The following is a 57,671-nucleotide window of genomic DNA, read 5'->3' as shown; positions in this document are numbered from 1 at the left end:
CCTGCTCGCCTGCCGCGCCGACGGAGATCGACTGGTCGGTGCGGCAGGCTGGACGCTGCCACGGCCCCGCTGGACCACGGCCGAGGACGGTCGTCAGCTGCTACTGGGCCTGCGCGCGGAGGACCTGTCCGTCGAGCAGCGTGGGAACGCGTCGTTGTCCGGGGAGCTCTACGGCCTTGAGCCGCTCGGTGACCGAACGGTGGTCGACGTCCGAGTGGGGACGGAGATCCTCAAGGTCAAGGCACGACCCACAGTCACCGGTACGCCGGGCGAACGCCTGCAGGTCACTGTCGACCTGGACCGTGCGCACCTGTTCGATGCGGGCACCGGGCTGTCGCTGTCCGAGGCTGGGCGGTAACCGCGCCGGGCGGTGACGGCGACATGCGTCCGCACGTGGCGATCGAGCCCCGCCTCGCCCGCGACGAGGGCGTGTGACCCGTCCGTCTACGCGCACAGCGCGATCGCTGAAGCACGCCGGACATCACGAAGAAGATCACAGGAGGCGACGCGATGAGTGACCCGATGAACGTGCTGGCCCCCGAGCATCGGCGGCTGCGGATCGGCGACGCCTGGCGCGACGCCGCAAGCGGAGCCACCTTTGCCGTCGAGGACCCGGCCACCGGCAAGACCATCGCCGAGGTGGCGGACGCCGACGTCGTTGACGGGCTCGCCGCCCTGGACGCGGCGAGCAGGGCAATGGCGGGGTGGGCGGCGACCCCGCCGCGGAAACGGTCAGAGTTGTTGACCGCGACGTACCGGGCACTGACCGAGCGATCCGAGGAGATCGCCCGGCTGATCACGCTCGAGATGGGCAAGCCGCTCGCCGAGGCTCGGGGAGAGGTGGCCTACGGTGCCGAGTTCTTCCGTTGGTTCGCCGAGGAGGCGGTGCGCGTCGAGGGGCGCTACAACACCGCTCCCGCAGGTGGATATCGCATCCTCACCGTGCCGAAGCCGGTCGGACCGTGCGTCTTCGTGACGCCCTGGAACTTTCCGTTGGCCATGGGTGCCCGCAAGATCGCTCCTGCGCTGGCTGCGGGCTGTACGACGATCACCAAGCCAGCAGGTCAGACGCCACTCACCATGCTGTTCCTGGCCCGCATCATGGAGGAGGTCGGCGTTCCCCCGGGCGTCGTCAACGTGGTGACCACCAGGCGTTCCGGCGAGGTGGTCTCCGCACTGCTGGCCGACAGCCGGACCCGCAAGCTTTCGTTCACCGGGTCGACCGAGGTCGGACGCGTACTGCTACGACAGGCCGCGGACAACGTGCTGCGCACCTCCATGGAACTGGGCGGCAACGCGGCCTTGATCGTCTGTGCCGACGCTGACCTGGACGTCGCGGTCGACGGTGCCATGGTGGCCAAGATGCGTAACATCGGGGAGTCCTGCATCGCGGCCAACCGGATCTACGTCGAGGAGCCCGTACGCGAGGAGTTCACTGCGCGCTTCGCCGAGCGGATGGGCGCGCTTTCGGTGGGCCATGGTCTCGACGACGGCGTGAACGTGGGGGCGTTGATCGACGAGGCGTCGGTCACCACGATCGACGAGCTCGTCGCCGACGCGGTCGATCGCGGCGCCCGGGTCCTGGTGGGCGGCGAGCGTCCCGACGGGCCGGGCCACTTCTACCCGCCCACGGTCCTCGTCGACGTGCCCGACGATGCGCGGATGCTGCAGGCGGAGATCTTCGGCCCGGTGGCGCCGATCATCTCGTTCACGTCCGACGACGAGGTGATGGCGAAGGCCAACGACACCGAGCACGGCCTGGCCGGATACGTCTTCACCCGTGACCTCCAGCGGGCGCTCCGGTTCGCCGAAGGGCTGGATACGGGGATGCTCGGCATCAACCGTGGCCTGATATCGGACCCGTCTGCTCCGTTCGGCGGCGTGAAGCAGTCAGGGATCGGCAAGGAAGGGTCGCACGAGGGCATCCTCGAGTACCTCGACCTCACCTACGTGGCGATCGACCTACCGTGACCGGCCTGCTGCGCCGGGCGCCCGGCCCGCGCGTCTGCGCCACCCGGGCGGCCAACCTCGCCGACGCCGTCCCGGTCCCGCAGCTGACCTGGACGTCCGCCCAGCACATCGCCGCCGACGTTCCGGAGAGGCACTGACATGCTTGAGACCGTCCGCGGACCACGCCAGCTGATTGTGGGCGAAGGGGTCGCGCAGAACATCCCCCGAGTGGTGGCCGAGAGCGGCTCGCGAGTCCTCATCGTGACCGACCAGGTTCTTCTGGGGCAGCCGGGCGTGGCCGAAATCGTGGCCGCCGTGCGGGAAAAGGTCGAGGCCGTCGAGGTGTTCTCCGACGCGACTCCCGACGTGCCACTCTCCGATGTCGCCCTGGCCGTGTCGGTCGCCGCCAAGGTGGACGCGGACGTGATCCTCGCCATCGGGGGTGGCACGGTGATCGACCTCGCCAAAATCGTCGGCGTCATCCGGCGCCACGGTGGAACGCCGCGCGACTTCTACGGCGAGTCGAAGGTGCCGGGGCCGACTATTCCTCTCGTCGCGGTCCCGACGACGTCAGGCACCGGCTCCGAGCTCACACCCGTCTCGGTGTTGACCGACCCGGACCGCGCCCTGAAGGTGGGGGTTTCCAGCGTCCACATCGTCCCCGACTTCGCCATCGTCGACCCCGAACTCACCTACACCTGCCCTGCGACCGTCACCGCCCACTCCGGCATCGACGCGTTCTGTCACGCCGTGGAGAGCTACACAGCGCGGCCCCGGGCCCACGGACCGCGCGACCCGGTGGAGCAGGTGTTCCTCGGCCGCAACCCGATCACCGACCACTACGCGCTCCGCGCCGCGGAACGGATCGCCCGGAGCTTGCGCCGTGCGGTCAGGGACGGAAGCGACACGGACGCGCGCGCGGACATGTCCTACGGATCCATGCTCGCCGGGATCGCCTTCTCCCACGCGGGCAACGCCGCCCCGCACGCTCTCCAGTACCCCATCGGCGCAGCCACGCACACGCCACACGGCCTGGGCGTCGGACTGCTACTGCCCTACGCGCTGGACGCGGCCAGGGACGCCATCAGCGACCGGTTGGCCATCCTCGCCCGGGTGTGCGGGCTCGACGTTACCGACGCCTCCGATGCCGAGGCCGCAGATACGTTCCTCACCTGGCTCGACGGGCTCCTTGCCGACATCGGCATCCCTCCCACCTTGGCGGACATCGGCGTGGCACGCGCCGACCTCCCGCGCTTCGCGGAGATGGCCAGTGGTGTCACCCGCCTGATCCAGAACCACCCAGGCCCCAGCGACACCGCCAGCCTGACCGCGATCCTCGAAGCGGCCTGGACCGGGGACCGGACCCGACACGCCCTGACATGAAGCGCCTGCGCCGCCGGTACGCGGCGCAGCGGTAACTGGCCAGGCAGGGCGTGCTCCGAGCAGAGACAGTGACCGGCCTTTCACATGGCGAGTTCCCTGCCCCACCCTGGGCGGCGAGCTGCCGCTCTTTGGCCTTCGACCTGGGAGCGCGGTCCGCTGTCGTCCGGGCTTGTCCACTGGCGTCCGCACCGATCGTCATTCAGCTAGTCACCCGCCCGGCATGTCGCTCAATCGCTAACCGTCGGATCGAGTCACCGAACGCCAGGCGTCGAAGGCCCATGTGAGGTCGGCCGTGTCCGCGCTGATGAAGGTCGTGTCCAGGTATGTTCCATCGATGAAGTTGAAGCCGTAGAGGGTGAACTTGACGTCGCCGTCTTGGCGGTAGAGCCAGGCGGCACGATGACCGACCCCGTCTCGGCCACCCTCACCCACCTTGCCTGTTGGGTTCGGCGGTAGCTCGACATCGAGCGAGGCGATGATGTCGGCCCCGTTGGCGCACCGCCACGAACCTCCTGGCCCGACCCACATCGTACGGCCGGGTGCACGCCACGTCGTGACGCCGTCGTTGGCGGAACCCCGTGTCCAGGTATCAGAAAGCTCGATCGACCAACCATCGCCCAGAGACCTCTGCACGTTCCAAGTGTGCCCCCACGGCCTGGCGCGGTTCCTCGATCGGCCACGGGGTACACGAGAAGAGAAGTGACTCTTCGTCCCCCCGCCCATGGGTCCTGGTGGCAGAGGTGCGGCGCCTCAAGCCTGAGGTCGGTAACCTCGCGCCGTGACGTCTGCTGATCAAGAAGGCTGGTCGTTCGCCACAGCACGGGTCCCGGCCGAGTTCGGCGCTGCGATCCAGCCGCTCACACCCGCCGTGCAGCACGCTTGGGGCGACGAGGAGACCCTGTGCGGCCTCGTCGAGGACCAGATTGAGTTGTACCGGCATCTCTTCGACCGTGAGGATGCCTCGGCGTGCCCGACCTGTCGGCAGCAGGCCGCCGCCGCGCCGACCTGGCCCTGCGCACAGGAACGCTTACACGACCGGCTTCTGGCGGCTGCGGAGGGACCGATGCGCGAGGACCTGCTCGACGCTCTGCGCCAAGGTGCCGAAATCAAGCTGTGGCTGAACGGCCCCGCCGCCAGTTTGGCCAAGCACTACGCCCAGCTGGACCGAATCGTCGAAGGCAGCCCCGCCCTGATCGCGGCGCTCAGCGTCAACGGATCCGTCGGGCTTGCCAGGGTCGAGCACGGACCCTGGCAGTTCATCGTCGTCCTGCCCGGCCACGGATTTCCCCTGATCGCTCGCGCAAGGGCCGACCGGTAGCACCGGCCGCCACCGCCGGACAGCAGGCGGCGCAGCAGACGCCGTCGAACTCACCTGCCCGAGAGGTAGACCCCGAGACCAGCCAGCAACAGGCTGATCAGGCTGGCGCCGGCGCGTAACGAGTTCCACCACGTCCAGGCGGACGAGTAGGAGGCCCACACCCGGACCGCCTCCGCAGGATCGGTCGGCACGCCTGCGGCGTCGAGCGTCTCGTTCATCGGCACGTTGACGACCACCGTCGGGATGAACGCGCCCACCAGGTACACCCCCGCGGCCACCAGGAACAGCACACCCGCCGACCGCTTCCCGAGGATCAGCAGGAACACACCGGTCACCGTGGCGGCGACGAGCGGGCCGGAGAACGTGACGAAGAACAGCGGATTCTGGATCCTCTGGTTGATGCTCGTCATGGCCCGGATCGCGGTGCCAGCGTCGGCGGCGTTCAGACCGGGCATCACCGCCACCGAAAAGGCGTAGTAGACACCGGCGATCGCACCCGTCACCACCAGGGTCACCGCCGCCGACCAGGCAGCCAGGGTGGCGTTCATGCCCAGTCTCCACCGGGTGACGTGTCCCATGCACCAGCGGCGGCGGCGTCCCGGGCATAGTCGGTGAACTCGCGCGGCCTGCGGCCCAGCGCCCGTTGCACACCATCGGCGAGCTGCGCATTGCGGCCGTCCAACACCTTGCCGAACAGTTCGGTCAGCACCGCCGTGAGCTCCGCCGGCACGGCGTACCCGGCCATCACGGCGGCGTACTCCTCGGGCGAGACCGATCGGTAGCGGATCTCCCGCCCGAGCGCGTTGCCGATCTCCGAGGTCGCCTCGGCGAAGGTGAGAAGTCGCGGGCCGGTCACCTCGTAGAGCTGCCCCGCGTGCCCGTCGTCGGTCAGCGCAGCGACCACGATGTCGGCGATGTCGAGGGCGTCGACGAACGGCTCCGGCACGTTCCCGGCCGGGAGGACGACCTCGCCGCCGCGTATCGAGTCGGTCAGGAAGTCCTCGCTGAAGTTCTGGCTGAACCAGCTCGCCCGCACGATCGTCCAAACCACTCCGGAGTCCTGGACCACCCGCTCGCTGAGTTTGGCCTCCTCCTCGCCCCGGCCGGAAAGCAGAACCAACCGTTCGATCCCGCCGGACACCGCCTGTTCGGTGAACGAGCGGATCGTCGCGAGGGCGTCCGGCGCGACCAGGTCCGGGTAGTACACCAGGTAGACCGACGAAACCCCGTCCAGTACGGGTGCCCAGGTGCGCTGATCGGTCCAGTCGAACGGCGGCTCGCCGGAGCGGGAGCCGACCCGTACCGGCCGGTCGAGTTTGGCGAGCCGGTCCACCACCCGGCGGCCGGTCTTGCCGGTGCCGCCCAGTACGAGGATTGGCTGCTCATCAACGGTCTTCGTCATGGCAACCAGTCAAGTCGAGGGCGGGCGCACCGGGAATGGGCGAGACTCTCGATCGCATGTCCCGACGTCTCGACCGCCCACCTCACAGGGCTAACCTGAGCGCATGGATGCGCTCGCGGGGCTGCTGGACGGGCCGAGGGCGCGCGGTGCGTTCCTGATGCGGTCGGTGTTCGACCCGCCCTGGTCGGTACGGATCCAGGATCGTGCGCCCCTCACCCTGGTCACCATGCTGCGCGGCACGGCGTGGGTGGTGCCGGATCAGGGTGCTCCGGTGCCGCTACGCCCGGGCGATGTCGCGATCATCCGTGGCCCGGAGCCGTACACGATCGCCGACGACCCGGCCACGGCGCCGCGGGCAGTGATCCATCCCGGTGAGCACAGCACCACGCCCACCGGGGACGAGTTGTGCGACGTGATGGACCTGGGTATCCGGACTTGGGGCGAACGCGCTGACGGGACGGCGGTGCTGCTCAGTGGCACGTACCAGTTGCAGGGCGAGGTCAGCCAACGGCTGCTGAGGGTCCTGCCCCATCTCCTGGTGCTGCCGGCCGGAGCACTGGACAGCCCGCTCATCCCCTTGCTCGGCGACGAGATGACCAAGGACGAGCCGGGGCAGGATGTGGTCCTGGACCGGCTGCTCGACCTACTGCTCATCGCCGTACTTCGGGCCTGGTTCTCCCGGCCCGAGGCGGCGGCGCCCGCCTGGTACCGAGCGCACGGCGATCCGGTGGTCGGCAGGGCGTTGCGACTACTGCATGACCACCCGGCAAAGCCTTGGACGGTGGCCACCCTCGCGGCCGGCACCGGTATCTCGCGGGCGGTGCTGGCCCGCCGGTTCACCGAACTGGTCGGCGAGCCTCCGATGGCGTACCTCACCAACTGGCGGCTCGCGCTGGCCGCCGACCTGCTGCGCGAACCGGACGCCACCGTCGGCGCGGTGGCCCGCCAGGTCGGCTACGGCAGCTCATTCGCACTCAGCGCGGCCTTCAAACGGGTACGCGGTCTCAGCCCGGCCGAACACCGGCAGGCCATCGGGTCGCCTGACGTCACTCCAGTGGGATGAACGTGCCGAGGCTGCCCTCCTCTGCCGTCTAGGCCGCAACCACACCGCGTCACCAACCGTCGCCAGCGCCAGGTCGGGTGTCCGACAGGCATTGCGGCGACCTATCTCCGCAGCGGCCCCTGCGTCTACGCTCTGCAACAAGGCGAGCGCTGGACACCGCTATGCGAGTGGAGGCGGAGCGATTGGCGAAGCTGAGCGAAGCCGAACGCAACGTGCGGTTCTGGCCGGTCGAGTTGGACGAGCCGGGGCTGGTTCTCGGCCTGCCGCCGGCCACACCGAACCCGTCGCAGGGATCCGGGCTGCCGTTCGGTGCCGCCGCAGAGACCCGGGCCTACGCACTGGTCGGCCCACAAGCGACGATGACCGGGCTGGCCGAGCGGTTCCTCGAGACCGTGATCGTTCCGCTGACCGCCAAGCTGCCCGCCGACAGCCCGTTCAAGGCCGTGCCGGACCGCTCCAGCCTGGCGAGGGCGCTGGCGCAGGTGTGCGCGACCACCGTCAGCGCGCAGGAGAGGTACGTGCTGGAATGGCGGACCGGCACACTCTTCCCGCTCCCGATGCAACGGTCGGCCACCGGCTGGCTGGTGTTCCTCGACAAGATCCAGCAGGTGCCGGCCGGCAACCTGCTGGTGCCCGACCCGACCACGGTGCCGGCCGGCGACCTCGTCGGCCCGACCGCGATCACGCCGGTGCGGGACCCGGAGCGGGAGGCGCAGCCGGAGCCGCCCTCGGCGCTGACCGCCCAGGTGACCGCGCTGATCGGCGGCAAGACCCCGGAGCAGGTCGCCACCGCGCTGGCCCACGATCTGCTGGACAACCCGTACGCGACCTGCCTGCGGGTGGTCGAGGCGCTGATCCAACTGGAGGCCCACGCGGCCGCCGACGGCAAGAAGTTCGCCGCCGCGATGGTCGCCGCGATGCTACCGCCGCAGCTGTCGGCGCTGGCCGCCACGACCGGGGGCAACGCGGTCCTGCGCCGGTGCTGGGCGCGGCTCACCTCGGCCGACCCGATGTTCGAGCCGGCGTCGCAGGCGCTGGACCTGGTGGTCCGGACGCCGGCGCAGGGCACCACCCGGCGGGAGTACTTCACACCCCAGCAGCGCCGGCCCGCCGTCGTGCCGATCGAGCCGCCGCTGACCAAGGATCAGACCACCGTCAATGGCCACGTGGTCGGCGGCATCGCCCTCGGCCGGCGGCAGACGTACGGCTGGACCGATGCCTTCTGGCCCGGGCCCTTCGCCCCCGGCGTGGTCGCCGTGCGGGTGTTCGACACGGCGCACGGGGCCGGCGTGCCGTGGCCGACCGGCGCCCGCCCCGACCTGATCGCCGCGCGGCGCCACGTGGTTGCGACGATCGGGCCGATCGAGGGGCAGATCGACGCCGTCCGGCTGGCCGACACCGCGCTGCTGTCGATCGGCACCCAGCAGTGGTCGTTCCACGTGGACAACGAGGGGACTGTCCTGCTCGAGCACTTCCGCCGGCGGGCCCCCGACCACTACGACGTGTTCTTCGGCATGTACGGCCTCGGTCTGGCGGTGTGCGACGCGACCGGCCGGATCAGCGCGGACGAGCCCGTCGTGTCGTCCCAACCGGATCGGGAGGTGCCGGCCGACGCGGTGCGGGCCGCGAACCCGCACGCGTTCACCGCCGGCGCCGCGAACGCCGCCCGGGACTACTACCCGACGTTCGTCACGATGGTCCAGGCCCGGCCGGGCGGTGACCCGCTGGTGCTGGATGCGCCGACCGGCAAGGACCGCCGGGACACACCCCGGTTCGACTTCTTCGGCTGGGCGCGGTCGGGATCCAAGGGCATCGGGTCACCGGTGTGGGCCGCTCGCTGCACGATCGCCCTGCAGTCGTCGCAAGCGTTGCAGGAGAGTGAGCTGGCGGTCGCCGCCTTCCGGTTCACCAGGGTCCTCGACGACGAGCGGGTCTGGGCGGCAGACTGGACCACCGGGACGCCGACCGTCAAGGACCGCAAGCCGTTCAAGCCCCCGGTGTCCGGGCTCGGCGGAGCGCGCCGGGCGGCAGAGAACGGCCTTCGGGTCGCCGGGGGCTGCCCGGAGGCCGGCCACACGGTGAGCCAACTGTTCCCGTCCCAGTACGGCGCCGCGCTGCTCCTGGACGCGCACATCAACGCGCCGAACCACCAGAAGGCCGCGATCATGCGTGCCTGGCAGCGGACCGTGGACGCCTTCCTGGCCGAGGCCACGGCGCAGCTGACCGCCGAGACCGGCCAGGCGCCCACCGCCGACCAGACGCTGTCGCGGGCCGGCACGCTGATCCACGTCGGGGCCACCGAGCAGCTCAGCGAGCCGTTCTTGCGGCGGTTCGCGGTCAGCTACGCGAGCCTGCGCGGGTACACCGAGTCGGGCAGCCGGACCGTGGTCTTTCCCGACCGTAGCTTCGCGCTCGGGTTCGAGCACGACCTGCACCTGTCGCCGCTGACCGGCACGTTCACCGGCTGGGTCTGACCCATGACGAATCTGACCGTGACGGGTGAGCTGGGCCCGGTGGCCGAAGCGCTCGGCACCGCGATCGGTGTGCTGCGGCCGGCCGCCTCGGGGCTGGAACTCGACGCTGGCTTCTTCGCCGCTCCCGGCGAACGGATCGGCCGGATGCTGGCCGATCCCGAGCAGCGGGCCGCCACCGTACGCGCGATGGCGTTGCTGGTGCCGCCGGACGACATCGACGGCGTGGCCCATCATCGGCTCGTCGACACCGGCGGCGTCACGGTGTCCATCACCACTGTGGACGCCGGCGGGTCGGTGGTGGTCGGCCTGGCCCTCGTCCTGCCGGCCGAAAGCGGGACGCTCGAGCTGGCGGTCCCGCTGGTGTCCGGGTCCGGATCGCGGGTCACCGCCGTGGCCGGCACCGACGAGCACCCTGTCACCGTGACGCTCAGCAGCCACGCCGCCGACGGGACCGGGCTGGCGGTCCGCGCCGGATTGGCCGGTCCGGACCTGGCGGCGGACAGCACCGTCACCGTGGTCGTCAGCCCGGCCGGTGCCGATCCCGTGACGCTCGACCCGGCGGCCGGCACCGCGCCCGGCGACGCCATCCGGGCGCTGATCTCGCCGCTGGCCGGTCCGCCACTGGCCGGCGTACTGGGTCTGTCCGGCGGGGTGCCGCCGTTGCCGCTGGCGCCCTCGACCGATGCCTCATCGGCCTGGCGAGGCTGGCTGTCGGACTTGCTCACCGGGCCCGAGCCGCCGGTGCTGCAGTGGTCGGCCGACCTGCTGGCGCTGCTCGACGGACGACCGCTGCCGGCTGGTTCCCCCGCACCGGCTCCGGGTGAACCGCTCGACCTGACGTTGCGTCGACCGGGCGGCAGCGCCCCCGGGTTCGGGCTGCGGATCGGGGTGGAGGACGGTCCGCGGGCCACCGCCGCAGTGCGTACCTGGTTCGACGGCCCGGCCGGCACGCTCACCGCCGAAGCGGCCCTGGCCGGCATTCCGCTGGCCGGGACGGCGCCGGCCACCGTCGGCGGATCCTGCTCGGTCACTGTGACGACGCCGGGCCGGCTGTGGCCGCCGGCCGACGGACACGACACGGAGCTGCGGGTGGGCACGCTGGTGGCCGGGCTGGCACACGGGCCGGCCGGTGTGGTTCCGGTGCTGGCTCTCGGCGACGTGCACCTGGCGCTGCCCGGGTCCGGCGCCGTCGACGTGGACCACCTCGATCTGACCAGTGCCGACCTGGTCGAGTCGGTGGCCGGGGCCCTCGCCGACGTGGTCGCGGGCGGGCTGGGCCGCTCGGTGCCGGCGACCGCCCTGCTCCGGCTGCTCGGGCTGGCGCCACCGCCGGGGGTGCCGCCCGTCGACGCCGGTCTGCTGGCCACCCAGCCGGGGCGGGCGCTGACCGACTGGTACGCGGCGCTGCGGGAATCCCCGACCGGCTGGGCGCCGGTCGCGGCGTGCGGTTGGGCGCTGCTCGGCGGCGCGCCGCCCGGCGACGACCTGGATGCGGTCGTGGTGAGCGGGGCAGGCACCTCGGCCGACCCGTGGCGGGTGCCGCTCGACCACCTTCCGGCCGGCTCCTTCGCCGAGCCGATGGCGTTGTGTGTGTGGGACGGCGGCGTGGCCGGAGGGCCACCCCGGCTGTGCGCCGGTCTCCGCGTCGCCGCCACCGTCACCGTCGCGCCCGGTGCGCCGGCGGTCGAAGCCGATCTGCTGGTCGAGCTGCTCGGTGTGGACGTCGCACCGGCCGGCGCGGCGGCGCCGCGGCTGCTGTCGTCGGTGCACGCCACAGTGCGGACCGCGCCCGGGGCGCTTTCGCCGGTCGGTGACACCGTTCTGACGCTGGGGCCGCTGGAGGTCGCCGTCAGCTGGACGGCCGGGTCACCGCTGACCGTCCGGAGCACGGTGGGCGGCGTCACCGCCGGCGATGCCAGGCTCGACGCGATCGAGTTCCCCGGGCCCGTGCCGTCCTCCGGCGAGCCGGATCTGGGCCTGGCCGACGGGAACGCGGCGGTGCTGTGGACGGTCGCCCGGACGTTGGTCGGGGCCGCCGCATCGGCGATCGGTGGCGCCGGCCGGCTGGCCACCGTGCTTGCCGGCGCACGGGACGGGCCGCCGCCGGTGGACCTGCCGGACCCGGACGACGTGCGGTCCGGCGTGGGCGATCCAGCCGGGCTCGTCGGCGGCTGGCTGACCGGGATAGCCGTGGACGAGAGCGGCGTGAGCGCGGCGGGTCGCCCCCACCTGCTCGGCCTGCTGGCATGGTTGCGGGCGCTGCTCACCCGGCGACTGACCGGCGCTCCCGGCCGTTCGGTCGACCCGGCGGCGGACGACACCGGCGGCTCGGGGACGGCGGACACCCCGTGGTGCACACCGCTGCACGAGGCGGACCAGCCGGCCGTCGAGCTGCTGACGTGGATCTCCGGTGACGGGCCGCCGACGACGTGGGGCCCTCTGGCGTCGGCCGTGCTGTTCCCGGTGGAGTCGAGGACCTACGAGGCGGCGGGCGCGGTCGAGACCGGCGACGAGCCGGTCGAGGCCGAGGAACTATGGGCGTACGGGTCGGGCGACACGGTTCCGGACGGCCCGGACATCGTCACGGCGGTGCAGGCCCTGTCTGCCGCCGGAGGCATCGATCCGCGCCGCCTGGCCGGGTTGAGCGGCGGGTCGATCGACCGGCTCGCGAGCGTGCTGTCCGACGCCGACGGCGTCCTGCACGCCGGTGCTGCCGCGCCGCCGCCGGGCTGGGCCACCGCCACGCCCGTGCCGGCCTCGCACTGGGACCTGGTCGCGCACCCGGACGCCGCCGCCGTCGCTGCCGCGCACCTGCGGTCTGCTGTGGAAGGCGCCGATCCCGCCGGCTGGACGCTGATCGCGGTCGACGCGGGACTGACCGACCCGGGCGACTGGAACCCGCTGGCGGAGGCGCTGGGGCTGGGCCCGCCGCTGCCGGTCACCCTGCGGGTGCCCGGTGTGGAGCCGGCGCTGGTCGATCTCGGTGGGTTGACGCCGTCCCCGGCGTACGTGATCGACCTCGGCGACGCGGCCACCGCCACCTCGTCCGAGCTGGCCGGCCGCCTGGCGCACGCGGTGGACGGTATCCGAGCCGCCCGCGGCGTCGACAGGGTGATCCTTGCCGCGCACTCCTGGGCCGGCCTGGTGGCGTGCGACTGGGTGCGGGCGGCACCGGCCGGGGTGCTCGGCCTGGTCACCCTCGGCACCCCGTTCAGCGACCCCACCGTCGACGACGACGCCGGAGGCGCCCCCGGGCCGGCCGGCGTGCTGGTCGACCCGGACCTGGCCGGCACCGTGCACGCCGTCCGGGCGCTGTTCGCCGACCCGTCCGTCCTCGGCCCGCACGGGTACGTACTGCGCCGGCTGGCCGGCACCGTCACCGGCTGGCGGACCGGCGCCCCGGGGGAGCCGCCGGTGCCCCGGGAACCACTGACGCCGATGCTGGCCCGGGCGGGTGAGGACCGGGCCACGCCGCCCGAGGTGCCGGCGCTGGCCGTCCGCGGCGCCCTCCCCGGTGACCTCCGCCGCGACCTGGGCCGCGCGCTGTGGCGGCTCGGGCCCGCCGGCAGCGCTCCAGGGCCGATCCGGCAAGGGGTACGTGTCGGGCTCGACCTCGGGCCGGCCGCCGCCGACGAGGCCTCCGTCGCGCTCACCGTGCGGCTGGACACCACAAGCGACGGCGCGGCCGTCGAGGTCGGGGCGGAGCTCGGCAGTCCGGCGGGGTGGCTGGTCGGCGGGCCGCTCGGCGGGCCGGAGCGGGTCCGGTGGGCGGAGTTCGTGGCCCGGCGCGACGGCACCGGCACCCGCCTCGATCTGCTGATGTACGACACCGCCCAGGCGGGGGTGACCGCCCCCGTCGTGGGCCTGGCCGACCCGACCGGTCCCGCGCTGGCCGCCGCCGTGCTGACCGAGCTGGGAGTGCAGGCCGAGCGGGGTGGGCGGGCCGGTGTGCTGGTCGAGCTGCTGACCGCGCTGGATCTGGTCGCCGGCGCGGGTGCGGATCTGGCCCTGCTGCCGGACGGCATCGCGATGCTCCAGGACGACCGCGCCTTCGGTGGCGTGCTGGCGGCAGTGCTGGATCGTCCCGGCGGCGCGGCCGGGCTGCGGCGCGACACCGGCTCGCCGGACGGGCGCGGGCCGTGGCGCTACCACCACCCGGCGCTGCCGGTCGAACTCGTGGTCACGCCGGCCGATGTCACAGTCACGACCACCGGAGCCGGGCTGCCCGCCGGTCAGGACGGCCTGCTGACCGGCACCGCGCGAGTCACCCTCCCGGAGGAACCGACCGGCCGGATCGGCTGGGAGCTGACCGCCGGCGACACCGTACTGACCAAGGAGGCCGACGGCGGCGCCGTCCGGCTGCGCGGCCCCGGGTTGGAGCCTGCCGCGACGCTGCTTCCGCCCGACCCGGACCTGCTCGACCGACTGGCCGGACCGGCTGCCCGCACCTTCGCCGCGGCGGCGCTCGGCGCCGGCCTCGGCTTGGCCCGTGGCGGTGGGCCCATGCCCTGGCTCGGCGGCTTCCTCCGCGATCCGGGCGCCGAACTGTCCCGGCGGCTCGGCGGCGACGGCGCCGGCCCGCCCGATGCCGGGATGGTGGGCGCGCTGCTGACCGAGTTGGGCGCGCTGGTCGGCGGCGGAGGACCGTTGACGCTGCCCGGTGGGCTGGCCCTGTACGCCCGGGCCGGGCCTGGTGGAACGCTGCGGATCGGCCTGGCCGGCGACGGTCCGCTCGAGCTGGCCGGGCAGGGCGCAGCCGCGACGACGCTGGACGCCGATCTGTGGCTCGACGTCGATGCCACCCGGACCGCCACCCCGGGCGGTACCCTGCGGCTGCACCTGCCGTTGCCGGACGGTCCGTGGGAGGCCGTCGACGTGATCCTCGGCGCTGGGCCGGACGGGGCGACACTGGCGGTGACGCCGGGCGCGCTCGGCGCCACCATCGGCCTGCTGCCCGCCGTGTCCGGGCTGGACGCCCTACTCGGCGGCGGCGCCCGGCTGCTGCTCGCCGCGGTGCTGGACGAATTGGCCGACCGGCTGCCGGACTCGCCGGCGAGGACTGCCGCGCTCGGCGTCGCCGCGGCGTTCGGGCTGTACGACCCGGTGACCGGCCGGTTCGACAGCGCCCGACTGGCCGGCCTCGGCACCGACCTCACCGGCGCACCGCCCGACCTGCCCACCGCCCGTCGCCGGGCCGACGCGCTGGCCGCGGTGGCCCGGCTGCTGGCACCGGCCGCCACGGCGAGCAGTGTGGACGGCGTCGCGCAGCTCACTGCCACCCTCGGCGGCGGCGGCCGGTTGACGATCGGAACTGGCCTGGCAACCGGGCCGGCGACGGTCCGGGCCGAATTGGCCGGGGCGGTCGCCGGTGCGGCGAGCCTGGATCTCGACGTGTCCGCCGCCGGAAGCAGCCTGAGCCTGGCCGGCGCTCTGGACCTCGGCCGGGGCATGGTGCTCCGACCGCTGCTGACGGCCGAGTCGCTGCCCTCGCAACAGGCCGGCACGGTGACGGTGGATCTTCTCGCCGACGCCACGGTGGTGCTCCCGCTGGCCCCGCACCCGGTGCCGCCGACCGCCGCGCAGCAGCGCCGGCTGGCCACCCACCTGGCGGTCCCGCTGGCCGTCCGGGCACTGCTCGACACGGCCCACCTGGAGGATCCGCTGTGGAGTGGCGGGCCGAACGCCGGTGACCTGTTGGTGGCCGCCGGCCTGGCCCGCCGGCGGGGAGGCATCCTCACCGTCGCCGCCACCCCCGACCTGGCAACCGTGCTCGGCGGGCCGCTGCGGCTGGTCGCCGGCGCGTCCGTGCCGATCGTCGAGGGACTGGAGCTGGCCCTGACCCGCGATGGCACCCGGTACGGCCCTTCGCTGCGCGGCACGCTGGCCCTGAACGCCGGTGGGCCACCGGTGACGCTGCACCTGGGCATGCCGGCCGAGGTGCCGACCGACTGGGACGGCGCCGACGCCGGCGTGGCCGTCCTGCTGGTCGACGTACCGACCGGCGGCATTCCCGCGCTGGCGCCGCTGCTCCGGCTGGCCGGCACCGGCTTCGCGGTCACCGGCGAGCACGGCGCGCTGGTCGACACGCCGCTGGTGACGATCCGCACCGCGGGCCTGTTCGGACTGGTCGACGTGGACCTCGACGGCCGGGTCCGGCCGGCTGGCCCGGTGCACGGGGCGCTGCAACTGCTCGCCCTCGGCCTTCCGCTGCTCCCGTCCGAGGGCGGCGACAACCCGGTCGCCGCCTCACTGCTCGCCGCCACCGGCGGCGACCCGACCCCGGCCAGCCCGCCGGTCGACCTCACCCTGGCCAGCGGCGACGACGGCTGGACCGTCCGGTTCGCCGGTGAGCCAGCCCTGCGCCTGCCGGTGCAGCAGGGATTCGGCCCGCTGTACCTGGACGAGGTCGCGCTGTCGTATGAGTCGGCGGCGCACCGGATCGGCGTCGGCGTGTCCGGCGACGTGTCCGTCGGCCCCCTGATCATCGGGCTGGACGACCTCACCGTACGGGTTCCGCTGGCCACCGCCGGCGACCCGGCGAGCTGGCTGGTCGACCTGGCCGGACTCGCCGTCGCGCTGGCCTCGGACGTGATCGAGGTCTCCGGCGGGCTGAAGAAGCTGCCGTTGCCCGGCGGCGACGTCGAGTACCTTGGGGCCCTGTCGGTGACGCTGGCCGGGCGCAACCTGACCGCGGTCGGCAGCTATTCCCAGCCGCACGACGAGTTGGGCGAGTACACGTCGCTGTTCGTGTTCCTCAACGTGCCGATCCCGCTCGGTGGGCCGCCCTTCTTCTTCGTCCTCGGGCTGGCCGCCGGTGTCGGCTACAACCGGCGCCTGCTGGTCCCGGACGACCCCGCCGAGGTGCCGGCGTTCCCGCTGGTCGCCGCCGTCTCCGGGGACCTCGGCCTCGGCGACGACCCGGTGGCCGGGCTGCGGGCGATCGGCGCCGACCTGTCACCCGCCCGGGGCGCCTACTGGGGCGCGGCAGGGGTCCGGTTCACGACCTTCGGCCTCATCCAGGGCACTGCGCTGGCCTACGTCAGCCTGGACACGGGCGTCGAGATCGGGCTGCTCGGACTCCTCCAGCTCGCGCTGCCGTCCGACGGGGCCGGCACCGTACTGTCGGTCGAACTCGGCCTGGCCGCCAGCTACAGCACCATCGACCGGATCATCTCGGTGCGCGCCGGACTGACCGCCGGCTCCTGGCTGTTCAGCAAGGACTGCCGGCTGACCGGCGGCTTCGCCTTCATGGCCTGGCTGGCCACGCCGGAAGTGCTGCTGAGCATCGGCGGCTACCACCCGCGATTCACCGTCCCCGACCACTACCCGGAGGTGGACCCGGTCGGCTTCGAGTGGACTCCCGGATCCGGCGTCAGCGTCAAGGGAGAGACCTACTTCGCCCTGACCCACAGCGCCGCGATGCTCGGCGGCAGCCTGGAGGCGTCCTACGACCGCGGCACGGTCCGGGCCTGGTTCGAGACCTCGGTCGACGTCATGGTCACCTGGGATCCGTTCACCTACCGGGCCGACCTGCACATCGGCGTCGGCGCCTCGCTGACCATCCAGGCCTGTGTCTTCGTCTGCGTGCGGGTACGGATGAGCGTCGACGTCGGCGCCGACCTGCACATCGCCGGGCCGCCGCTGCGGGCGGTGGCCGGCGTCGACCTCGGCGTCACCTCGATCACCGTCGCGTTCGGCGATGAGGTGCCGCAGCCGTGGCTGAGCTGGGCGGAGGTCAGCCGCACCTATCTCGGCGGTGGCCGCGATGATCAGCCCGCCACGGTCACCAGCGTCACCGCCGGCCGGCTGGAGAGTACGGTGGCCACCGCGCCGGACGGGTCGGAAGCCGAGCCCTGGGTGGTCGGTACGACCTTCACCCTGGTCGTCGACAGCGCCATGCCGTGCACCGGGCTGAAGATCGAGGACTCCGCTGCCGGCGAGCACCGGCCAGCCGGGGTGGTGACACCGTCCGATCTGGACGTCGTACCGGCCGGTCCCGACCTGGAAACGGTCACGGCGGTGCTGTCCGTCGCGATCTCCAAGCGCATCGTCGGCGACTGGGAGCCGGCCACCACCGACGTGGTCGACAGCCTCGAGGTCACCGGGCAGCAAGGTCACTTCCCGGCGGCGCTGTGGGAGCAGGGCCGCGCCGACGAGCCGGCCGCGGCGATGCTGGCGGCGATCGGCGGGTCCCAGCTCGTCGCCGGGTTGACCGTCACTGAGCGCACCGGGGCCTTCGGCGACCACGCGACGGTTCCCTTGTCGACGCTGGTCGAGGAGCAGCCGACGTTGCCGCTGCCGCTCGGGCCGGCCGGCGGGCCGACCTGGCCGGGCCAGATCGAGCCGCCCGTGCCGAAGCCGGTCCCGGGGCGGCGCCGGACGACCCAGCCGAGGCTGCTCGGGGTGGGACGACGACGCGCGGCGGGGACGCCGTGGTCCGGTCGTGGTGCGCTCCGCGACGACCAACGGCGTGACGGGGACACCAGCGCGGTGCGGCTCGATCCCGGCGCGGCCGCCGTCTGGGACGTCCGTGACCTCCGGTTCGCCGACCTCGCCCTCGATCGCGAGGGGGGCGGGTTGCGCCTGATCGCGTTGACCGCCGGTGGCCGTCCACTCGTCGACCGCGTCGTGCCCGCCGGCGCCGATCTGGCCGCGCTGCTGCCGCCCCGCACCGCCCGGGTCGCCCTGTTGCCGGCCGGCGAGGCCGATCCGGAGCAGGACCGGGCGGCCGGCTGGCGGTTGCGCGACGAGCTGATCCGGGTCGGGCCGGGCACCTTCCTGGCCGGTGACGCCGTGGTGCTCACCGCGACCCCGGTGCCGCCCGCCGGCCGCTACCCCGGTGCGGTCGCCACGGTGCCGGCCGTCTCGGTGCTGGCCGGTCAGCCGGCCACCACCACGGTCGTCCACGGCCCCGGCAACGTGCTGGTCGTCAAGTGTTCCGCCGGCGCCGACCCGGTGATCGACGTCCGCGGCGGCGAGGCCGGCCGGCTCCGGCGTGTCCCGGCCGCCGACGGCGCCCTGCTGGTGGTCCCGATCCGCCGTGCCGCCGGACCGCTGCGCGTTCGGGTGTCCGGCACGGGGACGGCCGCCGTGCTGATTGTCGACGGTGGAGCGCCCGCCTGGGTCGACCGGCTGACCGACCGGCCCGGGCTGCCCCGTCCGGGTGGTACCGGAGGCAGTGCCGTCCGCGTCAATCTGCGTTCACGCATCCCGGGAGGGAGACCGACATGACCGAGACCCTCCCGATCGGGAGCATCCGCCTGTACGACAGCGTGGTGCCCGACATCACGGCCGGTGTCTACCGGGTGCGCTCGTCGCTCGCCGTCGCATCAGCCGATGACACGCTGGCCGCCCCGCCGGTGCACGACGCCTTCATCGAGGTGGCCGGCCCGCGGTTCGCCCTGTCGCCGTCCGATGTGGCGGCCGTCCACCCGGCGCCCGGCTCGATCGGCGCATACGGCCAGCGGCTGCCGCACATCGCGCTGACCCGCCGCACACTGCCGTGGGAACGTCGGTTCAGCGACGGCACACCGTGGCTGGTCCTGCTCGTGGTCCGCCCTGACGAGGCCACCGTGCTGGCCCCGCGCCCCCTGCGCGAGGCCGTCGGGGAGCAGCACTTTGCCACCCTCGCGGCGGCCGGCGACATCGACGGCGACGGGCCGGACGTCGCCGTCCTGCTCGCCACCGATCCGATCACCCAGGCCGGGCTCCTGCCGGTGAAGGCCGATGTCGGCCTGCTCAGCCACGTCCGACAGGTGAACGTGGCCGACACCGAGCTCGCGATGGGCGACGACGACGGCTGGTTCGCAGTCGTCGTGGCGAACCGGCTGCCGACCGAGCCCGGTCCGTACACCGCCTGCCTGATCTCGATGGAGGGCCGGGAGGCGCTGCTGTCGGCCTCGGCCGCCACGCCGACCCCGTTCGTCGTGCTGCACTCGTGGGAGTTCGAGGTGGGCGCCGGGGGGCTCTTCGAGGTGATCGCGCGCGGGCTCGACGTCGACGCGCTGGCACTGCCCGGCGGCGCCGACCCACCCGTGCCGATCCGGCGGGTGGACCACGACGGGCACTCGCACGCCGCCACCTACCGCGGTCCGTTGCGGGCCGGGCCGGTCGACCCGGCGCGGCCACCCCGGACGGACGACGTGGGACGGGCCGCGGCCGCCGAGCTGGGCCGGTTGCTCGGCGGGGCGGACGGCCGGTTCATGCAGGAGGTGGTCGGCTGGCACCGCGACATCGACCGGGCCGAGATCGCGGTCGTCAACCGGGTCGGCGTGGACGCTCAGCCACCGACCGGCCCGGCCCGGGTTCACGAGCTCCTGCGCCCGCACCGCGCCGATCCGGCACGGATCCCCGACGCCGTCCGGGAACCGCGATGAAGGCGCTGGTCACCGACGGGCAGCTGCTCGACACGCTGGCCACCGCGCACCAGACGGGACTGGTGCCGACGACCGTGGTGGGCGCACCGGCGTCCTATGTGTCGTCCCGCGTCGCGGCCTGGCGGCTGCTGCACGACATCCCGTACGCGTATCTGGTCCCGGACGCCACGATGCTGCCGGCCGAGTCGATCCGTTTCTTCCACGTCGACCCGGCCTGGCTCGACGCACTCACCGAGGCCGCGCTGGGGCTGGGCGCCGATCCGCCGACCTGGCAGACGCGGGCACCGCGGGTCTTGCCGGCCACCCGCCGGGCCGTGCTCGGGTCGATGCGTCAGGTGCGAGACGTGCGCCGCGGACGGATCGTGGTCGGTGACGGCCCGAGCGACCTGCCGTGGCCACCGCCGGCCGGGCAACCGGACGAACCCGTCGAGGACCCGCCGGTCACCGGCTTCCTGCTGCGGTCGGCCCTGGTCTCGCGGTGGCATGGGCTGCAGGTCCGGGCCTGGACCACGGCCGCGGTGCCGTCCGGCGCCGACCCGGCCGAGCACGCGGCCGAGCACCCCGAGAGGGTAGTGCCGATCCTGCGACTGGAACGGCTGTCGCCCGGTGTGCTGATCGCGCTGTTCGGCGGCGTACCCCGGCTGGTCTGGCTGGAGGAACCCCATCACGGCGTCCAACTCGGCGTCGACGTGGCCGCCGCGGTTCCGCACCTCCCGGCCGGACCACGGACCGAGTCCGGCCGGGAGATCCAGCGACTGCACAGCGTCGCGGTGCGCGACGAGGAGGGCCAGCCGACCGGCCAGGTGGTGTCGGTGCCGATGCGGGCCGGCGCGCGGCCCGGTGTGGTGGACGTCAAGGAGTTGGCTGCGGCGCTCGACGCTGCCCGACCGCTGCCGGCGCCCCGCGGGGGCGCCGGGATGAGCCTGGCGCTGCTGCAGCCACCCGCCCGTCAGCGCTTCGCCGGGGGTGCCCGGTGACCCGCCTGCTGGTTCCGGTGCAGCTCGACGTGCTGGTGGTCCGTGACGAGCACGAACGCTGGGCGACCACGGCGATGACCCAGCCGGTCGCCGGCGCCGGAGGACCCCGCCGGCAACGGCTCGCCCCGGAGCCGTTCACCGAGCTCGCCGACGGCCGGCCGCCCGGCGCCCACCTGCACTGGGCCGTGCCCGACGCGCTGACCCGGGCCGGCCGGGACGCCGTCGAACCGGTGTTCCCGGTATTGCCGGACCGGTGGCTGGTGGTCCGGCTCAGCGGCCCAGCCACCGCGCCCACCCGTACGGTGCGAACCTGGCTGTTACCGCCGGGGAGCGGATCGGGCCTGCCCGGGCCCGGACCGGGCCTGCCGGACCTGCCCGACATCGAGCTGCCGGACCTGACGCCGCCGATAACCGCACTCGGTCCAGGAGACCCGGCCTGGACTGCCGCGTACGACAACGTGCTCGGGCGGTTCGCGCTCTACGACGACCTGCTCGACGTCGGCCGCGCCGCGCAGTCGATCGCCTACCTGGTCTGCGGCTGGTACGGCCGGGCCGGCGCCGACCCGCTGACCGGGGCGGACGAGGCTCGCTTCTGGACGTTGCTGGAGGAGTTCGGGTGGAGCCTCGATCCGCGGTCCTCCGGTGCCGATCCGGTGCCGACATCCTGTCTGTTCCACGGTTCGGGGGTCGCCATCGGCTGGCCGCAGCCGCGCTGGCCGGGCGGCGGTGACCTCGGGGCCGAGGCCGAGGCCCGGCCGGTGCCGGCGGAGGTCGTGGTCGCGGTGGGCGACACGACGGCCGCGGCGGTGGCGACGCTGGCGCTGACCGCCGAGGACGGTACGGAGGGCGGGCGCCGTGACCGGGACGAGGCGTCCGGCGTTCCCGGCGGCCCGCTGGTACACCGGCTGACCGAGACTGCCCTGCTCAGCGCCCCCGACCGGCTCGATCTCCCGGACTGGCCGGCCCGGCTGGACGCGGCGCTGCACCGGGCCCGGTTCGGTCACCGCCCGGGGCGCCCGGTGACGGAGGTGGTGTGGCAGCCGTCGCCGCCCTCCGCCCCGGTGGTCGACAGCCCTGGTCCGGGCGGCCCTGGCCTTCCCGGGCCGGTGCCGATCCCGGCGCCGCACGGACGGCTGGTCGAGGTCCGCCGGCCCGGACCGCGTACCTGGCACGCCAAGGATCCCGTGGTCGTGCTGCAGGGGGCGGGCCGGGGATTCCGGCACGGTGGCGACGGCCGATACACCCCGACCGGGCACCTGGTCTGCCGGACCACCGTCACGGTGCTCGGCGTCGGCATCCCGCCGAAGCTTGGCCTCGGCGCCGAGGCTCTCCCGGACGACCCGCTGGCCGGTCTGCCGGTGCCGGCACCGGACTGCGCGAACCTGCTCGTCGAGCTGGCGGCGACGGACCCTGGCTCGGCCCCGGACCTCGCGTCGGCGCCACCGGGCCGGCCGAGCCTGCTGGCCGCGGCCAGGGCCCGGCTGTGGCTGCTCCGCGACCCCGACGCGCTGCCGAGCGGCGGCCTGACCGGCGTGACGGTGGTGGGCGCGCTGCCGTCGCCCCTGGCGCTGACCCCGCCCGGCCGCCCGTGGGCGCCGTTCCGGCTCGACTGGTCGCTCGGGTACGTCCCCTCACCGGGCGGAGTGCACGACTGGACGCTCGATGACCTCGACTTCGTGCCGGCCGGTGCGGCGCCGGCCGGCAAGCCGACCCGACTGCTCACCGGGTCGACGGTCCTGACCGCGCACGCCGCCACGATGGCCGAGCAGAACACGCCGCTGGACCTGCTGTCCGGTTCCCTGGCGGACCTCGCCGCCCGCCTGCGCGGCGACCCGCTGGAGCCGGTCGTCCGCGAGCGGGGAAGTCCGGTGGCCGACCCGCCGGCGCCGGCCCGGGTGTCGATGCGGTTCACCGACGGCGCCGGTGGGACGGCCGAGGCGGTCGACGGCACAGCTCCGATCGCGGGTTACCTGCTGGCCAGTCCACTCGACGGCAGCGTCGAGCTGTTCGACGCGGACGGCGGTGGTCTCGGCCGGCTGCGGCCCGACCCGGTCGCCGGGACGGTCTGGGAGGCCGAGCCGGGCACCGCGGCCCAGGTGGGTGGTGGGCCGGACCGTGACGTGCCGAACACAGTGCTGGCCGCCGTGGCCGATCGGGTGCTGGCCGCCGACCGGGGGCTGCGTGCGTTGCCGGCCCACCTGCGTACGCTCCCCGCTCTGGAAGCTCTGCGACGCGTTCTCGACGTCACTCGAATGACCGTGGACGAGGTGGGCGCGGCCGGTACCGAACACCTCGGGCTGCTCCTCGGACATCCGGTCGCGGTGGTCCGGGCCCGGCTCGCCATCGAGGTGGAGGATCCGCGCCGGCCTCCCGCACTGGCCGTCACGGCGCTTCCCGTCCGGCTCGGCGTCCTCGGTCACCTGCAGGACGGCCTGCTCGGTGCCTTCGTCGCCGACGAGCACGGACGCCTGCTGGTGGTCGACCCGGCGGTGGCCGACCTGGCCGGGGACGGCGACACGCTACCCGCCTACGTGAACCCCTCCGGCACGTTCACGGTGCAGCCGGGATCGCCGGTGATGCTGACTCTGCTGATGGTGCCCGGCTCACGGGTGCACGTGACGACCGGACTGCTGCCCCGCAAGGCGGTCACGCTGGAACGGTCCTGGACCGCCCCCGCCCTGGCCCGGATCTCACCGACCGTCCGGCGTGGCCCCGTCCTCCGCGATCCGGCCGTGACGCGGCTGCCGGTTCCCGGCCGGGTCCGCGGGTCGTGGTCCTGGCACCGGCGAGCCGATCCGTGGACGTGGATCGGTGACGAGGTGGTGCCGGCGACCGCCGAAGCGCTGCCGCCGACCGGACCGCTGGAAGCCAGCGACGGCTGGTTGCGGCTGAACCGCGGACCGGATCCCGACTACGGGGCACTCCCGCTGGACGTCACGTGTGTCCGGACCGTTCTGATCGACGGCGTCCGGACGGTGGTCGCCGTCGGCGTGGACAATGCGGACGGCAGCCACGTACGGGTGCCGGTCACCCAGGCGGCCGGACTGTTGGAGGTCCGCCGGCTCGGGCTCCGGGCCCGGCGTCCGTCCGGGCCGCCGGTGCCGGTGCGGGTGATCCGGCGGGCCGACGGCTCCCGATCGCTGCGGGCAGTGGAGGACGGCGTGGACGCCCTGCTCGCCCTGCCGGAGTGCCGGGACGGCTAAGGCCTGTTTCATGAGGGCGGTCGAGGCGAGGCGGAGTCCGGGCGGCGATCCGGCAAGGCGCGGTTTCGGCGGGCCGGCGGGCGAGCTGGTCGGCGCGCTCCACGATGATTCGGCCTGAGCTGGCTATTACTCGGCTTCAACCGCGGTGCGATAGGCAGTCAAGCCGCGTCGTTGATAGTTGCGTAGTGCATTCGGATGGTCCAACGAGCATGTGTGCAGCCAAACCCTGCGTACAGCCGGAGACTCCACGGCCTCACTGTCCCATGCTTGCCTGATGGTCAGCGTCAGCGCATGGCCACCGAGACCCCTCCCGACATATTCGGGTAACAGCCCAAAGGTGGTGATCTCCACAGCACCTTCAGGCTGGGGTTCCAAATTTGCAACCCCCACGGTCTCGTCCTTCAGGGTGATGAACCAGTACTGGCGCCACGGACGACACCGCATCAGCTCCTGCCACTCTTCGTTCGTGCGAGACGCACTCCGCCACCCGTAGGGGGCTCCGACCTGAGCATTGGTGGCACGCACGAGCGGCAGGCCACCGTCAACGCGCCGTAGGAGAAGTTCCGGCACCACCTTCCCAGGTCGCAGGTCCTTGGCGTTATTCATCTCCAGGTAGGTGACAACCTTTGCCATCCCGGCAGGCTACCCATCGTGCCGAGTAGGCCCAACACGAGCACTTCTGAAACACGGCCCAGGCGGTTGCCGACCATCTGTGCCACGAACACCGATGGCGGTCGCGTCGCTGGGGGAACCGCCGCCGGAGGTGCGCGACCGGCGAACCTGTGGCCGGTGCCTGCCGCTGAAGATCATCGTCGACCGCACGTCTTGACGTCGATGTTCCTCAACCCCACAAGCGCACGCGGTGCAGTACTCACGGTGTGCTCTAATCCCCATAGAGACGCCGGACTATGTAGTCGCCCTGGTTTCTTGCTGTCTGTCCTGTGCCGAAAGGATGATGACGATGATCCAGACGTTGTTCGACAGCACGGACTTCCCGGTCGACGAGCGATTCGACCGCTGGCACGAAATGGCGATGCGATCGCTCGCGGCCTCGGACATAGCCACCGAAAGCCCGCACCAGGACTTTCGGGCAACGATGCAACATCTCGACCTGGGCGCGGTCCAGATCGTCGCGATGACGTATCCCTCGTTGCGGTGTAGGCGCACGCCGAGATTGATCCGGCAGAACGACCCCGAGTACCTCAGCTTGGGGATGATCCTGGAGGGCAAGCAAGGAATCGCCCAAGGCGGCCGGGAAAGCATCGCGGGGCCGGACGACCTCGTGCTCTACGACACGTCACACCCATACGAGGCGCACGTGACCGCCGCGACTCCGGTCGTGGCTCGCACGGTGGTGGCACAGTTTCCCAGAGCGCTGCTGCCCACGCGCAACTTCGAGCAACTGCTCGGCGCACGCATGTCCGGGAGAGTCGGAACGGGAGGTTTGGTCGCACAGTTCCTGTTCGGACTGGTCAGGGACGCAGACCACTACGAGCCTGCGGACTGCCCTCGGCTGGCCACGGTCTTCCTCGATCTACTGTCCATCACACTCGCCCGCGAACTCGGCGCTGGATGCGAACTGCCGCCCGAGAGCCCTCAGAACGCTCTTATGCTGCGCATTCACGCCTTCATCCAACAGCACCTCGGTGATCCGGAGCTGTCCCCGGTGACCATCGCCGCCGCGCACCAGATCTCGGTCCGCCATCTCCACCAACTCTTCCGGCAGCAGGACTTGACCGTCTCAGCCTGGATCCGTCGTGAACGACTGGCCCGTTGCCGCCGCGATCTCGCCGATCCCCGGCTGCGAGGCCGTCCGATCCACGCGATCGCGCTGCGCTGGGGCTTTCCGCGACCGGCCGATTTCACCCGGACATTCCGGCTCTCCTACGACATGACGCCGAGCGAGTATCGGGAGATGGTTCCGCACAGCCTGGTCGGCGTCGAGAGCTAAGCGGCGTGCGCTCTGCGCTAACGCCATCCTGACTCGTGGCGTCCACAATGGCTGGCAGGTCGACTCGCGCACCCACGTAAGCGCGATACGGGGACTTGACCCTGTCTCTCCACGATCGCTAGAGCATGGAGGTTTCACGCACTCATGAGATTCATCAAGAGGACGGCCATGGTGGCCTGCGCAACGGCGACGGCAGTTTTGGCATTCTCCGCGCCGGCCAGCGCCGCCACCACGCTGAACTTCTATGCCAACGGACCAGCTGACTCGGGCCGCGGCTGTGATATGACGACCAAGGCGGGGGGCACGTACACCTACTACGCGAATGGCGGCGTCAAAGGTGGCTACCAGGCATTCGCAGGTGGCTTCGACGCATGGGAGCGTGATCTCTGCCCGGATGGTTACGGTGCGGCGCTGCACCTGACCTATTACAAGTGGAACGGCAGCTCATGGGTCTACTCGACTGCCAACCCGATCAAGGTGACCACCGGGGCCTACGACACTGTGGATCACAGCTGGACCTTCAAAGACGTTCGCGATGTGAAGATTTACAGCTGCAGGATCAACGGTGCTGGCGCGGTCTCGTCGTGCACCCAGGCAACCCTCTTCTAAGAGGACGGAACGGGCGCCGGCCCGCTGGTCACCCACGACATCATGCGGCTGTGGATCGTCTCCGGCCTTCCCCGCCGCCCCTCGCCGAGCTTCCCGAAGGCTGCGGCATCCCGCCGGTGAAAGTCGCCGCGGCAGTCGCTTAACACGACCATCCACCTGCCGGGCTCCGCACCATGAGGTTCGGGGCCCGGTCGGGTGGCGGGGCGGTCAGTAGCCGTCGCGTTCGGAGGGCGGCCCGTACTCCTCGACGAAGTGACAGGTGCACGTACCGCCCTCTTAGGAGGCCTTGTCGTTCTCATCGCGCGGCGGGTGCGTTTCTATCTGAGTGATTCTGGATCTTGGTTAGGCTGCCAGGTCCTTCCCGGCGTGCATTAGGCAACGCTTCAGCTCGCCACCGGCGTCGGCGGGTGAACGGTTGGCGGCGCTTCGTCCAGTACCTGCCGGCGCACGCCGCGGATGAGCAGGTAGCCGACCATCCAGAACTCGCCGACGGATGCGGGGTACGCAAGTGCCTCGGCGACGACCTGTGCGTCAGGGGCGAGGTATCTGATGAACGCGCTGAGCACGTACCCGACACCGCCACCGACGAGGGTCCAGCCCAGGACGCGGGGCATCCAGCCCGATCGCAGCACGCACCAGCCCATGGGGATAAGCCACAGGCCGAAGAACAGTGCTCCCACGCCCCACAGGTTGTCGCTGACCAGGTACAGAACCTGGACGTTGGCCGCCGCGTCGCCGACCGGGTCGACCGATACCTCGACCGTCGTGGCCAACAGTGCCGCGCTCACGAGGCCCACGATCGTGTTGACCAGGCCGAAGGCGGCGATCCCGCTCGCGGCAGAGGAGTCTACGGTGCGGAACAGGCGATAGAACCAGACGGCGGCGAGGATCTGGGTTACGACCATGCCCAGCTCCAAGGCAACGCCAGCGCGGGCGAGCGACTCGTGCGTAGCCAGGTTGGCCAGCGTCGCATTGGGGTCGTCGGCTGCGAAGATCTGCGGGCGGACAATAAGGAACCCGAGTACGCCGGTGATGGCATTGCCGAGGTAGAACAGCCCGGTCATGCGGGCGGTACGTGTCAGCGCGTGCATCGTGGCTCCTTCTCGATCCGGGCGAGGCGTTGAGGGGTTTGCAGGATCTCCCCTTGATTTCGGGTGCGTGGAACCGGGCCGCGAGGCGGTTGCCTCGCGCGCCGTGTCACGTTGTGGGGTCTACTGTTCGGTGTCCGGGTATCCGAAAACCTCGTCGAGTGGCACCCGGAATACCCGCGCGATCTGGAACGCCACCTCCAATGACGGCGAGTAGCGGCCCTGTTCGATCGCGATGATGGTCTGGCGGGTCACGCCGATGCGGTCGGCCAACTCCGCCTGGGTCATCTCCCCGTGGGCGAAGCGCAGCGCCCGGATCGAGTTGGTAACCCTGGTCGGCTTGCCCATGGCTACCAGCCCCGCCGGTACGCGACGATCTTCACCGCCGACGAGGCGAGCGCGGCCAGGACGAACGCCAGGTAGAGCGCATGAGCGATCCAGAAGTGCTCGACCTTCGCCATCGCCAGGACCAACGGCACGATCGCGGCGATGCTCATCACGTAGAACCCGACGTACTCCCCCCGCCGGTTGATCTCCCGATCGCGCTCGTCGGTCCTGTCCGCATCCTTGGGCGAGGCCATGGCGGCCACGATGGACAGGACGATGCCCGCGCCGATCCCGACGCCGATCGAGGTGAGCATCGGCCCCACGTAGGCGATCCTCGCCACGTCCGTACCCGGCACCTTGGACACGACGGTCGCCAGGTAGGCGATCGGGACGACGGCGCCGATCAGGGCGAAGATCCAGGTGCGCTTCTCCTCGGAGGACATGTCCCGCTCCAATGTACGAAAAACTTGACATGTCGAAGGTAAAACAGTTCCGACATGGTGTCAAGAATCTTTAACACAACATGGGGCTGGCTCGCGCACGGGCGATCGCGGGCAGCCGGCCAGCCTATTCGCCATGCCCGAACACGAAAACGGTGACGACTGCCGTCGTCGAAGGCCACCCGGTCACCCCCCGCCCCAGCGGCGACCACGCCATGCGGGTGCGGGACTTGGCCACCGCCCACCAGGCCAGACAGGACGGGTGCTTCTCCCCGACCAATCGCCGCCGTAGCCACCGCGCCCGCCGATCGCTCGCGGTCACAACGTCCTCAATTCGACAGAAGCGGAGGCCGCGTGGAGATGTCGACTGGACACCCGTCGGGCGGGTTGATGATCTACCTCGACAGGCACCTGACCGGCCTGTCATTGAACGGCTTGGTACTCGACCAGGACCACGAGCGCACCGGCCAGGTAACAAAGAGGCTGATCGGTGCAGGATTCAGTCGCAAGGTCATTACGGACATGATTGTTCACCGACGACACGACCTGGGCCCCGCAGGCAACCTCTGAAGCTGGCAGACTGCCCGAGCGACCAGCCACTATGGTGCCGGGTATGACCGCCGCAGAGACCCCGGAGCACATCGCCCGGACCCGCATGGTCACCGCCCGGGCGATCCTGCAGGGCCAAGCCGATCTTCGGACGTACCCCTATCGCCTCTTGGCCGTGGTCTCCCATCACGGCGTCAGCGGCGACAAGGTCAGCGAGGCGGTTGCCGCCGCCGAGGTCCTGGGCCAGTTCGGCTGGGACCTCGTCAACGTCTCGGAATTCGCCTCCAACAAGATCGTCTACGCCTTCCTGCGGAAACGGTGACGATGGCTCCCTGTTGGACCTGACGCGGCCGAGCAGGTGACCGCTATCGAACCGTGGCGTTCCCTGGATCTGCTGATCGCCCTACTGGCGCGTCGCGCGCGACCGTCGGCACGCGCTCGATGATTGCCCTGCTGGAACGTTAACGCTCGCCCTGGCCAGGCGATTGCGCAACATCATCGTCGAAGAGGAGCCCTTCGTAAACTTGGCGCGTCGGCCGCCACTACCACCGTGCGAACACTTCTCACGTGTGACCGGTCGATGCCCCCGGGTCAGAATGGGGCGTCATCGATAGGCGGGAGTGGACCATGTCGGCGGAACTGGTGATCACGGCGGCGTTGGCAGCCGGGGCGGGCGCGGGTTTGAAGGACACTGCCTCGGCGGCGGAGCGCTCCCGGTAGCTGTCCGGCGTCGACAGCTATGCTCAGATCAAGTCATGCCAGGGGCCTGGGGTGCGGGGGAACGGCAATGATGATCGTGCTCTTCGACGATGACCGAGAGTGGTACATCCAGGGCGGCGTCTTTGAAGACATTGTCGATTCAGCGCCCGCCGGGATGCTCCAGGACGACGATCTGCTTATGCACCTGCGGCCCGCCCGAGCGATGGGTCTGCTAGACCTGCGCCGCAGGGAACCAGATCGAGCCGAGCGTATCGTCGCCGCTCTCACTGAGGGCGTCATCGAACGCATGCGGAAGATCGACCAAAGCGATAATAAACTTGTCGAGTTCTACAAAGGTCTGTTGAAGATCGCTGCCAGGCGAGATGCAAACGACTGACGGCAGAGCCTACCGTCCCATCCCGAGGCTCCTATCAACGTCATGATCTGCTGGCCTTGCACCTGCAGCCACCGGCAGCCACCCCTCCCCTCCCAGATGAGCGGTTGACCTGACCCTGCACGGCTGTGGAGCCCGCTCCTGGACGACCAACGTGCCCTCCGGGGCCACCGCCCCCATGCTTGGGCTTGCCGCGCGGACCCCGGCGCGAGCGCCAAGGCCAGCCTGCCGCTGACCGCCGGTGGTCTTGCCCCACGGCCCGTCGGCGGTGTCGGCGATCGGCGCGTATCCGGCGGTGGTAAGCAGGCGCCGCATCCCGGCCGCGGCGTCCCGTGGGTCCGGAACCCGGGCGAGGGCCTGCAGCAACCCTGGCGTGTCCTGTTTCGACAGCGGCAAGATGCGCTGCTGCACCGCTCGCGACTCCTGCGTGACAAGACGCCCTTAATAGACAGCCTAAAGACCGGCTACCTGTAATGCATTGATCGAGGTCTTGACTCTATGCGCCGCCCTGCTCATGATTTACTGCGGCGGTTCAACAGTGAGGGTCAATGTGATGACGCAGGTAGAGCCACCAGTAGGAGACCCCACATCAGCCGTCACTCTCAGCGAGCTTGGACAAAATGGCCGACTCGCGCGTGCCAGTTCAGGCGCGAGGGATTGGCTGACACGTGGGGCCCATGGGCGGGAACTGAGCATCGCGGGCCTCGGTTCGGTGCTCCTCGCTGTCGCGATGATCTGGCTGATCCCGCCGTACGCGGTTCGCGTGGTGACTGCCGGCGCCAAGACTGTGCCGATCGCCGACCCGGCCCACACCATCGTCGGTGACGTGGGTGACCCGACGGCCCAAGCATGGCTGGTGGGATGGGGCGGCCACGCTCTCACCCACGGTCTGCGTGGCCTGTGGGATACCAACGCCTTTTATCCCGACAAATACGGCCTGGCCCTGAACGACAGCCTGCTCGGCTATGCCCCGGCAGGGCTGATAGGCAGCGGTGTAGTCGGCGCCGTGCTGCGCTACAACATCCTGTTCGTGCTGGCTTTCGCGCTCGCTTTCCTCGGCGGCTACGCGCTCCTGCGCCAGCTTGGCGCGAACAAGGTCGCCGCCGCGGTAGCCGGGGCCGCCCTCGCCTACGCGCCCTGGCGCTACGGCCACGACGGCCATTTGAATATTCTCTCCACCGGTGGTATCACTCTGGCCCTGGCGATGCTGGCACGCGGCCACGGACTCTCGTTCACCCGCGGCTACCTTGCCGAACGAGTCCGGCCGGGCTGGGCGTTCGCTGGCTGGCTGGTCGCGGCCTGGCAGGTCAGCCTTGGCTTCGGCGTGGGGCTGGGATTCGTATACGTCCTCGCCGCCCTCTGCCTGATCACACTGATCGCCTGGCTGATCCACCGCCCACGCCTTAGCATCCGGCTGATCGTCGGTGATCTGATCGGCGGGTTGGTCTTCACCGCGGTGACCGGATACTTCGCGTACGCGTACCAACACGTGCGCGAACTCAACCCACATGTCACCCGGGACTGGGACTACGTCGCGTTCTTCTCCCCGACGCTGCGCGGACTTCTCGTGGCTCCGCAGTCCTCGCTGCCCTGGGGCACCCTACACAACGACGCCCGCACCGCTCTTGGTGGCGCACCGACTGAGAAGGTGCTGCTATGCGGGTATGCACTGTATCTACTGGCCTTCGCCGGCCTGTTCCTATCCCGCTGGTCACCGGCGCAGCGGCTTCTGCTGCTGTTTGGGGTGGTCGTCGGAGTGTCGTTCGCGCTGGGCACGAACGGGCCGATCTACCGTCTGCTCTATCTTTACGTGCCCGGGTTCGATGGATCCCGTACACCAGGCCGGTTGATCTTGTGGCCCACTCTCTGCCTGGCCATCCTCGCGGCCGGCCTGGTTACCCAATTAGCCGAGGTGGCTCGCAGGGGCGCCAAGCCGAAATGGTCGGTGGGAGAGGCACGGCTACTGACCGTTCCGTTGCTGGTCCTCGTGCTAGCGGAGGGCCTGCCTGACCTGCACCACCCCCAAACCCCGGCCAAACCGGCCGCGATGGCGCTAGCATCCGCGCACGCTCCGATCATGGTATTGCCGTCCGACGACAGCATCGACCTCCACGTCCTACTTTGGTCGACCGACGGTTTTCCCGCCGTGGTCAACGGTGCGGCCAGCTACACCACACCCAACCGTCAGGCGATCCGCGACGTTATGACGACCTTCCCCAGCGAGCCGGCCTTGGATCGGTTGCACCAGCTCGGCATCCGCAGCGTCGTCCTGCTGCGCAACCGGGTCCAAGGCACCCCATACGAACCACTGCTTAACATCCCCGACGTACCCGGCATCACCCGCCACGACGTCGGGTCAGACGTGGTTTACACCATCGACGCCAACACGAAGTGATGGTGGGCGTGTCCTCGGGATACGAGGATCGTTCTGTCTGAACGTGAGGAGGGTGAGCAGCCGCCGTGGATCGTCTCGGACGAACGCTGCGCCGAGGTCAAACCGCTGCTGCCATCCCGACCACCACGCCGGCCGGTTCCCCGGCCGCAAGCCCCATCGGCGACCGCAGAGTGTTGTGCGGGATCCTGTTCGTGCTTCACACCGCGATTCCGTGGGAGTACCTGCCCCAGGAATTGGGGTTCGGCTCTGGAATGACCTGCTGGCGCAGGTTGCGGGACTGGAACGACGCCGGCGTGTGGCAACGACTGCACGAGATCCTGCTCGCTAAGCTGCCGGCCACCGATCAGCTGGATATGTCAAGGGCGGTGATCAACGGCTCCCACATCCGGGCGCTCAAGGGCGGCCCAAAACCAGTCCGAGCCCGGTCGACCGCCGCAAGCCAGACTCGAAACACCACTTCATCACCGATGCGGGCGGCATCCCCCTCGCCGTCACACTGACCGGCGGCAACCGCCACGACGTCACCCAACTCCTACCCTGGTCGACAAGATCTCACCGATCAAAGGCGTCCGCGGCCGACCCCGGCAACGACCCGACCGGATCTACGCCGACCGGGGCCACGACTACGACTGCTACCGACGCCAGCTACGCGCCAAGGGCATCACCCCGGTCATCGCCTGACGCGGCACCGACCACGGGTCCGGACTCGGCACCCGACGCTGGGTCGTCGAGCAAACCACCGCCCTGCTGCACGGGTTCCGCCGCCTCCGGATCCGCTGGGAGATCCGCGACGACATCCACGAAGCATTCCTCACCCTCGCCTGCGCCATCTGCCCTGCGGCTGGTGCGACGACCCCGCCCGCCGCGAGGAAGCGGGCATCGCAGTGAGCCTTTTCATCCTGCGTAGCGGTTGGCTTCGACCTGGTGCAGGACGAGGATGGCCTGCACGATCGCGGTTGCACGGCGTGGGCAGCAGCGCAGCTTGGCCAGGATCTTCCAGGTCTTGAGCGTGGCGATCGCCCGCTCGCCGCGGGCGCGGATCTTCGCGTGCACCCGGTTGACCGCCTTCTGCCGGCGTGACAGCTTCGGCCGGAAGCGGCGCCGCTTGAACGGGGTACGCACGCTGCCACCGGCGCCCTGCTAGCCCTTATCCGCGAAGGTCATCACGTCTGCGCTGGTCAAGGCGTCGATGATGCCCTGGGTGCGGGCGGCGGTCAGGTCATGCGTCGCACCGGGCAGCGCTGCCGAAGCCCAGACGAGACGCCCGGCCGCATCCGCGATGACCTGGACGTTCACGCCGTAGCGTTTGTGCTTACCCGAGTAGTACGGCCTCTGGTCGGCGACCCGGTCGATCGGAATCAGCGTGCCGTCTAGGATCGCGTACGCCAGCCGCCGGATGCGCCGCATCGCGGTGTTGAAATCCTCGGCGGCTGCGCTGAGCAGGGCGATCGCTTCCTGGACATGGCGCCAGGCGGTGGCGACGCCAACCTGGAAGCCGGCGGCGAGCCGGGTGTAGGTGTCGCCGTTGCGCAGGTGGGCCAGGGCGAGCAGGGCCTGGCGGCCCGGGTTCAGCCTCCTCCATCGGGATTTACGCTGCTGACGGTGGCTGCGGATGCGGTCGGCGAGGTGGTTCAGGGTCCGGCTGGACAACGGGATCGTGGCAGGGTAGGACAGCATGGCGAGGCTCCCGGTCGGCATCGGATCTCAATCGACTTGCTGTCCTAACTGGAGCCTCGCCCCCATCGATCAGCACCCCCATCCGACCCAGCTGGCACACAAGATCAGTTGGACAGGCTCATTGGCGGGTCGTCGCCGACCTCAGGAGGGTCCATGCATCCGCCGACGGAATCCCAGCGCATGCAGGCCAAGTTGCCCCCGTGGCTTTCGTTGGTGTCCGATGGCCAGGCCGCGGTCGGCGGCGACCGGCTACGGCACTGGGGTATCAGCGAAACATGGCGCATTTGCTGGACCGACGGCTCGACGACAATCGTCAAACGCGGTGCCGGCGAGGAGGCTCTTGCGCTTGAGGTGTACGAACAACTGCTCATGCCCTACCGAATCGCGGCGCCAAAGCTAATCGCGGCGCATCGGGGTAACGGCTTCGTCGTCCTCATGTTCGAAGACCTCGGCAGGCGGTCGCTGGCGGAACACCCGACCGTGGGTGGCTGGCTCGCGACGGCGCGGCTACTCGCACAGCTCCGGCACGCGGCACAGGAGCGGGTGCAGGCCTCCAACCGGTTCCGGTTCTCGACGGCCGAGATCGCCGATACGCGGGCGCGGGCGGCTGTCGCGCTCACCCGCGTACGGCCGGACCTCGCCGGCGCCCTGGACGCATGCGAGCCGGTACTCGCACCGAATCTGCACCGGCTCGCCGGGATGATCCGAAACACGATCATCCATGGCGACTTCGAGTCGAAGAACATCGTGTTGACCGACGCCGGGCCATACGCGGTCGACTGGTCGACCGCACAGATCGGAGCGCACCTCGGTGACCTTTACAGCCTGGTGCGCGACGCTGGTCTGACCAATGGACCGACAGACGCGATCATCGCCGCATACGCGGACGAATGCGCACTACTTGGTGCACCTGCGGTAGACCTGCAGTGGCAGCTCGCCCTCGGCGGGATGGTGTGGACTCTGCGCGCGCTGCGCTGGGTGCTCGAGGAGGGCATCCACGTAGTGCCGGACGCAAGCACGTGGATCGACGAGCTGGTCGAGCAGGCCGCCAACGCCACCGACAGCCTGCGGGCCTCGACGCCCGGCCACTAACTCTGGTCTTCCTGAAGGCCTAACGTTGATCGATCCGCGAACCTTGTCTACCTCCGCCCACCTGCAAGATCAGGATGAAAACGGCTCAGTGAACGTCGGGTTCGCCACGAAGCCCGCGTTGGGTCTGCGGATGGTCGAATGTGCCATTACCGCCGGCCTGCCAGCGCGGTGGGTCACCGCGGACGAGGCCTACGGACAGGACTCCAAGTTCCGGACGTGGTTGCAGCAGCAGCCCATCGGCTACGTCCTCGCCGTTCCCCCGCAGCCAGCGGGTCCCCGCCTTGGTGCTTCGGCCTGGCCGGCACCAGGGCGCCCAGGTCGGTGCCGCGCAGCGTGACCCCTCCAGGACGAAGACCTGATCCGTATCACCGGGACCCGGTGGGCGATCGAGGAGTGCTTCCAGACCGCCAAGACCGAGGTCGGCCTGGACCACTACCAGGTGCGTCGATACGACGCTGGTACCGCCAACGTCACCCAGTTAGTCACCCATCTCCCCTGGACGGACGGTCGGTCAATCCCAAGGAGGAGGAGGAATCAGGCGCGTGGATTGCTGAGATCATGCTACGCATGCGGGACGAGAACCTCGTGGGACTGTGGGACAGCGGCCCGTATGACTACGGGTCGATGGAGTCGAGTTGGCTTTGCCTTCGGGGTGACGGCACCGGCTGGACCGCTTGGGCCAACGCCGCCGGCGGTGCCTCGGTAAGTCACCTCACCTGGAGTTGCCCTCACCAGGGCGCGGTTGAGCTGCGATACAGATGGACGGCGTCGGGCAGTGGCTCCCCTGGTAAGCTGCCCGTCCTCGACGAGATCGATGAGGAGGGCCCGGACCATACGCTGGTCCGCACACGCTACGCTGTCCGCATCGACACACCGCCGTTAGGCGACTCGCCGGTCACCAGCCTGCATCTGGACCAGAGCATCGAGTGCTCTCGCCGCTTCGCGCTCCTGGCTCGGGAAGTCGATCCCACCGATCCCTCAGACCATTCGGTAGTCAGACGTTGAAGCGGAACATGGAGCCGCCGTCCGGCCACCAGCATGAATGGCCCGCGACACCTGCTCGCAGGGCGTCTCGGGCTGCCATCGTTGGTGGCTGATTAACGACGTTTGACAGTGTCTTGTGGCCCCTGTGTGCCCCACACTGCCAGCCGCGGGCACAGCGTGGTCACCCCCGGGCGGCGCTGGTCAGCCCTTCCGCTGCCGTACGGGGAAGTCGGGCGGATACACCGCCTTGGCCACTCAGGACGACGCAGCTGGGCGGCGACCCCGCCGGGGGATCCATAAGGCGCTGCGGGAAGGGTAAGGGCGCCGCTGGAGTACCTTCAGCTGTGAGGCCGCGCCTCCGCAAAACCTCCGCAATTTCCTATATGCGTGACGTTCGAGCATTCGGCCAAGCTGGTGAACATTACCCCCATCGTTCCCGCACATCGCCGACCGCCCGACCATCTCCAGCAATTCCGGTAGGCGATCCGCCTCAATCAGCGCGGCCCGGTCAAGGTGGAGCACCCCACCGTCTGAACGACCTTGACCGGGCATGCCCCAGCTGCTCGGCTCTGCCCGGACGAAGGTTGTCTGGATGGCGCCAACCATCCCAGAGCGCCCGAGCGCCCCGCCGGGAGGCACGCCCTGGTCGTCGCCTTCAACATCGAAGCCCTGGATCTGCCACTCATCATGGCGGCCCGGGGCTTCTTCGTGCGTCGCGTCGTCGGCGGGGCTGCAACCGTTCGGGGTGCGCCCGTGCGCTTGCGCTAAGGCGCGGGGTCCCGAGCGGCGACCTGCTTGGGTCAGCCCCTGGTCGGCGGCGCGAGCGGCCTGCGAAGCGGGCCGCCTTGATCCCGTACAGACAGTTCTCACAAACTCTGTTCGAAGCCGGTGTCCGGTCTCTGAACCTGCGTGACACATCGGTATCAAGACCTGCGTGACACTGCATCGGGTCTTGAGCGCAGACATGAACTCCCGGATGCACGGGGTACTGACCGGCACCAGCATCAGGTCAATCGGAGGCAGCGCTCGCGGAAGTCTGCCGCTGTACGAAAAGGTCTGCCTCCAGCAACCGGCCCGAAAGCCGGCCCGCCTCGTGAATGTCATCGGCGGTCATTCGTGGCACGATCGCGTGTGCTTCGTGGATGCCATCGCCGCTGCCGACGTTCAACATGGCTAGGTACCACCGAAGTGCTTGCACAAGGTCGACCGGTCCGCCGAATCCGTCTCGGTACCAGCAAGCCGCCGCGAACATGCTGCCCTTGTCGCCGGCCTCAGCGCCGCGCTGGTACCACTGCAGCGCCTCCTCGTCGAGGTCACGCTCACTGAGTCGGTCACCCAGCCGCGGATATGCCTCGATGATCCCGGCCTCAGCCGCTTGGCGTAGCCAGCGCACCGCCTCGTCGGACCCACCGGACAGCACACCCAGGTTGAACGCAGCACATGCGTCCCCTGCCTCCGCTGCGGATTGATAGAGGGAGGCCGCCCGAGCGTCGTCCTGTGTCGTACCAATGCCGTGCTGGACCAGGTACGCGAGCGTGCGCTGGGCGACCGGGTCCCCGTCATCCGCCGATGCGGTCAGCAGCTTCACCCCTCCGGCCGGATCTCCGAGATGGAAGGCGCGGATCACGCCGAGCATCGTGCGCGCCCGGCGGTCCACCGAAGCCGGTATGCGCAGCTTCGGCGCGAGCAGAGTCAGTTCCCGCTCGGTCATCTCGATGCCCGCCTTGGCGGCCTCCAGGTACCAGAACGCAGCCTCCGGCAGGTCCACCTTGTGGTATGCGAAGAGGGCGCCCAGGTCGTGCAGCGCCTGCGTCTCCCCGGCGGCGGCAGCCATTCGCCAGTGTCGCTCCGCCTTGTCCTGGTCCATGGGCACGCCCTGACCGGTGCCGTACATCAGCCCGACCATCCGAAGCGCAGGCACACCGCCCAGTTCGACCGAGCGCTGATACCACCGCAGCGCCGCCGGCTGATCCTGTGCGACCCCCCGGCCGATGGCGTGAAGCACCCCGAGGTTGTGCGCCGCCTCGGCGTTTCCCAACTCGGCCGCGCGCTCGTACAACCCGCGGGCCCTCACCGGATCTGTCGGCTCGCCCTGACCGCTGCTGGCCAGCTGGCCCAGCAGCAGCAGCGCCCGGTCATCGGGCCCGGCCAGCTCCAACTGCTCACGCGCCTCCCCGAAGGCCCCGCGCTGCACAGCGAGCACTCCACGGTCGTACGGCTGCAGTGTCACGCGGGCAGTGTAGAGATGTTGCGGACCAGCCATTGACACAGCACTTGTGTCCATCACTAGCCGGACGTGTCACCCACGTCCCGAGACTGATTGGGCGTCGCTGGACCCGGGCGGTGGTCAGGTCTACGACCTCCGGCGGCCGACTCGGTGGCTGCTGGTCCAATGAACGATGCGGGCGGTGGCCGTTGTAGTGGGCCACGTATTCGCTGAGGACCGCCGCCAGATGACGCTCGCCGACGATGAACATCCGGTCGGTGCACTCCCGGCGTACGGTGCCCACCCAGCGCTCGGCGAACGCGTTCGCCCGCGGTGCCTGCGGCGAAGTCATGATCACGTCGATGCCCGCGGCGGTGAACACCGCGTCGAAGGCCGCCGTAAATTTCGTGTCCCGGTCGCGGAGCAGGAACCGCAGTTCGGCCACCCGCTGGTCGAGGTCCGACAGCAGGTTGCGCGCCTGCTGCGCTACCCAGGCGCCGTTCGGATGGGCGGTCACCCCGACGACGTGGACCTGGCGGGTGGCGATCTCGACGAAGAACAGCACGTAGACCCGCTTGAACAGCACGGTGTCGACCGTGAAGAAGTTACATGCCAGCATCGTGTGGGCCTGGGCGGTCAGGAACTGTCGCCAGGTGGGCCCGGACCGCCGCGGCGCGGGGTCGATGCCGGCCTGGTGGAGGAACTTCCACACGGTGCTGGCCGCCACCTGGTAGCCCAGGCCGGCCAGCTCACCTTGGATGCGCTGGTGCCCCAGGTCGGGTTCTCCGCCGCCAGGCGCAGCACCAGCCCACGGACCCGGTTGTCGACCGGCGGCCGGCCCGGCCGGGCATGCGGGTTGGTCCATCGTCGCGCGACCAGCTCCCGATGCCACCGAAGCAGTGTCGCTGGGGTGACGAAGAACGCCGACGGCGAGCTGGGACAACATCTGCAGAACCTGGCGAAGCAGCAGGTACATCAGCGATGTGCTCATGGCCTTCATCGTGTCGGCCAGGTCGATGTCGAGCGAACTGCAGCTCAGCCGACGTAACCCAATTCTCGAGCCCCACATGCCCGTCCGGCATGATCAGCTCGCTACAGGTTTCGATGCGTTCGGTAACAAGCTGAGCTACATCAGTATGAAGAACATGGAGCTCACCCGGCTGCTGATCTAGCCGGCGAGGATCCGGGCGACGGCGGTGCTCAGCACGCGTACGCCGCGGGTCGAGCCCGCCTCCAGCCCGGTCAGGTCGCGCACCCGGGTCAGCCGGTAGTCGAGCGTGCGCGGGTGGATGCACAGCGCGGCCGCGGTGTCGAGCCGGTTCATGTCGTGTTGGTAGTAGGCGTCCAGCGTGGCGACCAGGTCGGGGCCGGCGTCAAGTTGCGCCGCCACCACCTGGAGCCACTGCCCGACCTCCGCCAGCCGGGCGGCGCCCAGCTCGGCGAAGACGTCGGTGACCGTGTACGCGTGGCGCGGCACGGCCCGCACCGGTGCGACCTCGCTGACCTGCCGGGCCAGCGCCACGGCGTCGCCGAACGCGCGCACCCGCCCAGGCGCGGTGCCGGCCGCGCACGGCCGGCCGGTCATCGAGGCCACATCGCGGGCCAGCGCGAGCCCGCGCTCGACCGCCGGCTGCCGGCCGCCCGGCGAGCTGGGGATCAGCGCGACCACCTCGTGCGGCTCCGGCCAGCTCAGCGGCATCCAGTGCATCTTCAACAGCGCGCCGGCGAACTCGTCCCGCGCCGCCTGGTCCGGCCCGGGCGACCCGCCAGCCACCCGGACCACCGTCGCGACGACGTGATCGGGGACCGGCATGTGCAGGCCGCGCGCCAGGTCGGTCGCGCTGTCGTCGCCGGCCAGCAGCATCACCGTCAGCAGCCGCACCTGGGCGACGGTCGCCAGCGCGCGCCGCTGCCCCTCGATCCAGCCCCGGGTGTACGCGCCCTGGGCGGCCAGTCCCGCGGGAGCCAGCCAGGCGAGCGTGTGCATCGTCGCAGCGATGTCGTTCGGGCCGGCCGCCTCGTACACCTCGCGCAGCGTCAGCCGGGTGTGCACGAGCAGCACCTGCCGCTGCGCGGTCAGGGTGAGTCCCTTCTCGCCGCGCTGGCGGCCCATCGCGGCCATCAGGTCCAGATCCTGCACGTGGAACGGCGCGCTGTCCGCCGCGAGGTCGACCGTGCGCTGACGGAGGAAGACCGCGAAATCGAGCATCTCCGACCGCACCTGCGGCATGGCCGCGAGGTTGCGGTATTCCAGCAGCTCCTCCTGGTAGGCGTCCACCGCCCGGCGCGCGTTGTCGGCCACTCGCTGCCGCCACAGGCTGAACAGACCGCCCATGCCGGTCAACGGTAATCGATGCGTTCCGGCCACGCCGCCCGGTTGACGCGGACCGGACAGCCTTGCGGACATTCGCAAGAACCGGGGTACGCCCGCGACCCGGTTCTCGCAATATCACGAAGACCCGGCCACCGGAACCCTGGAACGCTTCGCCATAGACGTCAGACGACGGCCCGGCCGGTTCGGGCGCGACCAGGTACGCGCCCCGGCATCCGCAGATCGCACAGCAATCGAGAGGTGGTTCTGGTTATGACATGGCGTAGTCGACCCTCCGCCGGAGCACGATCCGGCATTCTCCGCGCATCCAGTCTGCTGTTGGCCGCGACGGCGATGCTCGCCGCGTTCATGGCCGCACCGTCCGCGGCGGTCGCGGCACCCGCGCCGAGCGGCGACGCGGCTGTCGCCGCCATCGGAGCCGAGCGGGCATCGGCGAGCTCCGCCGGCACGTTGAGCGTCACGACGTCGACGGCGACCGCCGCCTCACCGGCGAAGGGCGGCGGTTTCTCGGTGATGTCGGGCTCCTGCCCGTACGCCGGGCAGTACATCGACCCGTGGCTGATCGTGTTCCAGGGCTGCACCCTCACCGGCCAGCCGACGACCGCGGTCAGCGCCCGGTGCTCCAACGGGGCCACCCTGGGCCCCGTGCACGTGCCGCCCGGCGTCTACGACATCTATGTCGACTGCTACCCGGCGTTCTTCAGCTCGCTCACGTTCATCTGATCGGCCCACCCGGCACGGATCCCGTTGCGGGATCCGTGCCGGCGGTGCCGGTCTCAGGGCGGCGCGTCCAGGTGCGGGCCGACCGTGTTGGCGAAGCGGTTGCCGTTCGTCACGTCCCAGTTGACCGACCAGGTCATCGCGCCGCGCGGGCAGACGCGGCGGCCGACCTCGTCACGTGTGAAGGTCAACAACCGCTGTTTCCGCCGGTCGACCGGCGGCTCTCATTTGACACCCAACCTGCGGGCGAGCTCCTGCCCTCCTCGCGTTGGCTTCCGCAACGTGTGCGGCTAACTGCTACGGGGTACGTGACGGCAGCACGATCGAGCGCGAGCTGCGGGGCATCGGGAGAGATCACCGGACGGGTTGGCTGCTAGCGTTCGCCGCCATGTGGACCGAGGAGGTCGTGGCCGGGCGACCGGCGTGGCGGCACATCCCGTCGGGGGTCGTGTTTCGCGAGGTTCTGGGCGGCGCGTTCCGGATGGGGCTGTCCGATGCGGAGCTCGATGCGGTACGCGCCATTGAGCGCAGCGGCGGTGTCGAGGACACCATCGACCCGTTCCTTGCCAGCGCTAAGGACGCACAACCGGTACGCGAGGTGCACGTCGAGTCGTTCCTGCTCGCCCGGCACCCGCTGACTGTGGCGCAGGTCCGGTACTGGCTGCCCGAGTACGAAGACGACTACGCCGAGGCGGACACCGGCACGGCTCGGCTCGAAGGCGACCTGGAGTGCCTGCTCGAGTTGTTGCCGTTCGACCTGCCCAGCGAGGCGCAGTGGGAATACGCGGCCCGGGCCGGCACCACCACGCTGACGTTCCGGGGTGACGGGAAACCCGACGAGGACCAGCTTCTCGACGACTTCGGCGACGAGACGCGGACGGCCGTCGGCGAGAACGCGTTCGGGCTGGCGGCGATGGGCTCGGCGAACGAGCTCTGCGCCGACGTGTGGATCCCCGGGTTCGACGGCGCACCGTCGACCGCGCGACCGCGGACCGGAGACGGGCCCCGGACCGTACGCGGCGGAGCCGCCGATTCATACCCGTGGCAGGGCTGTGACGAGTGGCTGCTACTGCTCTCCGCCACCCGGTACGAACACGCCGACTTCACAGCCGTACGCCCGGCCGCACCACTGCCACCCCACTGAGGCTGGTGGGAATGGATCTGTCGCGAGCCGGCAAGCAGGCTCGATGCTCGCCGAGCAGGGATGCGGCGCCGTCCTTCGGCCTCACCGCTCGCACAGCCCGCTTGGTCCCCCGCAGCACGGTAGTCCGGTCCGAACCTGCCGGCCGGAAACGACGCTACGCGACGAGTCAGGGCGATCGAGACGTATCCCGATCTCGACGGGGTCCTCGATACGCGGCCTCGACGAGCGACGTTCCATCGATGGTGAGGACATTGGCGCGCCGAGGTCGAGAGGACGGCGTCGCGGCGTCGTGCGGCCTCGTAGGCCAGGTGGGCAACACGGCTGTCCTCACCGGCTGCTGGCAGGAGAGCTGTGACTTCCTCACTGTCAGCGTCGGGGGTTTAGCAAGCGATGTGTCCGGCTCCTGACCCAGCTTCACGAGAGGGTCGTGCCGCTCGGTACCGCCTGCACCGCCGCAGCGAGACGTGTCGCAGATCAGTGAGCTGACGGCCGATGGGTGCTTGCCGGGAGGCTGCTTGCCGCAGACACGTCGCGAAGACGCCACTGCCGGCGGCCATGGTTGTCAAATCCATGAGGTTGAGCGTCGGCATCCCCTGAGAGAGCGAAAACGAGCGGAATGCCGATACCCCCCAATACTGCACCGCAGAGGAATTGCCGTTTACTGCCCGGATCAACGGCGGCAGCTGCACGCGGTCACGAGAGCACGTCACCTCCCGCCTCCGCGTCGGCGGTACTGCGACCCCGATTCACCGTCAACGACACACCTCCGAGCTATCTCCGCTGGTGGCCCGGGGCTTCTTCGTGTCGTGCCGCCGGCAGGGCTGCAACCGTTCGGGGTCCTGTGGCTACCGGCCATCGAAGGGGAGCCGGCGACGGATCGCGTCCGGGTGGCATCGTCGCGTGCGCATTCTTACCGCCGGAACGCTTCGGCTGGTTCAACTCGCGCGGCGCACAACGCGGGATAAGAGCCGGCATGCGGGCAGCTACGTCCGCCGTGCCCGCGCAATCGCGCAGACGGCCGACGCGCCCACGATTGATCGTGCTGAGGTCGTCCGCCCATCACCAAGGGTAGGCGGGGGCGGACGACCCGAGCCGCAGACAGGGCGTTTGACCAAGGTTGCGACTAGCCGATAGGCATGGCCGAGTCTTGGCGGCAGGTCCGGCAGTAGGAGCTTGAGTTCAGCACGTAGGGGAACGAGCCGCTACCCGGGCTAGGGTTACCGATCTGCTCCCTCTCGCAACTGCCCTAGTTGTCCCCTGAGGCTGCCGGACGATGACGGCGTCAGGCGGTGAAGGAGACCGGCAATGAATCGAGGCTTCGGACCGTTGCCGTCGTCCGTCGCACCGGTGTGCCAGCTAGCCGCAGCCGAGGGGCTTCGGTCAAGCATAGAATCAGCTCGCGAACCGCCACCCTGCCGAAGGCTGCTCCGAGACAGCCATGAACGCCCCAGCCAAACGACAGATGCCGGTTAGGCGATCGATCCAGCACCAGCTCATCCGGACGCGTGAACTCGGTCTCGTCGCGGTTCGCGGAGGCCATCAGGGTCAGCACGATCTGCCCACGCTCGATCGTCGTGCCATGGATGACCGTTCGCTCAGTAGCGACGCGACTAGTTCCCTGGGCCGGCCCCTCGAAGCGGATCAGCTCGTCAGTAGCGGAATCGAGGAGTTTGCGGTCTGCCCCGCGCAGGGCATTGAGCGTTTCAGGTCGTTCGATCAGTGTCAGGGCAATGTTGCTGACCGTCGCAAAAAGGGTCCCGTAGCTCGCGTTGAACATCACACCTGCGGTGTTGTGCACGTAGTGCGGCGGAACCTGGAGCTGGCCGGCGGTCTCCCGGATGGTGGCGAACACGCCAGGCCGTCGTTCGGCGGCGTACCACTGGTCGACTAACGAGTTGAGCTGAGTGCGGGCATCGTTCCCGACTGCCGCTCGTTCGGGGCGCAGCCCGATATCCATCCGGCGGGCGATGGAGTCCGACAACTTGACGTACCACTGCAGGTCGGGGCGCTGCACTCCGAACAAGTGCGAGGTGATCGTGAGGGCGACCGGAGCGGCGACCTCCTTGATCCAATCGAAGCGCTCACGCCGCGCGAGGTCCGCGAAGATCCCCGTGATCTGCTCCCGTGCCTGGGCGCCAGCGGTGTCAAGGTCTTGAGAACGCAGGGCGTTCATTAGGACGCTCTTCAGTGGTCCTTGGTCCGGTGGATCAATCGTCTGGATGTTCTGCAGGAACTCCGGCAGCTCCGCCCCTACCCGCCGGCGGTCTCGCGCGAACGTGTCGTTGTCGCGCAGCACGTCGCGGCAGTCTTGATACCGGCTGAGCACCCATGACTTCATGCCCTCGTGCCAGAAGATGGGCGCTGTTCTACGGAACCGAGCGTACTGAGGATACGGGTTGGCGAGCATTTCTGGAGACAGAGGGTCGTATTCCACGGCTGTAGACAAATTGCCACCCCTTTTGATGGGTTCCCCGTGCGCAATGTGCGCGACATAACGACGCGTCCGAGCCTGGTCAATTGACAGCTTGTCCCAGACCCGACTCCGTGATCGGTACTGACGTGACGCTACGACCGGCTGGACATCGTTGTCAACGACGCAGGCTGCGGGCGAAAGAAATTTACCGGTGAGACTGCCTGTATCTCCTTGATTAATGGTCTCCCATCTGCGGAAACGTCCTCGCGCCTGGCTAGGGGGTTGCCCCAGGCAACCGTCCGGGTTACTGTGCCACATGCGTCAGGCTGGTTGGCGGCCCCAGGGATTCACCGATTAACAGAGGGTGGTCTCTTTCAGTCGTCGGCCGACCTTGCTATGCATGACGTGGTCACATCCGAGGCACTCTCATAGAAGTGCCTCTTGACGCTAGTCGCGGAACGATGCAAATCTGCAGTCGTCACGCGATCAAGGAATTACCTAGGCCGACATGACACCACGGGGGTAGTGCGTGATGGTTGATCATTATTTAGAAGCTCGCCTAAGCTACGCGCGCCAGCCATAGGCCGCGAGCGCTCTTCTCTGGCGAAGCTGGCTACGCTCTAGATCGATGTCTACGTCCATGCCCAAGTGTCGGTAGACAGCGCCGTGCTAGTCGGCAACGACTACGATTCGCCCATTCACTTCAAGCTCGTGTTTGAAATAAATGGGCGCCCGAGGGTCCTCGCCTTTCGTCGCCATGGCGTACGGCGTGAGCCGGCGATCAGCGTGTCGACTACAGCCACGATGCTGAGCAATCGGGCAGCAGCTCCCGTCGGTTCTCAAACAGCCATAGGCCGCGTTGAACATTATCGCGCCCTTGCGGACGCCCATGCCACCGGAGACGCCCCAGGGCGCCCGGGGATAAATCTCCCCTCACAAAGGAGGTGTAATCATGAGCTACGACCACTGAGCCTGAGGCCTGTCGGGCTCGGCGACCACGCCGGGCCCGACAGAGGTTCACTGACCCGCCGAGGTCTACTACCCCGGACCCTCGGACTTCCTGTTCCTCATGAAGGATGAAAGAGTTGCAGCAGCAAGGAATGGACGCGCCTGCGGAGGCGGATACCGGTCATGCCGAGACCACACTGTGGACCTCAGGCTTCAGATGGTATTTCACCGGTACGTCCGTCTCCCTCTTGGGCACGGCGATGGCCCCGGTAGCCTTGGCATTCTCCGTGCTCGAGCATTCGAGCAGCGTATACGACCTGGGCTGGGTGTTAGCCGCACGGAGCATTCCGCTAGTGGCATTCCTCCTTGTCGGCGGTGCTGTGGCCGACAGATTCCCACGGAGCACGGTCCTTAAGCTGTCGAACCTCGGAGCTGCTTCCACTCAAGGCGTCGTCGCTTTCCTGCTGCTCTCGGGCCGGTACAGCCTCATGCTCATCATCGCTCTTGAATTTCTCAACGGCTCCCTGACCGCGTTCACTCAGCCCGCCATGCGGGGGATCATTCCCCAACTGGTAGCCAAGGCACAGATGCGACGGGCGAACTCCCTTGTCGCCTCGTCCAAGAATGCAATAACGATCTTAGGTCCTACTGCGGCGGGAATCACGGTCGCCACGGTCGGCGGCGGTTGGGCGATCGCGCTCGACTCGGCCAGCTACCTACTGGCCGCGTTCTTCATCTCCCGCATCCGCCTAACCGAAGAGATCGCCCGCAGTTCCCGCAGCGTCCTGTCGGACGTACGCGAAGGGTGGAGCGAGTTCCGCAGTATCCCCTGGGTCTGGTCCGTGGTTGCCTCCCTGGCGGTTACCAATCTCCTCAAAACCGGGATCTGGGTTGTTCTTGGCCCAGCTATCGCTATCACCACCATCGGGGCTGCTTCGTGGGGTGGGGTCCTTAGCGCGCGTGCGGTAGGCCTGCTGGTCATGGGACTTGTGATGTACCGATTGACGGTGAGACGTTTACTCGGCACCGGCCAACTGTTCTTCGCGCTGGGGTGCCTCCCCCTCATCGCGCTCGGGGTCGGTGCCAACGCATTATGGCTCTTCATCGCGGCGTTCATGGCTGGAATCGGCTCGGGCATGTTCGGTCCCGCCTGGGAAACTTCGCTACAAGAACACGTTCCGAACAACGTCCTGTCCAGGGTAACTTCCTACGACGACTTGTTTTCGTACGTCACCGTTCCCATTGGGATGATGTGCGCTGCCCCTGCCGGCGCCATATTCGGCAATGAGCAGGTCGCCCTGGTCGGTGGCATCCTGTTTCTCGCGGCGGCGCTTCTTCCGCTACTTTCCCGCTCCGTTTACAACCTTCGGCACGGCTAGCGCACCAGTCGTGTTGGCGCTGCGACGACGACGATGAGGGAGACGCATTGAATCGGGTTATGCTCCTGGATGTGTCCGGCCCTGACCGTGAGGACCTACTCAAGGCGGCCATCGCCACGGGGCATGAGGTATACACGGCTACACCGCGCGGCCAAGCGTCTGCGACAACGCCGAGGGAGGTCGCCGGCACCGTTGTCGTGGACTTTTCCTCCTACGAAGCGGCAGTCTCAGACATCGTCGCGTTCGCGCGTTCCCGGAGGGTAGACGCGATCGTCACCGTGAACGAGTTCCTCACCCCGGTCGCAGCACTCGCCTGTGCGACTTTGGGTCTTCCCGGAAATGATGCGACGCTCGCCATGGCAGCTCGAAACAAGATCACAATGGTCGAGCGGCTGCATGTAGCCGGAGTTGCTGTGCCATCGACGATTGCGGTGACCGGCGAAGAAGAGGTTTATGATCACCTCCGTCGCCAGACCTTCTCATTTCCGCTTGTCGTGAAGCCTGCCGAGAACGCCGGCTCAACGGGGGTCAGCGTGGTGGAACGGCTGGACGAGCTGACCGCGGCGTTCCAACGTGTACGACTGCAGCGTGGACCGTATGGGATCCACCTCGACCCCCGTGTGGTGGTGCAGGAGTACATCGACGGGGAGGAGTTCAGCGTCGAATCGCTGACGCAGGACGGCCAGACCGAGCACGTGTGCATCACCAAGAAGCAGACCACCTCTGGTGCCTACCGTGTCGAAACGGGTCACACTCTCCCGTCGAACCTCGATCCGATCGCCAGGCAACAGGTTCTGCAGCAGGTGACGATGGCAGCAGCAGCAACGGGTATACGCAATAGCTGGTCACATTGCGAGGTGAAGCGGAAACCGGATGGCGCATGGGTGGTGCTGGAGATCGCTCCACGGATCGGCGGTGGCCGAATCACGTTGCTGACCAGCCTGGCCCTTGAAATTGACATGGCCGGAGCGGCCTTGGCGGTCGCCCTAGGGCAACCGGTTGAACTTGCCCCGACTCGGCGTGCCTTCGCGGCCATCAGGCGTCCCCTGGCACCACGCGGCGGCCGGCTCCTCGCCGTGCAGGGCATGCCCTGCACCGGAGTCAACGTGCCCTTCTCCGAGGTGACCACCGAGATCGGCGCATCGGTGGCCAGTCCGGACAGCAACAGCGCGCGCGTCGGCTACTTCATCGTCACCGCCACGGACGAGACGTCGGCCGACCAACGAGCCGACGAGTTGCTGAGGGGCGTCTCGGTCATCGTCGAACCCCAAGGCAACTGAGGATGAACATCACGCAAGCCGAGCGCGCGGCAGATCTATGCGGATGGGGCGAGCTCGCTATCGACAAAACCTTCTATCTGAACCCTCGCTGGTTGACTTATGTCGACTCGGACGCCCGCGGGCGAGGCACTTACTGGGGCGCGTATGCCGACGGCTCCCTGGTTGCGGGCGTCTCATCGCATAATCCGCTATCCCTGATGAGCAGGGCATACAATTTCAACGCTCTGTTCGATGTCGACACATCCCACCGCTCGCCACCCGCGCTCCTCGGCGGCCGGCAGGGCTACCTGTCGGGCTTTATCCGCAACCAGCGTTTCCCATCCGATGTCGTAGAATCCGCGCTGGCCAAGCTGCTTCGCGCCATAGAGACAGCGACCCCGGAACGTGATTGCTGGTGGCCATATCTTTTGTTCGAGGATGCTGAATCAGTGCTCCGCGCGAGTCTACTCCACGGGAGCATTCGCCGGCCCCGCGTGCGGCTCGCCCGCGCAGACTGTGTCATTGACCTAGCAGGCTCGAGCGTTGAGGACCACGTGGAAGCCCTACCGACGGCCAACAGACGGTCCCACTACCGCCGTGAAGCTGCGCGGTTTGACAGGAGCCCCTTACGAGTCGAGGAGTTGCGCCTCTCTGAGAGCTGGCGAGACCTGGCACCATTGCTGGCCAACGTGCAGCGAAAGTACGGCGACCACAGCCCGAGCGAAGTCTATGCTGACTCTCTCGCTCGCCAAGCAGCCATGCTGGACGAGGACGCCGTCGTGTTCGGCTGCTTTTTGGCCGATCGGCTAGTCGCCTTCTCCCTGTTCTACAAGACCGCGGGAGAACTGAGCTTCCGCGGCGTCGGCTTCGACTACGAAGCCTTGCCCGGTGTCGGCGAGTACGCGCGGCTAGCCGTACATGCCCCACTCGAATTTTGCTATCAGCGCGGGATACCACGGTTGAACCTCGGAGTGAGCTCCTACGAGGCGAAGGTCCGGCGGGGGGCCCGAATACGACCCCTTTGGTCTCTGCTACCACCGTGGGCAGAACATATCCCTCAATCAGTAGATCTCGCGAATGCGCGACTGGGATCGATGGCCACGAGCGAGGCGGTCCGCATCGAAAAAGTTGTCGGAGATCAATGGCGACGCTTGTCGATGACAACTATAGATACCTAACCCGATCGCGACGCGTCCGTTACTCCCGCAGGCAGTCGGCGGGGCGCGAAGCGTACCGGCCGTGCGCCACCAGGTCGGCGAGCAGGTCCGGTGGGATCTCGTACAGGTATCCGCAGCCGCGGTCCACGGCGAGAGCGCCGCCGTCGACGCTGGAGATGTCGGCGTCCAACGTGGTGTCGCAGCGGTCGCAGTGCACCCGGGGCCGGGGGTTTCGGCGGCTGCCCCAGACCTGCGCGGCGGGGGCCGACCGCGGGCGACGTCCCACAAACGCATTGCCCAACGGTGCGCAGGGATGACGAACCTGGTCGCCGACGCCGGTAAATGGGGGGTTTTCGGGGGGCGGTTCAAAACCCCATAGACAAACTTAAAGCCCTGACCAGCGTTTACGCTGGTCAGGGCTTTTTGTCTGTCGGGACGGCCGGATTCGAACCGACGACCCCTTGACCCCCAGTTTTACAACGATTCTGTCACGCCATGCCAGAACAGTCTTATACGTCCTCCAATGCGGACAGAACCGCATCCCCTAATGATGCCCACTGCCGGCTCATGTCAGCCACTCCTCCGCTGCGGACCGTGATCCGTTACCGAAGTGGTTACGGCGGTTAGTCAAGAGTCCGCGCTGACGTTGAGTCCAGCAGCTCTGTGATGGACCGCATTTTCTGCAAAGCATCCTAGGAAAAATCACTACTGCTAGACCACAATGAGCGCCCAGTGCCCTATCTAGCAGGAGCCAGCCCGCTAGGACTTCCCGTCCCGCCTTCCATCGACCCAGCGAAACAGTGAGCGTGCCGTCGCTCACTCCGCCGCAGCGCGAACCCGACCACTCGCTACGGTGGCAGACCTCGTAGCGGTCTGCTCGGCTTGCCGGGTAGATGACCGCCTGGACGACTCCTCCACGACGATCATCGAAACGGCGACCGCGCCTGTCCGACCTGAGCCTGGAGCGCCTCCACCGACGGCTCCGTAACCGCCGCCTACGCAGAACCTCAACGTGCTGGCGTGGAGCGATTCCATCCCTCACCTCGCGTTTCTGGGCCCACTGACTTCGCCTAGTCGGTCGCGAGCGCGTGACCTCACCTCTGCTCAGCCGGTAAGTGGCAGTGTTCGCTGGTCATTCCACTGAGCCTCACCAACTACGCTGTAGCCGAACTCGCTTTGCCCTCCACATGCCTCCTTACACCGACCGGAACCGAGACCGAGTGCGATGATCTTGCGGAACCTAGTGAACAAAAACCGCGAAGTCGATCTCTAACGCCGCAGGTCAAGAAGTCTGCTCCCCGCGCACGCGGGGGTGATCCCTCCGGCTATGCGGCGCTGGTCGCCGAGATGGCCTGCTCCCCGCGCACGCGGGGGTGATCCCGTGGTCGCCCGGGCGAAAGCCCTCGGGCTGGCCTGCTCCCCGCGCACGCGGGGGTGATCCTTACCCTTGTCATTGAAAGCTTCGAAAGCGGGACTGCTCCCCGCGCACGCGGGGGTGATCCCACCGTCGCGGCGACCGTCTGATCGGATCCCCCCTGCTCCCCGCGCACGCGGGGGTGATCCCATCGCGGAACGACTCACGGCCGGTGCCCGCAGCTGCTCCCCGCGCACGCGGGGGTGATCCGTACGTTCTAGGACGCGGCAGCCAGCGCAGGGCCTGCTCCCCGCGCACGCGGGGGTGATCCGCACACGCGCAGGTCGCCGACGTACCGGTCGCCCTGCTCCCCGCGCACGCGGGGGTGATCCTGCGCGAAGGCCGACGGGGGCGACTGCTACTGCCTGCTCCCCGCGCACGCGGGGGTGATCCGGGGGGGACCACCAGTGGACCGCGACGCCACCATCTGCTCCCCGCGCACGCGGGGGTGATCCGAAGGCAACCGCTCGTGTCCGTGCCAAGCTGAACTGCTCCCCGCGCACGCGGGGGTGATCCCCTCACGATGGTTACGCTCACACAGCGGCCTAGCTGCTCCCCGCGCACGCGGGGGTGATCCGGTGTCCAGCGCGGACCCCCGCCGCCGGTCCCTCTGCTCCCCGCGCACGCGGGGGTGATCCTGGAACGGCTACCCGAAGGGGGCGCGCCGCGTCCTGCTCCCCGCGCACGCGGGGGTGATCCCGCTGGTGCCCGTACCGCGTTCACGGCCGGTAGCTGCTCCCCGCGCACGCGGGGGTGATCCGTGCTGGCAGAGGCTATCGAGGTACGCGGCGGGCTGCTCCCCGCGCACGCGGGGGTGATCCCGCTGCGCTGGCGGACTTCCGCGCCGGGTCGCTCTGCTCCCCGCGCACGCGGGGGTGATCCCTCGGGGAAGTACCCACACCAGTTCGTGCTGACCTGCTCCCCGCGCACGCGGGGGTGATCCCCACCCCGACGCCGACCATGACTGCGCGGACATCTGCTCCCCGCGCACGCGGGGGTGATCCCTCGTTTCGGCGGAGGATCCGGGCGCCGCCGGCGTCTGCTCCCCGCGCACGCGGGGGTGATCCGGCGGGGGCGCTTCGCCAGGCCCGGCGACGGGCCTGCTCCCCGCACGCGGGGGTGATCCCTTCCTGATCAAGGTCGGGTCGAGGCCGGGCATCTGCTCCCCGCGCACGCGGGGGTGATCCCACGGCAGGCCCAACGCGCCCGGTGCAGAGCCGCTGCTCCCCGCGCACGCGGGGTGATCCCGGCTGCTCGTCACGCTCCATGCCGGCCCCCCTGCTCCCCGCGCACGCGGGGGTGATCCACTCCGTGTCTTCTGCAACCAACGCAGAAAAGTCTGCTCCCGGCGCACGCGGGGGTGATCCGCGAGCGCACGCTAACCGGGTCCACCACGCGGTCTGCTCCCCGCGCACGCGGGGGTGATCCGATGAACCGGGCGAACTCCTGCGCCTTCGGCGACTGCTCCCCGCGCACGCGGGGGTGATCCAAAACCCCGCACACAGGGCGCCGGGGAGACTTTCTGCTCCCCGCGCACGCGGGGGTGATCCGCTGCTCATCAACCGGGAGTTGGGCCGGATCCGCTGCTCCCCGCGCACGCGGGGGTGATCCCGCGACCACCTCGCCGGGCCCTGCCCGGTCGTCCTACTCCCCGCGCACGCGGGGGTGATCCCTGCTCCAGCTCCTGGCCCACCTCCATCCGGACCTGCTCCCCGCGCACGCGGGGGTGATCCCCCGCTCGTCCGCCGCAAGCCCTGAGGAGCCCGCTGCTCCCCGCGCGCGGGGGGTGATCCGCCGGGCCGCCCGACGAGCAACGCCGCGTGGCTCTGCTCCCCGCGCACGCGGGGGTGATCCGCTGATCGGGCTTGGCGAGGAAGAGCCGCCGGACTGCTCCCCGCGCACGCGGGGTGATCCTACTTTCGCGCCTCAGACTCGACGTGGCAGTCCCTGCTCCCCGCGCACGCGGGGGTGATCCGGGGGTCGGCTTCGGGAAGGTGTACGGCGGCGGCTGCTCGCCGCGCACGCTGGGGTGATCCCGGCGGACGCGTCCAGCCCGTCATCACGATCTCCTGTTCCCCGCGCATGCGGGGATGATCCCTCGCTCCGGCGTCGTCCGGCTCGCCCCACATCTGCTCCCGAGCACGCGGGGTGTCCACGTCGGAGACGCAGTTGGCGATGCGGGCTCGCTGCTCCCGCACGGAGTGATCGTCGTCCGACTCCGCTTCTTCTCAGGTGGACTGTTCCCCACGCACACGGGGTGATTCCGCGCGCCGGCCGACGCATTGGACTGGACAAACTCGAAGCGTGGGCTTACAAACCGTCATTTCCATCGCCCGCCACCACGTGCGGAGGCCGTAGCAACGAAGAACCCGGCTCGTGGCCATGCTGGCACTGATATACGGCTGAACGGCTTCCAACGACCGTCGATCGGATCATGACCGCCGACCCCAGCAGTTCCTAGAGTGGTGAAGTGTTAACCCTCGGCGTTGACCTCGCAGCCGCAGACAAACGTACGGCGATGGCCGTGATCGAGTGGCTACCAGGCCGGGCAGTGGTACGGGAGGTAGTCCTTGACGTCAGTGACGCTCGGATCGTCGAAGCGAGTCGGCGCGGGGACAAAATCGGGTTGGACTGTCCGCTCGGTTGGCCAGAGCCATTCGTCGCACTCGTTACGGCCCATCAGGCCAGTCATGTAACCGTCGATGACGGTGGCGGCGCGCCGTGGCGGCGTCGCTTGGCCTATCGCCAGACTGACGAGGTGGTACGCAAGGAGACCGAAATCATCCCCCTCAGCGTGGCTGCAGACCGCATCGGGCACGCCGCCTTCCGCTGCGCCGGTTTGCTGGCGATGCTGGCCGCCGATGGTCAGGATGTCGATCGTTGCGGCGACGGCAAGATCGTTGAGGTGTACCCGGCAGCGGCCTTGAACCGTTGGGGCTTAGCGCATCGCGGTTACAAGGGGCGCCGTCAGCAGGCCCAGCACGCCGAACTCGTCACCGCATTGTGTGCGGCCGCGCCCTGGCTGGAGCTTGGAGCGTTCGAGGCGTTGGTCCGGCGTAGCCATGATGCGTTCGACTCGGTGGTCGCGTCGTTGGTTGCCCGTGCCGCAGCGACCGGCAAGGCGAGCAGGCCGGACGACGAGCAGCGGGTCGCCGCGCGTTCCGAGGGATGGATCGCGCTGCCTACCTACCCTCTCGCCGGCCTTCTCGACTTGGCAGCAGCGTAACCGGAGGGTACCCATGGCTTCAGGACTGAGCTGGCTGGACAGTTCCCGCGACGATCAACACCGAATGCGGGAGTTACTCAAGCTCTTCAGCGACACGGAAAGCCGGGACGAGCTGGGCATCGGCCAGGTCCGGGACGCGTTCAGCGACTTACTCTTCCCTGGCACCTCCGTTTTGCAGGCCCGGGCGCGGTACCTACTGATCGTGCCGTGGTGCTACCAGGAGGCGCAGCGGCGTGGACTGCACGGTGACCGTCTCACTGCGCAAGTGGACCGCACCGAACGAAAGGTGATCGCCGCGCTGCTGCGAGGCGACGACACGGAGGGCGTGATCGGTCGCCGGGCTGGTGTCGGGGTACAGACGCTGCCGTCGAGCATTTATGCGGCGGCGTTGCTCGAGTACGGCATCCGCACTGGTGACGATGAGGGCGCATCGAACCGCCGATTGGCCGGACTGGCCGACGCCGATGAGCTGACGGAACGAGCGAGCGGGATCTGGCACCCGACGCTGCCGGCCCGACCGACGAAGTTTCCAGACGAGGTTGAGGGTGGATTGAGGCTAACGCCGGATGAGGGCCGTTGGCTGCGAGAGCGGATCCTCACTGCGGCGCCCGGCACATTGTTGGCGTACCTCCTTGAGCCCGAACATCGACCCGGTTGGGACAGCGACGCACCATGGGAGGAGCCGGCGGTGCTGGCCGCGCCGGATCCGATCAGCTCGCTGGTACGGGACGCCGCCTTGTTTTCGCTGGCGATCCGCGGCGCGGCGTTGCTGTACAACCTCCTCGTGGCGGAGCGGTACGAGGAGACCGGTCTGACCGAGCGTGAGGCGCCGGTGGCCCGATATCGAGACAAGTTGTCGGGCTGGAACCAGCGCGTGTCGGAGGAACAGGGCCTCAAGGGCTGGGACCGGTCGGGCATGTGGGACCGGTTGATCGAGAGGAACCCCCGAATAGCCACGAACGCCGCTGCGCGCCGGTTCATCGACCGCTGGCTTGACGCGGTCACGAGCGGAACTGCGAGCGATGCCGCCACGGACCAGAGCCTGCGCAATCTCGTGGCCGAGCGGGAACGGGCGGTGAAGAAGGGGCAGTCACGGTTGATCAACGACAAGCTGTTGCGTACGTGGAGTGGTGCCTCCGGCAGTCGACCGCTGGTGTATCGATGGCCTCAAGTCCGCCGGATCCTCGTCGACATCCACGAGGGCTGCGCCGCTGACCTGTCGGAGGCTGCGAATGCTCGCGCCTGACACTCGTTCGCTGCTGCTCGATGCCTTGCGCCCGCCACCGGGTATGCGGATGTCCCGCGCCGTGGCGTTGACCTTCACCCTGGATCTGGAGAGTCTGCTGGTCGCCCCGCTGGCCTTCGCCGCGCACGGCTTACGCGAGACGACCGACCCGATTGCGGTGATGGAGGGTGTACGGCAGTGCGCCGACAGGATCGACGTGTTCTGTCAGGCGGGGCAGATCGCGGTTCCACCGACGAAGTCAGCGCTGCTGGCGTTTGTCGAGCCAATGGTGCACCAGGTGCGCCGGCCCAAGCCGGGTCGGCTGTTCCACCCAAAGCTGTGGGCGCTGCGTTTTGAGGACGAAGCGACCGGGGAGACGTCGCTGCGGCTGTTGGTGCTCAGTCGCAACCTGACTAAGGACCGCAGCTGGGACGTGTGCCTGCGCCTGGAAGGCTACCCCGGCACCCGCCGGGTGGCGGGCAACAAGCCCTTGTTCGACCTGCTACAACACACGCTGCGGCTGACGGTCGCGCCCCTGCCGCCGGACCGGCAGGCGGCGGTCGAGGCGCTGGGCGAGGATCTACGCCGAGCCGCGTGGGAGTACCCCGACGGCGCTCGGGAGATGTTTTTCCATGCGCTAGGAGTTCCTCGTACTCCTTTACCGGACTTCGCAGGCACACGTCACCTGGTCATTTCGCCGTTCTGCACGCCCGAGGGTCTGGGCCGGTGCGCACCGAGCGGCAAGCTGGCGTTGGTGAGCCGGCAGGAGACTTTCGACTGTCTGCCCGAGGAGAGCCTGGCCGGTTCTGAGACGTTCGTGGTGAACGCCTTGGCCGGTTTGCCGACTGAGGAGTCGCCGTCGGGCCAGGAGGTGCTCAGCGGGCTGCACGCAAAGGTGTACGTGGTGGAGAAGGGCCATCAGGCGCGGGTTCTCCTCGGCTCCGCAAATGCCACAGGTGCGGCGTTCGACGGCAACGTCGAGCTAATGGTGGAGCTGGTAGGTGGCCGCGCCCAGTGGGGTATCGATGCTCTCCTTGGCCCGAAGGCAGCGTTTCGCGAGATCCTCGAACCCTACGAACGCCAGAACGTCGCCGAACCGGATCCCGAAGCGGACCGTCTCCGTAATCTGGTCCGCGACCTCGCGGCAATTCCGATGCTAGCTACCGTCATGCCCGAGGCAGACAGCTACCGCCTCCGGGTGACCTCCCAAGACACCGTGCCCAATGTGCAAGGGGTACGGATCACCTCGCAGCTACACACTCGCCGCGGTGAGGCGATCGTGCTCGCGTCGGGACAGCCGGTCGACGCAGAGTTCGCCGGGCTTGCGCTGGTCGACATCACCCCGTTCGTCATCGTCTCCGCCGAGGACAGCAGCGGCCGGGGACAAGCCGTCATTGTCGCCGCCCTGGTCGGCGATCCCGTGCACCGCCTCGATCACGTCATCGCCCAGCAGATCGACACGCCGGAGAAGTTCCTGCGATTCCTGCTGCTGATGCTCGGCCTCGGCACTGATGCCGCCATGCTGGTGAGCGGCGACGCTGGCGGGGCCGGCGCGTGGCGTAGCAGCGGAACTGGGATTTTCGAACTGCTCCTCAACGCTCTCGTTGACCGTCCGCAACAACTCGACGACCTGGCCCGGCTCGTCAGCCGCCTGGAGGCCAGCGGCGACGGCAGGCGACTGCTGCCACCCGGCTTCACCGAGCTGTGGCAGGTCGTCACGCAAGCGCGGCATGCGATGACGGAGGCGGTGCGCGCATGAGCCGGTACGACGCTAGGGCCCGTGTCGAAGTCTGGGCCAGGGCTTGAGCTGGTTTGAGGATCTTCGCGTGTCGGAGATCGAAAGTAGGCGAGGTCTCCGGTAGACGGTTCAGCGACCAAGCAGAACCTGAAACCGGAG

At 69.4% G+C, this 57,671-nt stretch carries 41 protein-coding genes, 2 pseudogenes and 2 CRISPR repeat arrays (1 of these 45 running past the window's edge); of the genes and pseudogenes, 29 read left to right on the top strand and 14 right to left on the bottom strand.

From position 1 onward, the window contains the following. From DLJ58_RS32420 to DLJ58_RS32410, 4 genes are all read left to right on the top strand, one after another. On the top strand, window positions 1-358 hold the final stretch of the coding sequence (locus DLJ58_RS32420; protein ID WP_124862573.1) for an ABC transporter ATP-binding protein. The gene continues 719 nt to the left of window position 1, outside the view; only the last 358 of its 1,077 coding nucleotides appear in the window; its start codon lies off the left edge, out of view; it ends in the stop codon at window positions 356-358. 152 nt (window positions 359-510) lie between these two features. Continuing rightward, complete coding sequence (locus DLJ58_RS32415) at window positions 511-1,971, top strand: NAD-dependent succinate-semialdehyde dehydrogenase (protein ID WP_124862570.1); 1,461 nt, start codon at window positions 511-513, stop codon at window positions 1,969-1,971. Beyond that, entirely contained in the window at window positions 1,968-2,108 is a 141-nt protein-coding gene (locus tag DLJ58_RS33945; protein ID WP_158629656.1) for a hypothetical protein, read from the top strand. Before DLJ58_RS32415 ends, DLJ58_RS33945 begins: the two co-directional genes overlap by 4 nt. A 1-nt stretch (window position 2,109) precedes the next feature. Further along, window positions 2,110-3,333: an iron-containing alcohol dehydrogenase gene (locus DLJ58_RS32410; protein ID WP_124862567.1), complete on the top strand. Its 1,224-nt coding sequence runs from the start codon at window positions 2,110-2,112 to the stop codon at window positions 3,331-3,333. A 234-nt stretch (window positions 3,334-3,567) separates the two neighbouring features. On the opposite strand, the gene DLJ58_RS32405 is transcribed toward DLJ58_RS32410, so the two are convergent. Beyond that, entirely contained in the window at window positions 3,568-3,861 is a 294-nt protein-coding gene (locus tag DLJ58_RS32405) for a hypothetical protein (protein WP_124862564.1), read from the bottom strand. Between the two features lie 250 nt (window positions 3,862-4,111). Here DLJ58_RS32405 and DLJ58_RS32400 point away from each other — a divergent pair, with 250 nt between their 5' ends. Beyond that, window positions 4,112-4,651, top strand: coding sequence for a hypothetical protein (locus DLJ58_RS32400; protein WP_124862561.1), 540 nt, complete (start codon window positions 4,112-4,114; stop codon window positions 4,649-4,651). 50 nt (window positions 4,652-4,701) lie between these two features. Here DLJ58_RS32400 and DLJ58_RS32395 read toward each other — a convergent pair whose 3' ends face one another. Beyond that, window positions 4,702-5,199: an anthrone oxygenase family protein gene (locus DLJ58_RS32395; protein ID WP_124862558.1), complete on the bottom strand. Its 498-nt coding sequence runs from the start codon at window positions 5,197-5,199 to the stop codon at window positions 4,702-4,704. After that, window positions 5,196-6,053 (bottom strand): Rossmann-fold NAD(P)-binding domain-containing protein, encoded by an 858-nt coding sequence (locus tag DLJ58_RS32390; RefSeq protein ID WP_124862555.1) that lies wholly within the window; start codon window positions 6,051-6,053, stop codon window positions 5,196-5,198. Before DLJ58_RS32390 ends, DLJ58_RS32395 begins: the two co-directional genes overlap by 4 nt. A gap of 103 nt (window positions 6,054-6,156) precedes the next feature. On the opposite strand from DLJ58_RS32390, the gene DLJ58_RS32385 reads away from it, so the two are divergent. From DLJ58_RS32385 to DLJ58_RS32360, 6 genes are all read left to right on the top strand, one after another. Then, on the top strand, window positions 6,157-7,116 hold the full coding sequence (locus tag DLJ58_RS32385) for an AraC family transcriptional regulator (protein ID WP_124862552.1): 960 nt from the start codon (window positions 6,157-6,159) through the stop codon (window positions 7,114-7,116). A 161-nt stretch (window positions 7,117-7,277) separates the two neighbouring features. Next, entirely contained in the window at window positions 7,278-9,590 is a 2,313-nt protein-coding gene (locus DLJ58_RS32380) for a hypothetical protein (protein ID WP_124862550.1), read from the top strand. Window positions 9,591-9,593: 3 nt separating this feature from the next. Beyond that, window positions 9,594-18,821 carry a DUF6603 domain-containing protein gene (locus tag DLJ58_RS32375; protein ID WP_124862547.1) on the top strand — a complete coding sequence of 3,076 codons (9,228 nt, stop codon included), beginning with the start codon at window positions 9,594-9,596 and terminating at the stop codon, window positions 18,819-18,821. After that, a complete protein-coding gene (locus tag DLJ58_RS32370) occupies window positions 18,818-19,966 on the top strand; it encodes a hypothetical protein (protein ID WP_124862544.1) in 1,149 nt (382 codons plus the stop codon). Before DLJ58_RS32375 ends, DLJ58_RS32370 begins: the two co-directional genes overlap by 4 nt. Then, window positions 19,963-20,943, top strand: a complete 981-nt coding sequence (locus DLJ58_RS32365) for a hypothetical protein (protein ID WP_124862541.1) — start codon at window positions 19,963-19,965, stop codon at window positions 20,941-20,943. The genes DLJ58_RS32370 and DLJ58_RS32365 overlap by 4 nt, the downstream gene beginning before the upstream one ends. Then, on the top strand, window positions 20,940-24,146 hold the full coding sequence (locus tag DLJ58_RS32360; protein WP_124862538.1) for a hypothetical protein: 3,207 nt from the start codon (window positions 20,940-20,942) through the stop codon (window positions 24,144-24,146). Before DLJ58_RS32365 ends, DLJ58_RS32360 begins: the two co-directional genes overlap by 4 nt. A 126-nt stretch (window positions 24,147-24,272) precedes the next feature. Here DLJ58_RS32360 and DLJ58_RS32355 read toward each other — a convergent pair whose 3' ends face one another. Beyond that, a complete protein-coding gene (locus DLJ58_RS32355) occupies window positions 24,273-24,779 on the bottom strand; it encodes a GNAT family N-acetyltransferase (RefSeq protein ID WP_124862535.1) in 507 nt (168 codons plus the stop codon). Between the two features lie 328 nt (window positions 24,780-25,107). Here DLJ58_RS32355 and DLJ58_RS32350 point away from each other — a divergent pair, with 328 nt between their 5' ends. Continuing rightward, window positions 25,108-26,097 carry an AraC-like ligand-binding domain-containing protein gene (locus tag DLJ58_RS32350; RefSeq protein ID WP_158629655.1) on the top strand — a complete coding sequence of 330 codons (990 nt, stop codon included), beginning with the start codon at window positions 25,108-25,110 and terminating at the stop codon, window positions 26,095-26,097. Between the two features lie 144 nt (window positions 26,098-26,241). Continuing rightward, window positions 26,242-26,706: a hypothetical protein gene (locus DLJ58_RS32345; protein WP_124862529.1), complete on the top strand. Its 465-nt coding sequence runs from the start codon at window positions 26,242-26,244 to the stop codon at window positions 26,704-26,706. Between the two features lie 383 nt (window positions 26,707-27,089). Here DLJ58_RS32345 and DLJ58_RS32340 read toward each other — a convergent pair whose 3' ends face one another. The 3 genes from DLJ58_RS32340 to DLJ58_RS32330 form a co-directional block, all read right to left on the bottom strand. Continuing rightward, complete coding sequence (locus tag DLJ58_RS32340; protein ID WP_124862526.1) at window positions 27,090-27,797, bottom strand: DUF4386 domain-containing protein; 708 nt, start codon at window positions 27,795-27,797, stop codon at window positions 27,090-27,092. Between the two features lie 120 nt (window positions 27,798-27,917). Further along, window positions 27,918-28,142 (bottom strand): helix-turn-helix transcriptional regulator, encoded by a 225-nt coding sequence (locus DLJ58_RS32335; protein WP_124862523.1) that lies wholly within the window; start codon window positions 28,140-28,142, stop codon window positions 27,918-27,920. Window positions 28,143-28,144: 2 nt separating this feature from the next. Next, complete coding sequence (locus DLJ58_RS32330) at window positions 28,145-28,564, bottom strand: hypothetical protein (protein WP_124862520.1); 420 nt, start codon at window positions 28,562-28,564, stop codon at window positions 28,145-28,147. Window positions 28,565-28,915: 351 nt separating this feature from the next. Between DLJ58_RS32330 and DLJ58_RS32325 the strand changes: the two genes are divergently transcribed. The 5 genes and pseudogenes from DLJ58_RS32325 (at window position 28,916) to DLJ58_RS32305 (ending at window position 33,486) form a co-directional block, all read left to right on the top strand. Further along, window positions 28,916-29,131 carry a hypothetical protein gene (locus DLJ58_RS32325; protein WP_124862518.1) on the top strand — a complete coding sequence of 72 codons (216 nt, stop codon included), beginning with the start codon at window positions 28,916-28,918 and terminating at the stop codon, window positions 29,129-29,131. Between the two features lie 43 nt (window positions 29,132-29,174). Next, complete coding sequence (locus DLJ58_RS32320; protein ID WP_124862515.1) at window positions 29,175-29,432, top strand: transcriptional regulator; 258 nt, start codon at window positions 29,175-29,177, stop codon at window positions 29,430-29,432. A gap of 465 nt (window positions 29,433-29,897) precedes the next feature. Beyond that, entirely contained in the window at window positions 29,898-30,206 is a 309-nt protein-coding gene (locus DLJ58_RS32315; RefSeq protein ID WP_124862512.1) for a hypothetical protein, read from the top strand. A 727-nt stretch (window positions 30,207-30,933) separates the two neighbouring features. Then, entirely contained in the window at window positions 30,934-32,598 is a 1,665-nt protein-coding gene (locus DLJ58_RS32310) for a hypothetical protein (RefSeq protein WP_244219219.1), read from the top strand. A 69-nt stretch (window positions 32,599-32,667) separates the two neighbouring features. Beyond that, window positions 32,668-33,486, top strand: a pseudogene (locus tag DLJ58_RS32305) (IS5 family transposase). Window positions 33,487-33,492: 6 nt separating this feature from the next. On the opposite strand, the pseudogene DLJ58_RS32300 reads toward DLJ58_RS32305, so the two are convergent. Continuing rightward, window positions 33,493-34,275, bottom strand: a pseudogene (locus tag DLJ58_RS32300) (transposase family protein). A 153-nt stretch (window positions 34,276-34,428) separates the two neighbouring features. Between DLJ58_RS32300 and DLJ58_RS32295 the strand changes: the two are divergent. After that, a complete protein-coding gene (locus DLJ58_RS32295; protein ID WP_124862509.1) occupies window positions 34,429-35,367 on the top strand; it encodes a phosphotransferase in 939 nt (312 codons plus the stop codon). 88 nt (window positions 35,368-35,455) lie between these two features. Continuing rightward, the gene (locus DLJ58_RS35245; protein WP_425271363.1) at window positions 35,456-35,704 is read left to right on the top strand and encodes a transposase; all 249 of its coding nucleotides are present in this window, start codon (window positions 35,456-35,458) and stop codon (window positions 35,702-35,704) included. Window positions 35,705-37,360: 1,656 nt separating this feature from the next. Here DLJ58_RS35245 and DLJ58_RS32285 read toward each other — a convergent pair. After that, window positions 37,361-38,581, bottom strand: coding sequence for a tetratricopeptide repeat protein (locus tag DLJ58_RS32285; RefSeq protein ID WP_158629654.1), 1,221 nt, complete (start codon window positions 38,579-38,581; stop codon window positions 37,361-37,363). Continuing rightward, window positions 38,514-39,548 (bottom strand): integrase core domain-containing protein, encoded by a 1,035-nt coding sequence (locus DLJ58_RS34795; protein WP_244219218.1) that lies wholly within the window; start codon window positions 39,546-39,548, stop codon window positions 38,514-38,516. The genes DLJ58_RS32285 and DLJ58_RS34795 overlap by 68 nt, the downstream gene beginning before the upstream one ends. On the opposite strand from DLJ58_RS34795, the gene DLJ58_RS32275 reads away from it, so the two are divergent. Next, window positions 39,547-39,729: a hypothetical protein gene (locus tag DLJ58_RS32275; RefSeq protein ID WP_124862502.1), complete on the top strand. Its 183-nt coding sequence runs from the start codon at window positions 39,547-39,549 to the stop codon at window positions 39,727-39,729. The genes DLJ58_RS34795 and DLJ58_RS32275 overlap by 2 nt on opposite strands. On the opposite strand, the gene DLJ58_RS32270 is transcribed toward DLJ58_RS32275, so the two are convergent. Next, window positions 39,726-40,892, bottom strand: coding sequence for a PucR family transcriptional regulator (locus tag DLJ58_RS32270; RefSeq protein WP_124862499.1), 1,167 nt, complete (start codon window positions 40,890-40,892; stop codon window positions 39,726-39,728). The two genes, DLJ58_RS32275 and DLJ58_RS32270, sit on opposite strands and share 4 nt — an antisense overlap. Window positions 40,893-41,141: 249 nt before the next feature. Here DLJ58_RS32270 and DLJ58_RS32265 point away from each other — a divergent pair, with 249 nt between their 5' ends. Beyond that, complete coding sequence (locus DLJ58_RS32265; RefSeq protein ID WP_124862497.1) at window positions 41,142-41,612, top strand: hypothetical protein; 471 nt, start codon at window positions 41,142-41,144, stop codon at window positions 41,610-41,612. Window positions 41,613-41,665: 53 nt separating this feature from the next. On the opposite strand, the gene DLJ58_RS34995 is transcribed toward DLJ58_RS32265, so the two are convergent. Further along, on the bottom strand, window positions 41,666-41,800 hold the full coding sequence (locus tag DLJ58_RS34995; protein WP_279635927.1) for a hypothetical protein: 135 nt from the start codon (window positions 41,798-41,800) through the stop codon (window positions 41,666-41,668). Between the two features lie 197 nt (window positions 41,801-41,997). Between DLJ58_RS34995 and DLJ58_RS32260 the strand changes: the two genes are divergently transcribed. Continuing rightward, window positions 41,998-42,753, top strand: a complete 756-nt coding sequence (locus DLJ58_RS32260) for a formylglycine-generating enzyme family protein (protein WP_124862494.1) — start codon at window positions 41,998-42,000, stop codon at window positions 42,751-42,753. Between the two features lie 1,282 nt (window positions 42,754-44,035). Here DLJ58_RS32260 and DLJ58_RS32255 read toward each other — a convergent pair. Beyond that, window positions 44,036-45,049: a cytochrome P450 gene (locus DLJ58_RS32255; RefSeq protein ID WP_208741454.1), complete on the bottom strand. Its 1,014-nt coding sequence runs from the start codon at window positions 45,047-45,049 to the stop codon at window positions 44,036-44,038. Between the two features lie 1,193 nt (window positions 45,050-46,242). Here DLJ58_RS32255 and DLJ58_RS32250 point away from each other — a divergent pair. The 3 genes from DLJ58_RS32250 to DLJ58_RS32240 are packed head-to-tail and all read left to right on the top strand — an operon-like array spanning window position 46,243 to window position 49,930. Next, window positions 46,243-47,493 carry an MFS transporter gene (locus tag DLJ58_RS32250; protein ID WP_244219217.1) on the top strand — a complete coding sequence of 417 codons (1,251 nt, stop codon included), beginning with the start codon at window positions 46,243-46,245 and terminating at the stop codon, window positions 47,491-47,493. 59 nt (window positions 47,494-47,552) lie between these two features. After that, the gene (locus DLJ58_RS32245; protein ID WP_124862488.1) at window positions 47,553-48,773 is read left to right on the top strand and encodes an ATP-grasp domain-containing protein; all 1,221 of its coding nucleotides are present in this window, start codon (window positions 47,553-47,555) and stop codon (window positions 48,771-48,773) included. 2 nt (window positions 48,774-48,775) lie between these two features. After that, window positions 48,776-49,930: a GNAT family N-acetyltransferase gene (locus DLJ58_RS32240; RefSeq protein ID WP_124862485.1), complete on the top strand. Its 1,155-nt coding sequence runs from the start codon at window positions 48,776-48,778 to the stop codon at window positions 49,928-49,930. Between the two features lie 19 nt (window positions 49,931-49,949). Here the strand turns inward: DLJ58_RS32240 and DLJ58_RS32235 are convergent, their stop codons facing one another. After that, a complete protein-coding gene (locus DLJ58_RS32235) occupies window positions 49,950-50,195 on the bottom strand; it encodes a hypothetical protein (RefSeq protein ID WP_124862482.1) in 246 nt (81 codons plus the stop codon). A 1,005-nt stretch (window positions 50,196-51,200) separates the two neighbouring features. Continuing rightward, a CRISPR array of direct repeats spans window positions 51,201-52,390; the repeat unit is 28 nt; unit sequence CTGCTCCCCGCGCACGCGGGGGTGATCC. Window positions 52,391-52,481: 91 nt separating this feature from the next. Further along, window positions 52,482-53,056: a CRISPR direct-repeat array (repeat unit 28 nt; unit sequence CTGCTCCCCGCGCACGCGGGGGTGATCC). 737 nt (window positions 53,057-53,793) lie between these two features. Here DLJ58_RS32235 and DLJ58_RS32230 point away from each other — a divergent pair. The 3 genes from DLJ58_RS32230 to DLJ58_RS32220 are packed head-to-tail and all read left to right on the top strand — an operon-like array spanning window position 53,794 to window position 57,533. Continuing rightward, entirely contained in the window at window positions 53,794-54,549 is a 756-nt protein-coding gene (locus DLJ58_RS32230; protein ID WP_124862479.1) for a DUF429 domain-containing protein, read from the top strand. A gap of 13 nt (window positions 54,550-54,562) precedes the next feature. Continuing rightward, on the top strand, window positions 54,563-55,795 hold the full coding sequence (locus tag DLJ58_RS32225) for a DUF6361 family protein (RefSeq protein ID WP_124862475.1): 1,233 nt from the start codon (window positions 54,563-54,565) through the stop codon (window positions 55,793-55,795). Next, window positions 55,782-57,533 carry a phospholipase D family protein gene (locus tag DLJ58_RS32220; RefSeq protein WP_124862472.1) on the top strand — a complete coding sequence of 584 codons (1,752 nt, stop codon included), beginning with the start codon at window positions 55,782-55,784 and terminating at the stop codon, window positions 57,531-57,533. The genes DLJ58_RS32225 and DLJ58_RS32220 overlap by 14 nt, the downstream gene beginning before the upstream one ends. Window positions 57,534-57,671 lie beyond the last annotated feature (138 nt).

The sequence above is a fragment of the Micromonospora arida genome (genome assembly GCF_003857035.1).
GTDB lineage: Bacteria > Actinomycetota > Actinomycetes > Mycobacteriales > Micromonosporaceae > Micromonospora > Micromonospora arida.
This window is presented reverse-complemented; position numbering and strand designations above follow the sequence as displayed.

What these genes read in the sequence shown, in the direction of transcription:
- DLJ58_RS32415 (WP_124862570.1), top strand. Translation starts at nt 511, where the DNA reads ATGAGTGACCCGATGAACGTGCTGGCCCCCGAGCATCGGCGGCTGCGG.
- DLJ58_RS32410 (WP_124862567.1), top strand. Translation starts at nt 2,110, where the DNA reads ATGCTTGAGACCGTCCGCGGACCACGCCAGCTGATTGTGGGCGAAGGG.
- DLJ58_RS32405 (WP_124862564.1), bottom strand. Translation starts at nt 3,861, where the DNA reads ATGTGGGTCGGGCCAGGAGGTTCGTGGCGGTGCGCCAACGGGGCCGAC.
- DLJ58_RS32395 (WP_124862558.1), bottom strand. Translation starts at nt 5,199, where the DNA reads ATGAACGCCACCCTGGCTGCCTGGTCGGCGGCGGTGACCCTGGTGGTG.
- DLJ58_RS32390 (WP_124862555.1), bottom strand. Translation starts at nt 6,053, where the DNA reads ATGACGAAGACCGTTGATGAGCAGCCAATCCTCGTACTGGGCGGCACC.
- DLJ58_RS32385 (WP_124862552.1), top strand. Translation starts at nt 6,157, where the DNA reads ATGGATGCGCTCGCGGGGCTGCTGGACGGGCCGAGGGCGCGCGGTGCG.
- DLJ58_RS32380 (WP_124862550.1), top strand. Translation starts at nt 7,278, where the DNA reads ATGCGAGTGGAGGCGGAGCGATTGGCGAAGCTGAGCGAAGCCGAACGC.
- DLJ58_RS32375 (WP_124862547.1), top strand. Translation starts at nt 9,594, where the DNA reads ATGACGAATCTGACCGTGACGGGTGAGCTGGGCCCGGTGGCCGAAGCG.
- DLJ58_RS32370 (WP_124862544.1), top strand. Translation starts at nt 18,818, where the DNA reads ATGACCGAGACCCTCCCGATCGGGAGCATCCGCCTGTACGACAGCGTG.
- DLJ58_RS32365 (WP_124862541.1), top strand. Translation starts at nt 19,963, where the DNA reads ATGAAGGCGCTGGTCACCGACGGGCAGCTGCTCGACACGCTGGCCACC.
- DLJ58_RS32355 (WP_124862535.1), bottom strand. Translation starts at nt 24,779, where the DNA reads ATGGCAAAGGTTGTCACCTACCTGGAGATGAATAACGCCAAGGACCTG.
- DLJ58_RS32350 (WP_158629655.1), top strand. Translation starts at nt 25,108, where the DNA reads ATGATCCAGACGTTGTTCGACAGCACGGACTTCCCGGTCGACGAGCGA.
- DLJ58_RS32345 (WP_124862529.1), top strand. Translation starts at nt 26,242, where the DNA reads ATGAGATTCATCAAGAGGACGGCCATGGTGGCCTGCGCAACGGCGACG.
- DLJ58_RS32340 (WP_124862526.1), bottom strand. Translation starts at nt 27,797, where the DNA reads ATGCACGCGCTGACACGTACCGCCCGCATGACCGGGCTGTTCTACCTC.
- DLJ58_RS32335 (WP_124862523.1), bottom strand. Translation starts at nt 28,142, where the DNA reads ATGGGCAAGCCGACCAGGGTTACCAACTCGATCCGGGCGCTGCGCTTC.
- DLJ58_RS32330 (WP_124862520.1), bottom strand. Translation starts at nt 28,564, where the DNA reads ATGTCCTCCGAGGAGAAGCGCACCTGGATCTTCGCCCTGATCGGCGCC.
- DLJ58_RS32320 (WP_124862515.1), top strand. Translation starts at nt 29,175, where the DNA reads ATGACCGCCGCAGAGACCCCGGAGCACATCGCCCGGACCCGCATGGTC.
- DLJ58_RS32315 (WP_124862512.1), top strand. Translation starts at nt 29,898, where the DNA reads ATGATGATCGTGCTCTTCGACGATGACCGAGAGTGGTACATCCAGGGC.
- DLJ58_RS32310 (WP_244219219.1), top strand. Translation starts at nt 30,934, where the DNA reads ATGATCTGGCTGATCCCGCCGTACGCGGTTCGCGTGGTGACTGCCGGC.
- DLJ58_RS32295 (WP_124862509.1), top strand. Translation starts at nt 34,429, where the DNA reads ATGCATCCGCCGACGGAATCCCAGCGCATGCAGGCCAAGTTGCCCCCG.
- DLJ58_RS32275 (WP_124862502.1), top strand. Translation starts at nt 39,547, where the DNA reads ATGGCCTTCATCGTGTCGGCCAGGTCGATGTCGAGCGAACTGCAGCTC.
- DLJ58_RS34795 (WP_244219218.1), bottom strand. Translation starts at nt 39,548, where the DNA reads ATGAGCACATCGCTGATGTACCTGCTGCTTCGCCAGGTTCTGCAGATG.
- DLJ58_RS32270 (WP_124862499.1), bottom strand. Translation starts at nt 40,892, where the DNA reads ATGGGCGGTCTGTTCAGCCTGTGGCGGCAGCGAGTGGCCGACAACGCG.
- DLJ58_RS32265 (WP_124862497.1), top strand. Translation starts at nt 41,142, where the DNA reads ATGACATGGCGTAGTCGACCCTCCGCCGGAGCACGATCCGGCATTCTC.
- DLJ58_RS32260 (WP_124862494.1), top strand. Translation starts at nt 41,998, where the DNA reads ATGTGGACCGAGGAGGTCGTGGCCGGGCGACCGGCGTGGCGGCACATC.
- DLJ58_RS32250 (WP_244219217.1), top strand. Translation starts at nt 46,243, where the DNA reads ATGAAAGAGTTGCAGCAGCAAGGAATGGACGCGCCTGCGGAGGCGGAT.
- DLJ58_RS32245 (WP_124862488.1), top strand. Translation starts at nt 47,553, where the DNA reads ATGCTCCTGGATGTGTCCGGCCCTGACCGTGAGGACCTACTCAAGGCG.
- DLJ58_RS32240 (WP_124862485.1), top strand. Translation starts at nt 48,776, where the DNA reads ATGAACATCACGCAAGCCGAGCGCGCGGCAGATCTATGCGGATGGGGC.
- DLJ58_RS32225 (WP_124862475.1), top strand. Translation starts at nt 54,563, where the DNA reads ATGGCTTCAGGACTGAGCTGGCTGGACAGTTCCCGCGACGATCAACAC.
- DLJ58_RS32220 (WP_124862472.1), top strand. Translation starts at nt 55,782, where the DNA reads ATGCTCGCGCCTGACACTCGTTCGCTGCTGCTCGATGCCTTGCGCCCG.